Annotated in this window: 34 protein-coding genes (1 of these 34 cut by a window edge); 31 read left to right on the top strand and 3 right to left on the bottom strand. The window is 54.6% G+C overall.

Translation table 11 applies throughout. The annotated features are described in order from the left end of the window. Nucleotides 1-513: 513 nt before the first annotated feature. The 30 genes from VMF88_15900 to VMF88_15755 all read left to right on the top strand — a co-directional run bounded on the left by VMF88_15900 (nt 514) and on the right by VMF88_15755 (nt 41,671). Complete coding sequence (locus VMF88_15900) at nt 514-2,484, top strand: T9SS type A sorting domain-containing protein (protein HTY12547.1); 1,971 nt, start codon at nt 514-516, stop codon at nt 2,482-2,484. Between the two features lie 66 nt (nt 2,485-2,550). Then, nucleotides 2,551-4,773, top strand: coding sequence for a T9SS type A sorting domain-containing protein (locus VMF88_15895; GenBank protein HTY12546.1), 2,223 nt, complete (start codon nt 2,551-2,553; stop codon nt 4,771-4,773). Between the two features lie 239 nt (nt 4,774-5,012). Next, entirely contained in the window at nt 5,013-6,338 is a 1,326-nt protein-coding gene (locus VMF88_15890; GenBank protein HTY12545.1) for an extracellular solute-binding protein, read from the top strand. A 2-nt stretch (nt 6,339-6,340) separates the two neighbouring features. Further along, a complete protein-coding gene (locus VMF88_15885; GenBank protein HTY12544.1) occupies nt 6,341-7,843 on the top strand; it encodes an ATP-binding protein in 1,503 nt (500 codons plus the stop codon). Between the two features lie 7 nt (nt 7,844-7,850). Then, nucleotides 7,851-9,311, top strand: coding sequence for a sigma-54 dependent transcriptional regulator (locus VMF88_15880; GenBank protein HTY12543.1), 1,461 nt, complete (start codon nt 7,851-7,853; stop codon nt 9,309-9,311). 241 nt (nt 9,312-9,552) lie between these two features. Further along, nucleotides 9,553-10,659 carry an ROK family protein gene (locus VMF88_15875; protein HTY12542.1) on the top strand — a complete coding sequence of 369 codons (1,107 nt, stop codon included), beginning with the start codon at nt 9,553-9,555 and terminating at the stop codon, nt 10,657-10,659. Nucleotides 10,660-11,061: 402 nt separating this feature from the next. Beyond that, nucleotides 11,062-14,490, top strand: coding sequence for a T9SS type A sorting domain-containing protein (locus tag VMF88_15870; GenBank protein HTY12541.1), 3,429 nt, complete (start codon nt 11,062-11,064; stop codon nt 14,488-14,490). 272 nt (nt 14,491-14,762) lie between these two features. Beyond that, nucleotides 14,763-15,767, top strand: coding sequence for a nucleoside recognition domain-containing protein (locus tag VMF88_15865; GenBank protein ID HTY12540.1), 1,005 nt, complete (start codon nt 14,763-14,765; stop codon nt 15,765-15,767). Next, nucleotides 15,760-16,308: a spore maturation protein gene (locus tag VMF88_15860; GenBank protein HTY12539.1), complete on the top strand. Its 549-nt coding sequence runs from the start codon at nt 15,760-15,762 to the stop codon at nt 16,306-16,308. The genes VMF88_15865 and VMF88_15860 overlap by 8 nt, the downstream gene beginning before the upstream one ends. Before the next feature lies 1 nt (nt 16,309). Continuing rightward, nucleotides 16,310-17,659, top strand: a complete 1,350-nt coding sequence (locus VMF88_15855; GenBank protein ID HTY12538.1) for a hypothetical protein — start codon at nt 16,310-16,312, stop codon at nt 17,657-17,659. Nucleotides 17,660-17,666: 7 nt separating this feature from the next. After that, complete coding sequence (locus VMF88_15850; GenBank protein HTY12537.1) at nt 17,667-19,340, top strand: mucoidy inhibitor MuiA family protein; 1,674 nt, start codon at nt 17,667-17,669, stop codon at nt 19,338-19,340. A gap of 6 nt (nt 19,341-19,346) precedes the next feature. Further along, nucleotides 19,347-20,249: a proline dehydrogenase family protein gene (locus VMF88_15845; GenBank protein HTY12536.1), complete on the top strand. Its 903-nt coding sequence runs from the start codon at nt 19,347-19,349 to the stop codon at nt 20,247-20,249. 62 nt (nt 20,250-20,311) lie between these two features. After that, the gene (locus VMF88_15840; protein HTY12535.1) at nt 20,312-22,357 is read left to right on the top strand and encodes an oligopeptide transporter, OPT family; all 2,046 of its coding nucleotides are present in this window, start codon (nt 20,312-20,314) and stop codon (nt 22,355-22,357) included. Nucleotides 22,358-22,388: 31 nt separating this feature from the next. Next, entirely contained in the window at nt 22,389-22,787 is a 399-nt protein-coding gene (locus VMF88_15835) for a PqqD family protein (GenBank protein ID HTY12534.1), read from the top strand. Between the two features lie 62 nt (nt 22,788-22,849). Next, entirely contained in the window at nt 22,850-24,307 is a 1,458-nt protein-coding gene (locus VMF88_15830) for an aminoacyl-histidine dipeptidase (protein HTY12533.1), read from the top strand. Nucleotides 24,308-24,325: 18 nt separating this feature from the next. Beyond that, the gene (locus tag VMF88_15825; GenBank protein HTY12532.1) at nt 24,326-25,654 is read left to right on the top strand and encodes an MFS transporter; all 1,329 of its coding nucleotides are present in this window, start codon (nt 24,326-24,328) and stop codon (nt 25,652-25,654) included. Beyond that, the gene (locus tag VMF88_15820; GenBank protein ID HTY12531.1) at nt 25,651-25,800 is read left to right on the top strand and encodes a hypothetical protein; all 150 of its coding nucleotides are present in this window, start codon (nt 25,651-25,653) and stop codon (nt 25,798-25,800) included. The genes VMF88_15825 and VMF88_15820 overlap by 4 nt, the downstream gene beginning before the upstream one ends. Nucleotides 25,801-25,830: 30 nt before the next feature. Then, a complete protein-coding gene (locus VMF88_15815) occupies nt 25,831-26,283 on the top strand; it encodes a hypothetical protein (protein HTY12530.1) in 453 nt (150 codons plus the stop codon). A 36-nt stretch (nt 26,284-26,319) separates the two neighbouring features. Next, nucleotides 26,320-26,715: a DUF2203 domain-containing protein gene (locus tag VMF88_15810; GenBank protein ID HTY12529.1), complete on the top strand. Its 396-nt coding sequence runs from the start codon at nt 26,320-26,322 to the stop codon at nt 26,713-26,715. 25 nt (nt 26,716-26,740) lie between these two features. Continuing rightward, complete coding sequence (locus tag VMF88_15805) at nt 26,741-27,685, top strand: L-threonylcarbamoyladenylate synthase (GenBank protein ID HTY12528.1); 945 nt, start codon at nt 26,741-26,743, stop codon at nt 27,683-27,685. A gap of 14 nt (nt 27,686-27,699) precedes the next feature. Then, nucleotides 27,700-29,715 (top strand): excinuclease ABC subunit UvrB, encoded by a 2,016-nt coding sequence (gene uvrB / locus VMF88_15800; protein ID HTY12527.1) that lies wholly within the window; start codon nt 27,700-27,702, stop codon nt 29,713-29,715. Between the two features lie 106 nt (nt 29,716-29,821). Next, complete coding sequence (locus tag VMF88_15795) at nt 29,822-30,565, top strand: ComF family protein (GenBank protein ID HTY12526.1); 744 nt, start codon at nt 29,822-29,824, stop codon at nt 30,563-30,565. 111 nt (nt 30,566-30,676) lie between these two features. Then, nucleotides 30,677-31,648, top strand: a complete 972-nt coding sequence (locus tag VMF88_15790) for a carboxypeptidase-like regulatory domain-containing protein (protein ID HTY12525.1) — start codon at nt 30,677-30,679, stop codon at nt 31,646-31,648. Between the two features lies 1 nt (nt 31,649). After that, nucleotides 31,650-33,128, top strand: a complete 1,479-nt coding sequence (locus VMF88_15785; protein HTY12524.1) for a sigma 54-interacting transcriptional regulator — start codon at nt 31,650-31,652, stop codon at nt 33,126-33,128. After that, nucleotides 33,129-34,664 carry a serine/threonine-protein kinase gene (locus VMF88_15780; GenBank protein HTY12523.1) on the top strand — a complete coding sequence of 512 codons (1,536 nt, stop codon included), beginning with the start codon at nt 33,129-33,131 and terminating at the stop codon, nt 34,662-34,664. Then, the gene (locus VMF88_15775) at nt 34,661-35,440 is read left to right on the top strand and encodes a hypothetical protein (protein HTY12522.1); all 780 of its coding nucleotides are present in this window, start codon (nt 34,661-34,663) and stop codon (nt 35,438-35,440) included. The genes VMF88_15780 and VMF88_15775 overlap by 4 nt, the downstream gene beginning before the upstream one ends. 201 nt (nt 35,441-35,641) lie before the next feature. Beyond that, nucleotides 35,642-37,654: a carboxypeptidase regulatory-like domain-containing protein gene (locus VMF88_15770; GenBank protein HTY12521.1), complete on the top strand. Its 2,013-nt coding sequence runs from the start codon at nt 35,642-35,644 to the stop codon at nt 37,652-37,654. Between the two features lie 198 nt (nt 37,655-37,852). Further along, nucleotides 37,853-39,706, top strand: a complete 1,854-nt coding sequence (locus VMF88_15765) for an aryl-sulfate sulfotransferase (GenBank protein ID HTY12520.1) — start codon at nt 37,853-37,855, stop codon at nt 39,704-39,706. A 21-nt stretch (nt 39,707-39,727) separates the two neighbouring features. Then, the gene (locus tag VMF88_15760; GenBank protein HTY12519.1) at nt 39,728-40,681 is read left to right on the top strand and encodes a hypothetical protein; all 954 of its coding nucleotides are present in this window, start codon (nt 39,728-39,730) and stop codon (nt 40,679-40,681) included. Between the two features lie 255 nt (nt 40,682-40,936). After that, nucleotides 40,937-41,671, top strand: a complete 735-nt coding sequence (locus VMF88_15755; protein HTY12518.1) for a hypothetical protein — start codon at nt 40,937-40,939, stop codon at nt 41,669-41,671. A gap of 94 nt (nt 41,672-41,765) precedes the next feature. On the opposite strand, the gene VMF88_15750 is transcribed toward VMF88_15755, so the two are convergent. From VMF88_15750 to VMF88_15740, 3 genes are all read right to left on the bottom strand, one after another. After that, nucleotides 41,766-42,509 carry a hypothetical protein gene (locus tag VMF88_15750; protein ID HTY12517.1) on the bottom strand — a complete coding sequence of 248 codons (744 nt, stop codon included), beginning with the start codon at nt 42,507-42,509 and terminating at the stop codon, nt 41,766-41,768. 29 nt (nt 42,510-42,538) lie between these two features. Beyond that, the gene (locus VMF88_15745; GenBank protein ID HTY12516.1) at nt 42,539-42,805 is read right to left on the bottom strand and encodes a hypothetical protein; all 267 of its coding nucleotides are present in this window, start codon (nt 42,803-42,805) and stop codon (nt 42,539-42,541) included. A 92-nt stretch (nt 42,806-42,897) separates the two neighbouring features. Further along, nucleotides 42,898-43,251: a hypothetical protein gene (locus VMF88_15740; protein ID HTY12515.1), complete on the bottom strand. Its 354-nt coding sequence runs from the start codon at nt 43,249-43,251 to the stop codon at nt 42,898-42,900. 208 nt (nt 43,252-43,459) lie between these two features. On the opposite strand from VMF88_15740, the gene VMF88_15735 reads away from it, so the two are divergent. Continuing rightward, nucleotides 43,460-43,863: the beginning of a glycosyltransferase family 39 protein gene (locus tag VMF88_15735; protein HTY12514.1), read on the top strand. It continues 1,129 nt past the right edge of the window; 404 of the gene's 1,533 nt are visible here — the first part of the coding sequence; it begins with the start codon at nt 43,460-43,462; its stop codon lies off the right edge, out of view.

Here is a 43,863-nt window from a genome sequence, read left to right as displayed (position 1 = left end):
AGAGTTGGCGGTGTTTGCCGATGTGACGAACGTGAACAGTCATATCGATAACTATTATCTCAATTACTACAACGGGAATAACGGGACGTCGGGGCATCTGCCGACGAGCGAACAAACCTACGGGTTGAATGCACAGCTGGGGATCTCCTATCTGTTCTGAGACCGGGTAACGGGTACAGTGAATTCTCTTTCTTGCCGAGAATTAGGCTTCTAGACATCGTGCGACCGTGTCATCGGCGGATCAAAGGCGGAGAGATGGTCACCGTAGGTGGAGGTCCTACACCGTCTGCGCATGAAGATGTTTTTAATAATACAACAGCGACCAGCGAAAGTACACTTGTGCACCCCAATCGCCGCAAGTCAGCACGCGAGTGTTCTCCAACCGCTTCGTCGAGGTTTGCATGCTCTCCGGCCCATCTAGGGTTTGCCGTTGCAATTCATCGTTGAACCTAGATCAGTTATTCAACTTACCACCTGATATCGCCTCAGCGGATATCGCTCAGGGAGGGGATAATGAAAAAGGTATTCGTTCTTTTTGCGTTGTCAACTGTTGTGGCGGTCATTAACTTGCACGCCCAGGTCGCGGCCTCGAAGGATACGATCTATATTTCAGGAGGGACGTTTGCCGGGGGCGAAAATGCCGGCGCTCTCGAGGCAACAATCAACGGCGATACCGCCGCCGATGGAACGAGGATAAATCCAAAGAGAGTCTACGGGCTGTTTGAAGGACAGGTTTACTACCAATCCGCGCCGATCAATGTCTACGACCCGTCCGGAGTGCTGACCATCGCGGGGGTCCCCGATCCCTCCCGCCCCACGGTGAGGTCAAAACCGATCATCCTCGTCAAGTCAAAAGTTGGGGGGACTGTTGCGATCGATAACAATGCGGTGAATTGCCTGTATGGCAGTCTTAGGATGGTGAATATCCAGTACCAGACGATGCAGATGAACGGTTATCAGAACAACGAGTTGTTTTATTGCGGCACCGCGAACAAGCTCCCCCAGTCGCTGACCATCGACAGCTGCCTGTTCGAATTCTGCAACATCGACCTCTTCGACTGCACGAACGAATCGGGCGCTATCGGTGGATGGCCGTACGGTGCGAGATTCTTCATTACAAACTCGTATTTTCGGAATATGTTCAATGCAAGTCAATGGTGGGGATCGCGGGTGTTCCAATGCAAGCATCCGATCGATACGTTGTGGGTTGAAAACACAACGGTGGTCGGCGGCGGGTTGACGTTTCTTCAGCAGAATGCGCTGTTGGATTTCGGGTATTTCAACCATAACACGATCGTCAACAACAAGAAAGATTGGCTCCTTTCACCATACCATCGGGAATTGTTCGTGACGAACAATATATTCATCAACCAGAATTGGGCCGGCGAAGATACGAACGAGGTGGCGCTCGAGGATCCTGTCGAACGCCAATTCTACAGCACGATCAATGTCGATACTCTGACATATGTGAACGGCGCGCCAGTGCTGCCTGCGCGGTACGCTTCGAATACTGCGGCATTGGCCCCCGACAAAATGCAGATCTATGTTTCGGACAACGTGAATTATTATGACCCGTTGCTGATCACCGGGTACTACAATACGACTCCCGGCGCCATTGACAGCAGCGCATACCCTCTTTCGTACTTGCGCTGGTATTACCCGGGAGTATATCGGGTAGAAAACATTCCGTGCGAATGGATGAACCCGCGAACTCTGAGGCTCTTTACCATGTACGGGCCGCCGGCCGGCGGATTTATTGAACGGCACACATCGACGGCAAACCCTGGGACACAAACTCCGGGCATTATCGATGCATCGGTGGTGGAGCAAATGGCGAAATGGAATCAATATCAATACGATGATCCTAAGTATCCGCAATCGGCAAACGATATCCTCCACAGTAAATACATTTTTGGCGACTACAGCCCCACGACGCTTCCCGGCGTTGTGAACGGAGTGAACACGGATACCATTACCAGTTTAGCGCAGCTGGCAGCAGGCGATCAATTGGGAATTGCGAAGTTCACCAACCTGTCAGAGAACTTCAGACAAAACTCCGTCATCTCTACGATTGATGGATATCCGGTCGGTTCGTTGCTATGGGATGATGTGAATGATTCTGCGTATGCCGCGCATCATTCCGGGGAATGGGCAATCGTCTATGCATCATACGTAGTCACCGGCAGCCCCGTTGCGGTCCAACAAACAAAAGGCGTCCCTGGCGGCTTCAGGCTGGGACAGAATTACCCGAACCCGTTCAACCCATCGACGAAAATTGAGTTTTCATTGCCGCGCGGTGCCAAAGTGGTGCTGAGGGTCTACGACATCCTCGGGCGGGAAATCACCGCATTGGTGAACGAGAACCTCGCGGCAGGAAATTACAGCGTCGGGTTCGACGCCCGGAATCTTCCCAGCGGCGAATACATCTATAGATTTTCGGCTGAGGGATACTCCAGCGCAAGGATGATGCTCTTGTTGAAATAATTTTGCCGGCGTATTCGATCCGCCATCGCAATTCATCGTCAGTCACTGATCATTGGAGAGGATGCTATGCACACTGTACAACGGAGTGTTATTCTGATCGCGTTCGTTGCACTTCCGCATGCGCTTTTGGCGCAGGCTGCGACGGTTGGCTACAACAACCAGCAGCTTTTTCTGAACGGATCGAACCTGGCGTGGGTTCAGTACGCCAGCGACGTCGGAACAGGATCGCCCGACACCGTGGCCTTCGCTCAGATCCTTCTGGCCATCCATAACGCCGGCGGAAACTCTGTCCGGTGGTGGTTGCATACCGACGGCACCGTCACTCCCGCCTTCGATTCGACCGGACATGTAACGGGGCCGGGCGCCAGGACCATCGCGGACATGCGGAAGATCCTGGACATCGCTTGGCAGCGGGAGATCGGCGTCAACATCTGCCTCTGGTCGTTCGATATGCTGAACACATCGAACAGCGCCGCGGTGCTGAACCGGAATGACTCGCTCCTCGTCGATACTGCCTTCACACACACCTACATCAACAAATGCCTGATCCCAATGATCGACTCTCTCAAAGGCCATCCCGCCATTCTCTCATGGGAAATTTTTAATGAGCCGGAAGGGATGAGCAACGAGTTCGGGTGGAGCTCCACCAAGCATGTGCCGATGTCGGTGATCCAGCGTTTCATCAACTTATGTAGCGGCGCGATCCATCGCGCTGATTCTTCCGCCCTTGTGACGAGCGGCTCGTGGAGTTTTGAAGCTCTGTCGGATATCACCCCCGCTGTTGCTCTCAAGAAAACCGGTTCCGCCTTTTCTCAGTTAAACGTTGCCGAAAAAGAATCGATCGCCCGGCAATTCAACCGGAAGTATCGGGCATCGATGACGACGGATGAGGTCATCTCCTATCTCGACCACCTCTCGACATTGACGAACAAGAATTATTATTCCAACAGCGAGCTTATCGCGGCGGGGGCTGATTCTGCCGGGATACTCGATTTTTATTCGGTGCACTACTATTCGACTTCGACGCCGTTGTCCACGTGCCCGTTCATTCATCCGGCGAGCGTCTGGGGGCTCGACAAGCCGATCGTCGTCGCGGAATTTGCGATGGAAAGCGGGGAAGGAAATCCCCCCGGCGTTCCAAAAAGTAATCTATTCGATACGCTCTATTCGCTCGGTTATGCAGGGGCGATGCCCTGGTCCTGGACCGACCCCACATTCTCGACAAACGCCGATATCCTCGCCGGTCTGCAGTCCGTCTGGAACAACCATCGGAATTCCGTCGACGTACACGGCATCGGCTTCGACTGGCCGGCGGTGAACATCCTCACCCCCCCGAACGGCGCAAAGTATCCCGACAGCACGCAGCTGACGATCACGGTGTCGGTGTATGATACGCTTGCCGTCGATTCGGTCGAGTTCTTTGTCGAGGACACGATGAAGATCGGGAGCGTTCGCACCGCGTTCTCTGTTGTCTCTGATACGTCCTATTATTCGTTCACCTGGAAGAGCATCCCTCCGGGCAATTACGCGTTGACAGCCGCAGCCACCAACCACGGAGGACACCGGAACGTCTCGTCCGTTGTGCAGTTGATCGTCGGCAAGCCCCCCCTTACCCGGCTTGAAGCGGAAAAAGCGATAAGAAAAGGACCTGGTATGACCGTGAAGAGCGATGCCTCGGCAAGCGGCGGACAATATGTTGACATCGAGACCGACACCTCGATTGCCACGATCAGTTGGACAGTCAGCGGTGTGCCTGCGGACAGCATCTATCCCATCGCGTTCGGCTACAAGCTTGCCTACCAGAGCCCGAAAACCCAGTTTGTCAACGTGAATAGTGTTCCTGAGGATACTGTCACGTTCACGGGTTCGACGACGGCCTGGCTCGAAGAGACCGCCTACGTGCATCTTTTTAAGGGGATCGATACGATCCAGATACAGATGAGCTGGGGCTGGATGTACCTGGATTACCTTGCTGTCCCCAGCAGCTTTGTTACCACCGGGGTAAAGAAGGCCGTCCAGGTGCCTGCGGTCTATGCGTTGTCGCAGAATTATCCTAACCCGTTCAACCCGACGACGACGCTGGTGTATTCGATCGCGAAGGCCGGTCCGGTGACCCTGAAAGTGTATGATGTTTTAGGACGCCTGGTGGCAACGCTGGTCGACGGGCGCCAGAATCCCGGAGAATACACCGTGCAGTTCGACGCGCGGGCGCTGGCAAGCGGAATGTATTTTTACAGGATCGAAGCCGGAAGTTTTTCGCAGGTCAAAAAAATGATGCTGCTGAAGTAACGGAGCGGCGCTCGGGTACCACGCTTCATTGCACCCAGCGGCAGTTTCAGAACAATGCGGGCAATAGGCACGGAACATTCTCCGCGCCTATTGTTGTGAAAAGGAGTCGAGGCAACATACCCGTTATTGATCCAGACGTACTGATTCGGCCTGTCGGATTGCTCCCGCGAAATAATTGTTGCATCTCATGCACAAAAGAAATAAGATAGATTCACTATTCATTGCGCATTCGCTGGTTCATGGCAGCCGGACACGATAAAATTTCTTCGAACAATCAGGCATGGGGCATTGCAGTTCTCTGCACGATCGCGCTTATTTATTTTGCCATCTTTGCGTTTCTTTTCAAGCGTCCGACCGACCACGTAACGCAGTTTTATTTTGCGGACAGGATGACGGAAGCGCACCGCATCCTCATCGACCAGTATAACGAAGCTCACGCCGGCAAGGTCAACGTCGTCCCGATCGACTTTCCCAACCCGGATTTCAGCACCGACACACGCAAAGAAATTCTTGCCCGCTCGCTGCGCGGCGACGACGGTGGGATCGACCTTCTGGCAGTCGACGTCATCTGGGTGCAGAGGTTTGCAAAATGGTGCGAGCCCCTCGGCAAGTACTTTACCGACGAGGAACGGAAGCGGATCACTCCCATCGCGCTGAGCTCCTGTTATCATGACGGGGAGCTTGTCGCCATGCCGCTCGATATCGCTGAAGCGGTCATCTATTACCGCGCCGACTTGCTGGCAAAGGAGGCCCGGGGGAAAGGGCTTCTCCAAAGGATCCAGAAGAGAATGTCATGGAACGATTTTCTGAACATCAAACAGGAGCTCCGTAAGAACAGCTATCCGTTCTATCTCTTCCCGGCATCGGATTACGAGGGGCTGATCTGCTGCTACATCGAAATTCTCCTGAGCGAAAAGCCCGACTACTTTACGACGATCGGATTCCGGTTCGATACGCCCGAGGCCAAGAATGCTCTCCGTCTGCTTGTCAACCTCGTCCACAAATACGGCGCGACGCCGGCCATTGCCAGCGACCTGACCGAGGTGCCGAGTTACAATTACTTCATAAAAAACGACGGCCTCTTTCTGCACGGATGGAATACGTACGACAGGGATTTCAAAGAATCTCCCGTCGACACGGTGAAGGAAAAATACCTGCGGCGGATCTCCATCCCCTGTTATCCCGGCGGAACGCCGGCGGCGGTGTTCGGCGGATGGAACCTGATGGTGCCGAAATCGAGCAAAAATAAGGAGGCGGTGATCGATTTTATAAAATTTCTGCTGAGGGACGAGTCGCAGGAAATTTTCTACACCAAGGGGGGATTTTTTCCGGTCACAAATTCGTTCTACCGCGATTCGCTGTACCTCCGCAAATATCCTGAGATCAATACGATCGTCGACCTCCTGAAGATCGGCGTGCATCGTCCCAGCCAGGAAGAATACACGAAGGACTCGAAAATCATGTCCCGCTATTTTTACCTCGCCATCAAAGGAACCATCGGCGTCGACGAGGCGGTGAAGAACGTCGACGCGACCATCGAATCCGAAAGAAGCCTGACGCCGTAGCCATGGAATGGAAGATCCCCAAAGTTCCGGAACCGGTGAAGACGAGACTCTCGCGGTATCGTTTTGAGATCCGCCACATCGTCGTCATGGTTGTCGTGCTGATCACCTTCCAGATCATCCTGGTCTTTTTTCAGAAAGAGAACCTGGAAAGCTTCCTCGGCGAAACGCAAAGCTGGTTCCGTAAATATTACGCCGAGCGCCTTGCGCTTGTTACGACAACGAACGTCGAACTGATCTACGAACGCCAGCAGCGGGTGCGCGTCCAGCAGGACAGCGCCGAGTTGTACCTTGCCTACTCGCTCAACGTGATCTTCAAACAGCAGCTCATCCAGCGGAGCGGAGAAGACCTCTGCCTGATCCTGATCAAGAATCACCGACTCTACATCATCGACAGCGGGCAAAAATTGAAGGCGTTCTTCAACAACACACTGCCGCCGGTGGAGGAGGGGGAACTGACCAGCCATCGGCAGGGACTCGAATTCTTCCTCGCGCAGAAGGACGAGATGCGGCGGAGGGAGAAGATCGTCAGCGCCGTATCGAACGAAAAGACGTTCGACGTGCTCGTTCCGTTCGTCCCCGACGGCGAGTACCTCGGCGTCATGTACATGCGCATCACTCCCGATTTCGCATTCCTGACCACGGAAATTCAGTCCAGCTTCGACAAAGTGGCGCTGACATTCCTGGCCCTCATCTTCATCGGGTTGATGGCGATCTTCATCATTTCTTCACGCGCCGTTGGAGAAAGGAACAAGGCCCAGGAAGAGCTGTTTATCGAGCACGAAGAAAATCTCAAGAAGCAGATCCGGCTGGAAAAGGAATCGCTCTTCACGAAGCGGATTTACCATACGAACCACAAGGCCGAAAAGATCATGGGGTTCATCAAGAACGACGTGCGGATGATGAACGCCGAAAACCTCAGCCAGCTGAAACAGCGTGTGATCACGTATTCCAATTTCATCTCACGGATCATCTACGACATGAAGTGGTACGACCAGGATATCAATACCATCGTCAACCCGATGTTCCGGACCAACATCAACCTGCTCATCGAGTTCATCGTCCAGAATGTCTTTCTCCGCGTCTCGAGCAAGAATGAAATGTTCGACATCAAGCTCCGCCTCGATCCGTCGCTGCCGCCGGTGCGCGTGAACGAATTCATCGTCTGGGAGATCCTCGAACCGCTCATCCAGAACAGCATCGACCACGCCAGCAAGGATTTCGTCATTATTACGGTCTCGACCGCCTACGACGCGAAAAGAAACCTTTCCGAGATCGTCATCGAAGATACGGGCATTGGCATTGCGGAGGAATTGCTCGAGCCGGGGCCGAGGGGGATCAGGCGCCTCTTCCTCGAGCAGGAATCGACGAAAGCGAACATCGGAACGCACTCGGGGTACGGATGCTACATCGCCCACCAGCTCGCCGTCGGCAAATGCGGATGGCAGCTGGAAGCGGAGAACAGGGCCGAAGGGGGATGCAGGTTTACGCTGACGATAAAAAATTAGGAGCAGTATGAGCACGAATAGCCCTCAGGCGATCAGAGTTTTGCTTGTCGAAGACGAAGATTTCGACGTCGCCCGCGTGAAAAAAACGGTGAGCTTGTCGACGACGCGGATCCAGGTGGAAAGCGTCGTTTCGAACGGCAAATCCGCCCTGGACAAGATCCGCGAAAGTCCGGACTTTTACGACGTCGTGATCCTCGACTACCAGATCTCGGGCGGTTTGCGCGGCGAAGAGCTGATCGGGAAGATGAAGGAACTCGACCCGTTCCTGCAGATCGTGGTCATTACAAAAATGACGATCAATACCACCGATTTCGATTTCGCAAACAATCTCCTGAAGGCCGGCGCGTACTGGTACTGCACGAAGTACCCGGGGAACATCGAGGACTATGTCTACCAGCCGACCGATTTCATCCTGAGCATTGTCAACGCCTACGAGCGGAAGAAGCTCGAAAAGCTGCAGCTCAAGTCTGACAAGCGGCTCAAACAGAGCAACGAGAGCCTGCTCGAATCGAAGAAGATCATCGGCGAGTCAAAGCCCATGGTGCAGCTCAGCGATGTGATCGAAAAATACGCCAAGAGCGAGGCGAACGTCCTTATCTCGGGGGCCTCCGGTACGGGAAAAGAGCTTGTTGCCTGGAACATCCACCTGAAAAGCAAACGGCGCTACGAAAAGTTCATCCCGATCAACTGCGGAAGCATACCGCACGACCTTGTCGAAAGCGAGCTGTTCGGGTACGAGCGGGGAGCGTTCACCGGCGCAATGAGCATGAAAGCCGGACTGTTCGAGATCGCCAACAACGGCACCATCTTTTTGGACGAAGTGGGAGAGCTGCCGCTGCCGGCGCAGGTCAAACTCCTCCGCGTGATCCAGGAGGGGGAGATCGAAAAAATCGGAAGAAAAGAAAGTCTGACCGTGAACGTGCGCATTATCGCTGCGACGAACAAGAACCTGACAACCGAAGTGAACGAAGGACGGTTCCGCGAAGACCTGTACTACCGCCTTGCCGTCATTCCGATCGACATCGTTCCCCTCAGCAAACGGGGGAACGACATCCTTCTGCTGTTCGACCACTTTATCGAATACTTCAGCAGGGACATCGATATTCAGCCCCCTCCCGCGGAACAGAAGGCGAGGGAGATTCTTATGAACTACCGATGGCCGGGAAATGTCCGCGAACTCCGGAACGTTGCCCAGCGGTTGGTCTTGAATTGCACCGACAAGATAACCGCGAAGGACGTGACGAACCATATGGTCATGAAGAACGCTGTTTCGGGAACCAACGAATCGGTGCTCGACGATTTATCCACGGGGCAGGTGCTTCCCCTTCCTGAAATGGAAAAGATGTTCCGCATCCGGTACTTCAAGTATGTGCGGAGCATCTCAAGCTCCGATTCCAACGCCGCTGAAAAATTAGGGCTCGCCCCCTCGAATTTCTACCGGATGCTGAAAGAACTCGGGTTGAAGTAAGGAAAATTGTCGATCAGAAGGGTCGGCGATCATCATCACTCGCGCTCACTGCTGCAGATCGTTCCGATATGTTCGACGAAGTCTCAGTTTCACAATGTTCCTTTCTTCCTGAGCCCCGAAGGGATGCCTTTGGCAAAAGAAAGAAACCAAATGCCGCTCTAGGGCATCTCGCCTATAGTTCATTCCTGGCTTTCGGTTCGCCCAGGAAATCCCCGGCACCTATACAATAAGGGTCGACGAAATGAACCTTCAACATGAGCAGCGAATCGTCATGACGCTGGACGCAGGGGGAACGAATTTCGTTTTTTCCGCTATCCGGGGAAACGCCGAGATCGTCCAGCCGGTCACGTTTCCATCTCATGCCGATAACCTCCGTGAATGCCTCGCGACCATCGTCCAAGGCTTTTCAGAGATCAAGAAACAGCTTCCTTCGCCCGCCGTCGCGATCAGCTTCGCCTTTCCGGGTCCGGCTGATTACCCAGCGGGAATCATCGGAGATCTGGGGAACCTGCCGGCATTTCGCGGCGGAGTGCCCCTCGGTCCGATGCTTCAGGAGGAATTCCGCCTGCCGGTGTTCATCAACAACGACGGCGATCTCTTTGCGTACGGCGAAGCGATCGCCGGATTTCTGCCGTACGTGAACGGCCTTTTGGAACAAGCGCGCAGCCCAAAGAGGTTTCATAATTTGTTCGGCGTGACGCTCGGTACCGGATTCGGCGGAGGTATTGTCCGGAACGGCGAATTGTTCATCGGCGATAATTCCGGCGCCGGCGAAATCTGGCTTCTTCGGAATAAACTTGACCCCGCGATCAACGCCGAGGAGGGGGCAAGCATCCGCGCGGTGCAGCGCGTGTACGCACAGCGCGCCGGGATCGAAGTCCGTCAGGCGCCCACGCCGAAAGAGATCTTTGAAATTGGTTCGGGGAAGACGAACGGCGATGTTTCTGCCGCGCGCGAAGCATACCGCTGCCTTGGCGAGGTTGTGGGCGACGCCCTCGCCAACGCGCTCACGCTCGTCGATGGACTGGCGGTGATCGGCGGGGGACTTTCGGGGGCGCATGCTCTCTTCCTGCCGGCGCTCGTTGCCGAGATGAACAGCATGTACCGTTTGCCAGGGGAAAAAAGCTTCCCCCGGCTCGAGGTGCGTGTCTATAATATAGAAGAGGCCGGGGAACGGGAGATCTTTTTAGCCGGGGAAAAGAAGGAAATTCCCATTCCGGGAAAAGAGAAGAAAGTACAATACGACCCGCTGCGGCGGATCGGTGTCGGCATCTCAAAACTCGGTACGAATGAGGCGGTGGCTATCGGAGCGTATGCATTTGCACTCCATGCGCTCGACAAGAAGTAACCCGCTGTAGATTCAGCACTTAACGGATGCCTTACAATGCAACGTTTTTTTGCGCGTGAATTGTAACAGTTACACAACAAAATTTTAATACACTCATTACATTGCCCTCCTACATTGAAGCGGAGCCTGAAATGCTAGTACGGCTGATTTTTTCAGCTTGCTTCTCAAACCCCGTTTTTTCATATTTCATTCAGTGACAACCAACGCCCTGGCGGAGATGCTGTGAGGGTGTAGAGAGCGTTTGGAGGAACAATGCAGCGGCTGGTACTTTCAATCTTCCAATGTTGGTTCTATCCTTTTCCCAATCCAATCGAGACGCTGAACAAGCCGTAGTCCTTTTACAGTCGTTCACAACGAAATCAATTTCACCACATTCATAACCTTATTTAAGGAACAATCGCTATGAAAAAAAGTGCTACAACAGTTGTGTTGTCGCTGCTTGCATGTCTGTTGATTGTGCTTGCACCGACAGCACAAGCGCAGACGCTTCAGAAGAAGTGGAGCGATACGTCGGGGGTTTCCTGGTTCCCGTCGGCTTCAGACAGCGCAGCTCTGGCGCTCAATGCCGCCACGAATCACCTTATCTTTGCTTCCCGGGCCGCCAAGACGATCACGATCCTCGATGCGGCAACGGGCGCTGTTCTCGGCCAGCTCGACACGACCGGTTTCTATACGTGGACGGGGAATAAGCCGTTCTTCAAGGTGGGAGTGTCGGACGACGGAAAGATCTTCGTCGCGAATGAAGTAACGACGGTGAACAAGAAAGCGGGGCGGGTCCGCATCATGGTGTGGGCGAACGAGACGGCGAAACCGGTTCTGGCATTCAACGATTCCGTGAAGGGACCGCAGCTCGGCGACGCCCTCGCGGTGACGGGATCCGGCACGCAGACATACGTTTACCTCGGCGGCAACGGAACCACTTCCCCGGTGCAGGTCTTCCAGCTCTCGAACGATACGACGCTCGTTCTGCGAAAAACGATCACCGTCGCTCCCGCTTCGAACGGAGCGACTTCCATCGCCCCTATGACCGACGGCTTCGGCCCGTTCTGGCTGAAGAAGAGCGGCAAGGTAGCCATACAATTCGATACGACAGGGACACCCATCGATACGGTTCCCTCGAGCGCCCTGGCGGTAACCGCCACGAGCGCCCGTTACTATCAGCTCTACGGACGCAAATACATTTTTGCCTTTGACGGCAACGTGAATCCCTCAACAGCCCGTATCCTCGATATCACGAACGGGCTGGTCTCCGGCGTGCCGTTTGTAGCGGCCCTGACACCGTCGCTTGGGACCAAAGCAAACGGCGGGACGTTCGGCGAGGCGCTCTTAAACCCGGCCGACAGCTCCTTCATCGTCCTGAGCACCAACAATTCCATCGGCTCTTACAGTACTCAGAAATCGTACGCCATCGCGAAGACGTTTACGCGATATCCCTACGTGCCGATGGCGGGCGCGATTGACACTGTGGAAGCGACCATCGTCAACATCCAGAAGATCGCGACCGCGAACCTGCGCTATATGGCGGCCCCCGACACCGTCGGGTCCGTTGTCCCGATGAGCGTTCTCTCGGGGGATTCGCTGAACGGCATCTGGTTCGGCATTATCCCCGGCGCCGTCGACACGAACAGCGCCCGCGTTTCCTATAAAGTGGACATCACCGACGTGATGGGGACGGAGTCGCTCGTCAGCGGCGGCGCGGGATACTTTGCCGGCGTTTCGAAGATGGCTCTCAACTCCACGCGTGCTGAAGATACCACGACCGGAGCGATTCTTTGGAATGGATACGGACTGCGCGTGACCGGCGTCGATATTATGGAAGACAGCTTGATCGGCGTGCTCGGCAATTACTCGAGCATCATGCTGCAGGACGATCAGGGGGGGATGGATTTTTACGATTACGGCCTGACGCCGTACAGGATCCGGCGGGGACATAGCTACACGATCGTCGGACAGCTGTATCAATATTCAGGATCTATAGAAATTGAATCTCAACTCTACAATGGCCACCTGGATGTGACCGACAACGGCCCCGCGACCCTGCCTCTTCCGAGAGTTATTACGTGCCATGATCTTGCCTGGGACCGTCTGGGTGAACAGCTCGAGAATTCACTCATCCAGATCCATCACGTCCGGTTAACGCCCTCTTCTCTCGCATGGCCAGCCGCGGGCGCGGGGGGGACGAATCTTACGATCACAGATAACAACGGCCTCGATTCGCTGACGTTCCGTATTCCGACCGGCAGCAATGGGAACGGCGCTCCGACCCCGCGTCAGCCGTTCACCGTCACGGGCGTCGCGTCGCAATTTGCCGCTTCATCGCCGTACACTTCAGGATACGAGATCTTCCTGCGCAACATGGACGATATCCAAAGCGAAGTTCAAGTTGCGTTAAAGGACACGACGAAAGGCTTGGCCGGTACCGACGTGAACATCACGGCGGTCAGCGATACAGTGACGGGTCTTGGCGTTCTTTCGTACCATTTCTCGGCGGCGTTCGATTCGACGCAGCTGAAGTTTAAGGGAGCCACTGCGGCCGGGACGATCAGCAGCGGGTTCACCTTCTCTGCGACTCCGGCGAACGGCGGCCTTGTCAATATTTCGGCGTCCGGCTCTACGGCGCTGACGGGGTCAGGACCGTTGTTTGTTCTGACCTTCACCGTGCTGAAACCGGCGCTCACGCCGATCGCACTTAACGGACAGTTCAACAGCGGCAACCCCTTTGCCGTGGGCATCGGAGGTGTTGTTGTCGGCGGAATGCAAATGGAAGTCGAGCCGAACGACACTCTTACGACCGCCACGCCAATTCCCTTCGGTATACCTGCCGGCGGTTCTCTCTCGAAAAGCGCCGGCGATCCGGACTACTTCGTCTATCAGGTTCCGGCTGGACATCTTATTGTCGACGGGGTCGATTCAGCCAACACGACAAATCTCTCTCTGGCTTTGTATGACAGCGCAGGGAAACAGCTCTCGTTCATCGACAGGAACATCAATGACCGTCTCGAGTACAACATCACCACGCCCGGGAAATATTACGTGCGGGTGCTCGGCAGCAAGAACGGAAGCACCTACGCCACCGGCCCGTATCAGTTGATGACGCGGACCGGTCCGGGGACCGATCTTCGCGAGCCGAACGACGGTCCGGCATTCGGGTTCTTCAATCTCGTGACGGCGGCAAGCTTCAACTATTCGGACACCGCCAATACGCTCGATCCCGGCGTCGGACTTCCCGGCGTCGACTGGGATTATTTCAGCATCGTGGCGGCGACGGGCCAGACGATCACCCCATTGGTCCAGTCAAAATCTTTCAAGTCCGCGTCGACGCTGACTCATGTGCAGGTGTCACTCTTCAGGAAGAGTGCGTTCTCGACCGCACTCACGTCGGTCTCGGTGACGGACGGTTCCGACGCTCAGTTCTCGTATCCGGTGACCGTTGCTGACACTTATTATGTGGCCGTAACGAACACCGTGCCGTCGGAGGCGGGACCGGGAGCGCGCTATAAACTGATGATCGGTTCGCCGACCGGCGTTCTCGATAACGTCATCAGCTTGCCAAAGGAGTTCGCGCTCGATCAGAATTATCCGAACCCGTTCAACCCGTCCACCACGATCAGGTTCGCGCTTCCGAAAGACGCGATGGTGACGTTGAAGGTCTACGACGTCCTCGGCCGTGAAGTGCGGACGCTGGTCAATCAACGGGTGAGTGCCGGTTATCAGCAAGTGATCTGGGATGGAAGGAATGAAACAGGAGCCCAGGTCGCTTCGGGGATGTATATCTACCACATTTCTGCCGGCGATTTCACTTCAACAAAGAAAATGATGATGTTGAAGTAAATCGACCATTCTCTCCTTCGTCTAGAATGCAATGCCGCGCGCTTCCACAGACGCGGCATTGCGCTGTACCAAAACTCCTTGATTCGCTTTTCTAAATCAGCTATATTACCCCAGTTTTTCCGCAAAGAGCCTCTTTATCACTGCGGCTTTGCACTCAACACCGCGTCGCACAAAAGAATGCATGAAGGGACCGGACTCTAAATACATTGGGAAGGGGTGCCAGAACAGCAATCCCCCTTTTCCATCCTCAATTTTCCATCATCCGTTAGCATATGCTTAATTACGTCTGGATGTCGCTCATTGTCATCGGGCTGCTCGTCGGTGCGGGGAGCGATATTAATGATGAGGTGAAGAACACGTATCGGAACGGGATTCCTTTGGACGCGGTTGTGCGCGTTGAAAAGACTCCAACCGCGCTGCGGCAGACATGGCAGGGGGAACTGATCATTCCCGCCGAAGCGTTTAACCGGTTCTACGGAACCGCATCGGCATCATCGGAGGTTCATCAACCGGTAGAGATGACGACGCTTGCTTCCGGAAGGACAACCATTACAATTCTCACCGACGAATCATCTCCGAAGTTTTGGATAGCGATGGCCCAAAATTCCGGAAACACCAATAAGCTGCTTGGAACGATCAACAGCATTAAATTTTCGGATGATAAAGCCTCCGCACAAATTTCGTTTCTCCTGGAAAAGATCAGTTACGTCAAGATACGGGCGATCACAAAGGCTGCACTCGACTACGCCGATACCGCCGTCACGATCTCGCTCGGGCTCATTGGCGTGATGGCCCTTTGGTTAGGGATCGTGAAAATCGCCGAGGAGGCCGGGCTCTTGAGCGTCCTGACGAAGCTTTTGACGCCGTTGACCTCGCGGCTCTTTCCGGATGTACCGGCAGGTCATCCGGCGATCGCCGCCATGGTCATGAACATTGCCGCGAACATGCTCGGCCTCAATAACGCGGCGACGCCGCTTGGCTTGAAAGCAATGGAAGAGTTGAACAAGCTCAGCCCGAAGCTGGGAACGGCGACGAATGCGATGTGCACGTTTCTTGTCATCAATACTGCCGGGTTAACGTTGATCCCTGCCACTGCCATCGCGATCAGAGCGGCGCAGGGGTCGGCCGAACCGGGGATCATCATCGGAACATCTATTTTTGGAGCAGGATGCGCTACTATTGCCGGCCTTGTCGCGGTGAAGATCCTCGAACGGCTCCCGCGCTACAAAAATGAGCTCCCCGCCGCCGGTCACGGAACGGAGTCGGCCCATGGTTGAACTATTCCGAAATATTATCAATATTATTTCAGTCGCCGCCGTTCCGCTGATGTTTTTCGTCTTTGTGGGCTGGGGGATCATAAAGAAAGTAAAGGTCTATGAGGTCTTTGTCGAAGGAGCGAAAGACGGATTTCAGGTGGCGGTCAAGATCATTCCGTACCTTGTCGCCATGCTTGTCGCGATCGGGATCTTCAGGGCTAGCGGGGCGATGGATGTGCTGGTTGCCGTGCTTGCACCGGTAACGAATCTTATCGGGATGCCCCCCGAAACTGTTCCGCTTGCGATTCTCAGGCCCCTCTCCGGAAGCGGCTCGATGGGGCTGATGGCGGAGTTGATGAAGGTCCACGGGCCGGATTCCTTTATCGGCGTTCTCGCCTCGACCATGTACGGCAGTTCGGAAACGACATTTTACGTTCTTGCCGTCTACTTCGGCGCGGTCGGCATCAAGAATACCCGGCACGCTCTTCCGGCCGGGATCATCGCCGACGTTTTCGGAATGCTGGGGGCTCTTTTTATATGTCGAACATTTTTTGGTATTTGAAATGAAAACAGGAATGAAATATTTATTCATCATCGTCATTGCCTTTGCTTTCTTTTCGTCCTCGGCTTTCGCACAGAAATCTCTCGCAACGATGACCGGCAAACAGGACCCGAGCTCGATTGCCGGCGGCCTGGGGCTGACCTGGATCAACGGGCAGGAATATTATCTCGTCAATATCGCTCCGGACCTTGCCTTCGGCAATTTCGGCGTCGGGCTGGATATCAATCTCCTCATCGGAAGCACCGACCACAAGATCCGCAAAGTCGGCTTCGATTCCACTGCCTACGATTATCTACGGATGATCCGTTACTTGCGCTGGGGACATAAAGGCGACGATGTCTACGCCCGCGTCGGCACGCTCGACTACGCCCAGCTCGGGCACGGTTTTATCATGTATCTCTATAATAACAGTCCGAGTTACGACGCACGGCGTCTGGGCAGCGAGTTCGATTTGAGTTTTGGCAAATATGGTCTCGAGACCGTGTACGGCGACTTTGGCCGTCTCGGAGTCGTCGGCGTGCGGGCGCATGTCGATCCGCTGAAGTTTACCACGATCGGCTCCGTTCCTGTGCTCGGCGGGCTGGAGCTCGGCGCCACCTGGGCGGGAGATTTGCGCCGCGATTCGAAGGACACCGGCTACACCGTTGCCAACGGGGTTCCGACCGCGTCGAATACCGGGGGCATCGACATCGTCGGCGCCGATATCGGCTTCCCCTTGGTTCGCGTCCCGACGGTCAGCTCGACGCTCTATGCCGATTATGCCAAGATCCTTTCGTTCGGGAGCGGCGAGGCGGTCGGACTGCAGACCGATTTTTCCGGTCTTGGCCTCGTCAATATTTTTACGAAGTTTGAACGCCGATGGACGGGAGAGGAATTCATCGCAAATTATTTTGACACGTTCTATGAGCTGGACCGCTACAACCTTGCCGGAACGGTCTTTTCCAGCAAGGCGCAGATGCTCGAAAACGTGACGTCGGCCGAGCCGGGATTTTTCGGCGACCTGACGTTCGCAATTCTCGGCAAGCTGCAGATTCGCGGAACCTATTCGAAGCTCGATAAGGTCGACACGAGCGGAACGTTGCACATCGGCACATCCACCGGATCGATGATCCCGATCTTCATCGTCGATGCCGGCTACGACAAGAAGTACATCAAAAACGGCAAGGACGTCTTCACGCTCGACCAGCGGTCGTTGCTCTATGCTTCAATAGGATACAAACCGTATCCGTTCATGATCGTGTCGATGCTGTACACCTGGACGTTCGAGCCGGTGGTCGACGCGAACGGCAATACCTATTTCACCACCCAAAAACGGGTCGAGCCGAAGGTGTCGCTTGTTTTTCCTCTCTGAGAATCTAATGTTTCTGTGCCGCCGTCGTTTGGTTCCGGCTCATAGAATTGCCAGGCGAATTTATTTTCCCCTGCTGATTTTTGCACTGAGCGTTCCCCTGATCGCCGAAACGGTTGCCGTTCCCTCCTCGGTGACCTCGGTGACGGTATACAGCGACAGAGCTCTTGTAACCCGCACAGGGGAGATCACGCTCCAGCCCGGGAATTATCTTCTCCGGTTCAGCAACCTTCCAGCGAGCTTGGTCGACCAATCGGTCCGTGTCTCCGGCGAGGCAGCGGGCGCTAAGATCTTAGACGTCCATGTCGAAACTGCTTTTCTCGACACCGTCCCCGAGGAACGGGTCCGTACATTGCAGGCGAAAGTTCAGGAACTGCAAACCCAGTCAAACGAACTCGGCGACCGGCTTAGCGTGCTGAACACCGAGCGCGATTTTATCCTGCAAATCAAGGCTCAAACGGCCGATAATATCGACAAAGACCTCAAAGTACAGCGCCCGACGACAGAAGACTGGCAGAAAGTTCTGGCGTTTTTTGATTCAAACCTGAACAGGATTTTTGCAGAACAGCGGAAAGTCGCGAAGGACCGGACCGATCTGCAAGGGAAGATCGAGACGCTGCAAAAACAGATCAATCAGATTTCTCCGCGTGCGCGAAAGTCGGTGAAAAACATCGCGGTCGAGGTTCAGATAACGAAGGGAGGCGAGGTCCGGCTCTTTCCCTCGTACGTCGTTTCCGGGGCGCGGTGGTATCCGCAGTATGATGTGCGGGTTTCGACAGAATCGCAGGACGTCGAACTGAACTACTACGGATTCATCCAGCAGAATACCGGAGAGGATTGGACCGATGCCGACATCTCGTTGTCGACCGCCCGTCCGGATGTCGGCGGAGAGAAGCCGGAGCTGGGTCCCTGGTATCTCAATATTTTTCAACCCCTGCCTCAGCTTCAAAAGAGCCGCATGGGAGCCGCTGTCAGCGAGATCGTCGCCGCGCAAGGGGCCGAAAAGAAAGACGCCGCCAGTGAGCTGGAGGCCGTGGGAACACCGGAGGCCGAGGTGGAGACGCAACCGACCTCGGCGTTGTTTCATATCACTTCCCGCTCGACCGTTCCGTCCGACAACACCGCACACAGGACGACGATCGCGATCGAAAAAATGCATGCCGAGTTCTTTTACTCTTCCACGCCGAAGCTTTCCCCGTATGTCTATCGTAAAGCGGCGATCAAGAACACGAGCCAGGCGCCGTTCCTCGCGGGAAATGCCAATGTCTTTTCCAACGATGACTTCATAGCGAACTCGGCGATGAAAACAACCCTGCCGGATCAATCCTTCGACGTGTATCTCGGCGTCGACCCGGCAGTGAGGATCGAGCGGAAGCTGGTGAACAGGTTCACCGACTATACCGGGACGTTCACGAAGAATGTCAGGGTGACGTACGAATTCAGCTTCACGCTGGAAAACACCAAGAAATCGGGGCTCAACGTTGCCGTGCAGGACCAGCTGCCGGTATCCCAGAACGAAAAGATCACCGTCGAACAGGTCGAGCCGGCAGAGAAGGAATTGCGCCGGGACGACCAGGGATTCTTGAATTGGAATGTCATGTTGAACCCCGGCGAAAAGAAAAACTGGAAACTCAAATTCAACATTGAATACCCGCAAGGGACGACCATCTCAGGACTCGAATAAGATTGCATGAATATTTTTAATGAACTGATCGTTTCACTCCTCCCACTGACCCCCAAACCCGTTGTTGCCCGATTTGCCAGACCCTATATCGCCGGTGAAGAACTTGCCGACGCCATACGGACTGCCAAAGCGCTGAACGCCGGCAAAGCGAAGGCGACCGTCGATGTGCTTGGCGAGGATATCACCACCCGCGAAGAGGCAATTGCCGCGCGGGAAGAATGCAAGCGCGTGCTTGCAGCGATCGCAGACAACGCCATCGACGCGAACCTCTCCGTAAAACTGACGCAGCTCGGGCTGAAGATCGACACGTCATTCTGCCGTGCGAACGTCGAAGAGATCCTTGACGCGGCAAAGGAAAGGAACAATTTTGTCCGCATCGATATGGAGGACCATACTTGCACGGACGACACGCTGGCGGTCTTTCATTCCGTCAAAGAACGGTATGCAAACGTCGGCATCGTCATCCAGGCGTACCTGAAACGGAGCGAGAACGACGTCCGGAAACTTGCCTCCGAACAATGCAAGGTCCGGCTCTGCAAAGGGATCTATAACGAACCGGCCGAGATCGCGTTCAAAAAAAGAGAAGAGATCCAGCAGAATTATCTTCGTCTTCTCAGAATACTGTTTTACGCCCGCTGCTATGTCGGCATTGCGACGCACGATGAACTGCTGATCAACGGAGCAAAGGCGATGATCGGTGAAATGAAATTTTCACCGAATGAATATGAATTTCAGATGCTGCTCGGCGTTCGCAATGAAAAGAGGAATGAGCTGATCCGCGACGGGCACCGGCTCCGCGTCTATACCCCCTACGGGAAGCAGTGGTATGCTTATTCTCTCCGCAGGCTGAGAGAAAACCCGCAAATCGCCGGATATGTCGCAAAAAGCATTTTTCTAGGTGATTCTTAACTCCTGTTTTGTTAACATTCTGCGTCTTCGACTCGAACTTCATCATCTAAAAGGAGATTATCATGGCTGAGACACCATCTACGGGAAGCGGCGGATCGACATTCAGGCCGTATGTTCCGGCAGAAACTACGATGACCGAGTTTTCCATCCGCGCGCTGTTGATCGGCCTTATCATGTGCGTCGTGCTTGGCGCCGCGAACGCGTACCTCGGGTTGAAGGCCGGCATGACCATTGCCGCTACCTATCCGGCCGCAGTGATCGGCATGGCGCTCCTCCGCCTGATGAAGGGTTCGATCCTCGAAGAGAACTTTGCCCGTACCGTCGGCTCCATCGGCGAATCGGTTGCGGCCGGAGCGATCTTCACCATCCCCGCTTTCTTCATCGCCGGAATATGGCCCGACTTTGCGACGGCCGGACATTATCTTGTTTCGACGGTCATCATGTTCGTCGGCGGTGTGCTGGGAATCATGTTCGTCGCGCTGCTCCGCCGTGTGATGGTTGAAGACGTCGAACTTCCGTTTCCCGAATCCGTCGCGGCATCCGAGATCCACAAAGCCGGAAGGAGCGGAGGCACCGGAGCGCAATTTCTTTTCAGCGCCATGGGAATCGGCGCGTTGATCCAATCGGCGGTGCAGTTCAATATTTTTTCCGCCGCGTGGGAAAAATTCGTCGAGTTCTCCAAAGCGACGATCGGGCTGCGCGGGAGCGGGACTGCCACGGCACAAAGCGGCCTTCTTCTCAGCTCGCCAGCGGTGAGCCCGGCATACATCGGCGTCGGCTACATCATCGGTCCGAAGCTTTCTTCGCTGAACTTCAGCGGCGGTTTGCTGGCATGGGGGCTCTTCGTGCCGATCCTGACCTATTTCATCGGACCGACGCTCATGCCTGCTGGCAGCACTCCGACGAGCGAATCGTGGATCGCGCTGGCCGACAACGTCTGGCGGTTCATCGTCAGGCCGATCGCGATCGGAGGAATGCTTGTCAGCGCGGCGTTCACGCTGTTCAGGATGAGAAAAAGCCTCATCACGGGCATCGGCCGTTCGGTCGGCGACGTGAAGAAAGCCGCCACCGGCGAACATGTTCAAAAACGGACCGAGCAAGACTTGAATTTCAAGTGGATCATGTTCGGCATTTTGGCCGCCGCCGTTGCGACATTTTTCATCTACAACTATTTTGCGCAGGATGCCATGGCGGCTCTCGTGGCAACGATCGTCATGATCATCGCCGGATTCTTCTTCGCCGCGGTTTCGGGGTACCTCGTCGGCATTATCGGTTCCAGCAATAATCCGATCAGCGGACTGACGCTGTCCACGCTTCTTGTTGCGGCTCTTCTGATGGTCGCTCTCGGGATGAAAGGAACGGCGGGCGTCGCGGCGGTGCTCGGCGTTGCTGCCGTTGTCTGCGTCTCTGCGGCCGTCGCGGGAGAGATGCTGCAGGATCTGAAAGTCGGGCACATCCTCGGCGGAACGCCGTGGAAAATGCAGGTCGGCGATCTCGCCGGCGTGGCCATCGCGTCGCTCGTCATGTTCGTTCCTCTTGTCGTGTTGCATCAGGGGGATATCAATACGGGCGGAACGGGCTTCGGGGGCAAAGCTTTGCCGGCTCCCCAGGCCAGCCTCATGGCTCTTCTCTCGCAGGGAATTGTCGGCGGACAAATGGCCTGGCCGTTGATCATCGTCGGAATGTTGATGGGACTCGGATTTATTCTGATGCAGGTGAAGAGCCCGATGCTCGTGAGCGTCGGGATGTATCTGCCGCTCGAAACGACCTTCGCGATCTTCATCGGCGGAGTGATCAAAGGAATCGTCGACCGGATGAACGAGAGGAAGAAGCACAACGACGCCCAGAAAGCACGGGTTGAGAATACCGGCGTTCTTATTGCCGCCGGGCTCATCGCCGGCGAGGCTCTCATTGGCCTCTTGTTCGCCGCGCTCGCATTTTTTGAGATCAAATATGCCGACGCGCTGCCGTCCATCTTTTCGTTTCTCCCATTTCCGTTCAGCGTAAGCCTCCTGGTCTTTTTGGCGATCGGCTGGCTGCTTGTTCAGATCCCGCTGCAGAATGCCGGAAGGCCGGAAGATCCGGCTCCGCCGACAGCGGTCTTTTAGCGATGTCGATCCAGGATCGGGAGCGAATAACTTGAAATCCGAGACCGGCCGGCCGCTGAATCTTTTGGACCTGAAGCCGATGCGGAACGCACGGTCGGAGGCGGCCGAGGACGGGCTGGTCACGTTGTTTATTCCGAAATTTCAGAACCGGTGGATGGTCCGCTGGTTCGTTCCGATGCTGGCCAGACCCGAGATCCGGTTAAAACTCGACAAATATGGGAGTTATCTTTGGAATGCCTGCGACGGAACTGCGACGGTCAGCGAGATCGGCAGCCGGATGAGCGGGCATTTCGGCGAAGAGCTCGACCCGCTCTATGAGCGCATCGGCATGTTCATCCGACGACTTGATGAGTCTGGATCGTTGTTGATCGAAGGGCATTCGAAGGATACAATGGTAGCGGAAAAAACCGTTGAACGAGACAAAGGATAACACCCTCGTTGGCGCTTTGTGTGTTTGTGAAAAACTGTACTCTACAATGAAAGGATACGACAATGTCCACCGCAATTGAAGGATTGAAACCGGAGCTGGTGTGGAAATATTTTGCCGAGATCAGCAAAATTCCGCGCGGCTCGAAAAACGAAAAGCAGATTTCCGCGTATGTCGTTCAGACGGCGAAGAACCTGGGCCTTGAAGCGAAGCAGGATAAATTCATGAACGTCGTCGTCAAAAAGCCGGCGTCTCCCGGGCGCGAGAATGTCGCGAGCCTTTGCCTTCAGGGGCATCTCGATATGGTCTGCGAGAAGAACAAAGAGACCGTGCACGATTTTGAGAAGGATCCGATCGAGCTCGTCCGCAAGGGGAATGTCATTATGGCGAACGGAACGACCCTCGGCGCGGACAACGGCATCGCTGTGGCGACGAACCTTGCGATCATGGAAGACAGATCCCTCGTCCATGGCCCTTTAGAGTTTCTCTTTACCATCGACGAAGAAACCGGACTCACCGGCGCGAATAATTTGAAAGCCGGCCAGCTTGAGAGTAAAACATTAATGAACCTCGATTCCGAGGAAGAAGGAGCCTTATACGTCGGCTGCTCGGGGGGGCGAAACACGGTAGGGACATGGAGCGTGAGTTTCAAAAGCGCCCCGGGCGATTCGCTTCCTTTTGCGCTTCATGTCAAGGGTCTCCGGGGAGGGCACTCGGGGTTGGAGATCGACAAAGGGAGGGGCAATTCGATCAAAATTCTCAACCGCGTACTCATCGCTTTGGAGAAGGTTGATGCGCGTCTTTCGTTGATCGAAGGGGGAAATAAAAGCAATGCGATTCCGCGCGAATCCGAAGCGCTGATCTACATCCCCAAGAAGAGCGTCAAGAAAGCCCAGGCGATCGTTGAGCAGTGGAATTCGATCATCAAGGGAGAACTGGCGACGGCTGAACCGGACTTATCGGTGTCGCTGCAAAGCGCGGAAGTCAAGAAGAAAGGAAAGGTCATCAAGAAGAATCAATTGAAGATATTGACGCAAACGATCTCGGCATTGCCGCACGGCGTCGTAAAGATGAGCGCGGATATCCCCGGACTTGTCGAGACTTCCACCAACGTTGCGATCATCCGGACGGAGAAGAACAAGATCGTCGTGACGACGAGCCAGCGAAGCTCCGTTGCCTCCGAGATCGACGAGATCCTCCAAACTGTGGCGGCGGTCTTTGAGCTGGGCGGGGCAAAGGTCGTGCGCGCAGAAGGATATCCCGGATGGAAACCGAACCTCGATTCGCAGATCTTGAAGGTCGCGAAATCGACATACCAGTCTTTGTACGGAAAAGAACCGGAGGTCAAAGCGATCCATGCAGGGCTCGAATGCGGCATCATCGGCGAGAAATTTCCGGGGATGGACATGGTTTCGTTCGGACCGACGCTCGAAGGGGTCCATTCCCCCGATGAAAAAATTTACATCGACACGGTCGAGAGATTCTGGAATTTCCTTCTCGGCATTTTGAAAAATGTACATTGAAAGAAAAACGACAACACAATGGATGAACAACCCTCAACAACTCATTCTTTTTGGCATCCGTCTCAGAGGCCGTACCGTTACGTCGTCCTTTTGACCGTCAGCTTGCTGACGTTCGGGAGCTATTTCGCGTACGACAGCGTCGGGGCGATCGCTCCGACGCTGATCGCCGCCCTGGGAGTCGGGCGCGAAGCCATCGGCCAGATGTACACGCTGTACAGCGTTGCGGCGATTCTCTCCGTCTTTATCGGCGGATTGCTCATCGACAAGATCGGCACACGAAGGGCAAGCCTTCTTTTCTCGCTCCTCGTGACGATCGGCGCCGCCATTGTCGCCGTAGCGCCGAATATCTGGATCCTCAACGGCGGACGATTCATCTTTGGATGGGGCTCCGAATCGCTGGTCGTCGCCCAGAGCGCTATTTTCACACGGTGGTTCAAAGGAAAAGAGCTGGCGTTTTCATTCGGAGTCGGATTGACCGTAAGCCGCCTCGGCACCCTCTTTAGCTTCAACACCGAGGCGCTGATCGCCGAGTATTTCAACAACTATAAAACGGCCCTCTGGGCGGCGGTGGTGTTTTGCGCAATCTCGGTCGGCGCGAATTTACTCTTCATTTTGCTCGATAAAAGGGGGGAGAAAGTCCTCGGACTGAAGGAAGAAGGGGGCGGGGACAAGATCGTGCTTGCCGACGTGAAGAAATTCAACCCTTCGTATTGGTATGTGACGCTCCTTTGCGTGACGTTCTATTCAGCGATCTTTCCGTTCACCGCCCTGTCGACGGATTTTTTCAATTCCAAATGGGGAATCCCGATGACGGCGGGCGCTGAAGGGGGATTTCTCTATCAGGTCTTCTACAACGTCATCCATATGTTCAGCACCGCCGGCGGCACGACGACGATCATCATTTTTGCCTCGATGGTCTTCGCCCCCTTCTTCGGCCAATGGGTCGACCGTTTCGGACGGCGTGCGACAGTGATGGTCATCGGCTCAGTGTTCATGATCCCGGCATTTTTGTCGATGGCATTCACCATGATCCCGCCGGCATTTCCGATGATCATTCTCGGCGGAGCGTTCGTCATGGTTCCGGCCGCAATGTGGCCCTCGATTCCGCTCATCGTCGAGGAGAACCGCGTAGGGACGGCGTTCGGCTTGACGACGATGATCCAGAATTTCGGCCTGGCGCTCTTTCCCTGGTTGAACGGACTTCTGAGGGATTCAACGCAGGCATATACCGCAAGCATGATCATGTTTTCTCTCCTCGGAATTATCGGACTGGTCTTTGCTCTCCTTCTGCGGAAAAGCGAGACCGGGGCAAATGCGCATGGATTGGAAACGATCAAGACGAAATGAAGAATGAAGTGAATGCCATTCCGACGTCGTCGCGCATCACGGCTAAGAAAAAACCGAGTGCCGGCTTTACATTTGTCATCAGGCAATCGCATACGTCATTCAACGGAGACCTGAAAGCGATTTTTCAATTCGTCAATCGTCATTAGAAATTCGACATTACACACAAGGAGATCTCGATGATATCCGATTCAACAAAAGCGATCCTGGCAGGAACGGTCAAGGAATGGAACAAATTCAAGACCGAACAGATCAAACTTTCCCTCGTCGCGAACGACATTGCCGCGATTACCTCCCGAATTATTCTCGAGCAGCTCCAGTTCCTTAAAGCGCAGAACATCGAAGTCCAGTGCGACGGCATCGAGGCGATGGGCGTCCTGAACGTGCCAATCGTCGTCCAGCCGATCATTGAAGCGACCTTTCCCACCTCGAAGGCGAGCGTTCTGCTGAAATGTGCGGGAGCGGCGCGCATGATCATCATCAACCCCAATCTCAGTATCTCCGCGGGGGGCACGCCGATCACCTACGAACAGCTCCAGCGGTCGGTGCCGGAGTCGTTCGCGGCCAACGCGGCGGAATTTGTCCGCGACGCGTTTCTCAACGTTGCACGGACAGGCGGAAAAGAAAGCTAGGCGGAGTGCAGACGCCGCGCCGAGGCCCGGAACGCGATGGGAACATTACTTCATCCGAAACATTTCACCCTTAACGAAGCCCGCACGAAATTGATGGCGATCCTTCCGCTCATCAAAGAAATGGCGGGCCTCAAAAAAGCGCTGAACGAAAAGGGGTTCGACGCCTACCGCCACACGTATTTCGGCGGCACGGGGCCGAACGGCGAACGCTATTATCCGAAAGAGCTCGAGCGTTTGGTCGAGATCGTGAAATTGCTTTCGGACGACGGCATCCAGGTGAAGGGGCTCGACCAGGGGTTGATCGATTTCCCTCATATCCGCGCGAACGGAGAGGAAGTGTACCTCTGCTTTTTGCTCGGCGAAGACGATATTTTGTTCTGGCATATGATCGATGACGGATTTGCCGGCCGCCGTCCGGTTCAAGAGCTCTGAGAAATGCGCAGGCAGAGGCGAAACGATGAGAACAGTCCACACCGAGTCTCCCCGGAAAGCTGCGGTATTCATCAGGCAGGGGGAAATTGTTGCATTTCCGACCGAAACGGTGTACGGGCTCGGTGCGAATGTCTTTGACGAGCAGGCGCTGCGGAAGATCTTCGCCGCCAAGAAACGTCCCGCCGACAACCCGTTCATTGTTCACGTGGCTCGCATTGAAGAGATAGAATTGCTTGCCCGCAGAATCCCCCATTCCGCCGAGAAGTTGATTCAGCGATTTTTTCCCGGGCCGCTGACGGTCATTGTGCCGAAGCAGCGTGCAGTTCCGCGCGCAGCGACGGCCGGCTTATCGACAGTGGGCATCCGCATGCCTCGTCATCCCGTCGCCCATGCATTTTTGAAGGCGTGCGGAGTCCCGGTGGCGGCTCCGTCGGCAAATCTTTCCGGCTCGCCGAGCTCGACGACATGGCGAAGCGTCTCGTTCGACCTGGATGGCCGGATCAGCTGCATCTTAAAAGGGGGACAAACGTCCGTTGGGTTGGAATCGACGGTTGTTGATTGCACGGGCGCAGTTCCCGAGGTCCTTCGTTCCGGTGCAGTGACGCTGGAACAATTGCGGGAAATTATTCCGTCGACGCGGATTGCGATTCCCCGGTCCGCAAAGGCGGCCAAAAGCCCCGGAACGAAATACCGGCACTATTCTCCCCGGGCGCGCGTTATTATCGTGGCAGACGCAGCGGAGATCGGCCCGACAACGAATGCGGCGTTTATCGGCACGGGAGCATTGATCAACGCCCGGCGATTCCGTTTCCACCGGATTCTCCCGAACGTCAATGCCTACGCCCACGAGCTCTTTTATTTTTTCCGCCTCTGCGATGCCGCGGGAGTTTCGAAGATTTACTGCCAGGCGGTCGAACCGTCAGGACTCGGGCTCGCTCTAATGGACAGAATTACGCGCGCCGCACACTAAGTAATTTTCAACCGATGCCATTCCAACTTTCTTCTGATTACAAGCCGGAAGGCGACCAGCCCGAGGCGATACGGCAGCTGACCGAAGGACTGCGCCGCGGCGACAAGTATCAAACGCTCCTTGGCGTCACCGGGAGCGGAAAAACGTTCACAATTTCCAACGTGATCACGCAGGTTAACAAACCCGTGTTGATCATGTCCCATAACAAAACGCTTGCAGCGCAGCTGTATGCGGAGTTCAAGAGCTTCTTTCCAAAAGATCATGTCGAGTTCTTCATTTCCTACTATGATTATTACCAGCCGGAGGCGTACGTGCCGACGACCGACACGTACATCCAAAAAGACTCATCGGTGAACGATGAGATCGACCGCTTGCGGCTGCGGGCGACAAGCGCCCTGCTCAGCGGGGAGCCGAACGTGATCGTGGTGGCGTCGGTCAGCTGCATTTACGGCATCGGCGCGCCCGACGAGTGGATGAAGATGATGGTGGTCGTGAAGAAAGGGGAGCGGATCGAGCGGAACGCGCTGCTGAGGAAGCTTCTCGACATCTACTATGCGCGCAACGATTATGAGTTTTCGCGGGGCACGTTCCGCGTCCGCGGCGATGTCGTCGAAGTGATCCCGGCGTATGAAAACGAAGAAGCGATCCGGATCGAATTTTTCGGCGACGTCATCGAAAAGATTTCGTGCATCGATAAAATGGACGGCTCGATCATCGGCGAGGTCGAGTACGAGGTGATCTATCCGGCCAAGCAGTTCGTCACGACGCGCGAATCGCTGGAACGGGGGATCAAGGCCATCGAGATCGAGATGCACGAGTGTCTCGAGGAAATGCGCTCGCAGAATCTGCTGCTGGAAGCCCAGCGGCTGGAGCAGCGGACCCGCTTCGACATTGAAATGATGCGGGAGGTCGGCTATTGCAGCGGCATCGAGAATTATTCGCGCCACCTCGCGGGGCGCCCCCCGGGTTCCCGGCCGTACTGCCTGTTCGACTATTTTCCGAAGGATTTTCTGCTGGTGATCGACGAATCTCACGTCACCGTCCCGCAGATCGGCGGCATGTATTTCGGCGACCGGTCGCGGAAAGAGACCCTGGTGAAGTACGGATTCCGCCTTCCGTCGGCGCTCGATAACCGCCCTCTCAAGTTCGACGAATGGGAACAGATGGTCAACCAGGTGATCTTTGTCAGCGCCACGCCGGGGCCGTATGAAATGGAAAAATGCAAGGGGGCGTTCGTCGAGCAGGTGATCCGTCCGACCGGGCTCGTCGATCCCGAAGTGGAGATCCGGCCGGTTAAAAATCAGATCGACGACCTTACCGCCGAGATCCGGAAGCGGGCGGCGGCAAAAGAAAGGATCCTCGTGACGACGCTGACCAAACGAATGGCCGAAGACCTGACAGAATACCTCGCCGATATCGGCATCCGTGTCGAATACATCCACTCCGAGATCGATGCCCTTCAGCGTGTTGAGATCCTGCGCAACCTTCGGCTGGGGAATTTCGACGTCCTTATCGGCGTCAATTTGCTCCGCGAAGGATTGGACCTTCCGGAAGTCTCAATGGTCGCGATTTTGGATGCCGATAAGGAAGGGTTTCTCCGCTCGGAGCGTTCATTGATTCAAACGGCCGGCAGAACCGCGCGGAATGTCAACGGCAAAGTGGTGATGTACGCCGACAAGATCACCGATTCGATGAAGCGGATGATCGGCGAAACGGAACGCCGGCGTGAAAAACAGATCAGCTTCAACAAGGAACATCATATCACTCCCAAAACGATCTATAAGTCGTACGATGAAGTGATGGCATCGACGGCGGTGGCGGATGTGAAATCGGCTCGCGATGCCCGGAAGGAACGCGAAACGCTTCCGCTCGTCGCGGATTCCATCGTGAAATATCTTACGCCCGACCAGAAAGCCGATTTGCTGGAGGAATTGAAAAAAGAGATGGCAAAGGCATCGCAGGACCTGGAATTCGAACGAGCCGCACAGCTGCGCGACGAAATCCGACGGTTGTCGGAGGGGAAAAAATAATTGGCGCCGCGAGGACACCAAGGCACGAAATACTCGCCGAGCTAGGGTAACTATCGTCTCTCTCGCAGAGTCTTGGCGCCTTTGCGGTAAAAGAAAGCAGGATGGTATGGGGGGAACATCATTCCGTGCGCTGCTTCGTGCAATCGGAGCGCCCGCAAAAGAATTTATTTTCCCGCCGCTGTGTTTCTCATGCAATGCCCGCCTCGCCGAAACCGAATCGCGGATATGCAGCGCCTGCTGGCGTTCGATCGAACGCGTCGGCCCGGAGGACGAGACCGTCCAGGTTCTCCGCGAGCGTTTCTCCGCAGAAGGCTCAGTCGACGATTTCATCTCATGCTATTATTTCGAAGAGCAAGGCGTTTTCCAGCAGCTCGTGCATTCGTTGAAATATAATGCCGTGACCCGGTTCGGCGCTGAGCTCGGCAGCCATCTCGGAAAAGCGATCCAGGAACATCTCGATGAATCTTCGATAGATGGGATCATTGCCGTACCTCTTCACAAGTTGAAACAGAGAGAGCGCGGCTATAACCAAAGCGAGTTCATCTGCAAAGGGATCTCCCAGACGATCGGCAGGCCGGTCATGCTTTCGCTGGTAACAAGGTCGAAGTATACTGTCTCGCAGACACACCTCACCGCCGAAGAACGAAAGCAAAATGTCGGCGGAGCTTTCACCATCCATCCCCGGAAAAAAGGATGGATAAGCGGGAAAACCTTGATGGTCGTGGACGACGTTATCACGACCGGTTCTACGATTCAAGCAATGGCAAAATTGTTGAAAGAGGCAGGAGCCGCGAAAATCATCGCTGCTTCCGCAGGGCTGGCAAAGCTGGAGAAAAATCACGACGCATGACGACAGTCAACACATTTTGAGCAACCAATGCAAAGATTACGAGGTGTCGCAACTCCTTGATTTATAAGCGCATTAAAGCATATATTTGAATTAATGAAATCAGCATGCTCAATGGTCATCAGCCTTTCCCTGCTCCTTTGCGCTTGTTCCGACGCGCCGAGGGACAATCCGCTTGATCCTCAGTCGCCCCGGTACCAGGGGAATGCGATGGTGGGCGGAAACGTGTATGTGCTTGACCAAAACTCTCCGGTCGGTCAGGCGAGAGTGACATGTGTTGAAAACGGCCTTTCCGTCCTTACCGATTCGAACGGCGTTTTCCAGTTCACCAAGATCGATGTCGGTTCGCTGACGTTCGTCTGCACGAAAACAGGCTTTGCCCCCGACACTTCGAAGATCGTCCTTCAAGCGGGATCGCCGCAACAAATTTCTTTCGGTCTCAACGGTTATCCGTACATCGTTTCCCAACGCATCCTGACCAGGAAGATCGACCAGTACTACCCAAGTCCTCAATATTTTGTCGACGTCTCCGCTTCCGTTTCGGACCCGAACGGAATTGAAGACGTCGATTCGGTCTGGTTTGTCGTGGACTCGACACGATTTGTCATGGTCTATTCCCCGACAACAAACATGTTCCAGACGACGATCTATAAATACAGTTTCCCGACCAACACAATTCAATGGCTTGTCGGAAAACCGCTGACGATCGAATCGACGGACCGTTCCCGCGCGCTCGGGGTCGGCAGCCCGTTCTACGTAACGCGTATCATCGAAGACGAGGCAACGCCGGTCTATCCGTCGTCGCTGAACAATGATACGACCGGATCGCTGCCGATGCTCAAGTGGACACCCCCGAATGTGACGTACAATTTTTCATATACACTTGTCATCTCTCTTGTGAACTCGGGAACGGAACAGGTGTGGTGGACGTACAGCGGTTATGGCTCCATCTACCAGCAATTGCAGTTCCCGAGCGACAGCACCACGCAGCCGCTGCAGGCGGGGAATTATGTGTGGACGATCGCCGTGGTGGACGACTTTGGCAACTATAGCCGTTCAAAAGAATCATCGTTTGTGGTGAAATAGCGTGTCAAAAGAGCCGAAAAATAATTTTGAAGCGCTCTGCGAGATCACGAAGAGCATCAACTCGATCCTTGAGCCTGTTGCGCTGCTCGAGAAAATACTCGAGGCAGCGACGGCTCATCTGAACGCCGAACGCGGATCCATCCTTCTGGTCGATGAAAAGAACGAGCGCGGTTTTTCGGCCGTTGCGGCGAAGAATTTCGGGTCGAAGGATTCCAGCGATGAGTTTGCAGCCTCATCGTCGGTCATTCAACAGGTGTTTTCATCCGGAAATCCGGTGCTCACCTTCGATGCCCTCAGCGACGAACGGTTCGAATCGTCGAGGAGTATCGCCGCGCAAAAGATCCTCTCAATCATCTGCATCCCCTTAAGGGCGGGCGAGAAGGTAACGGGAGTGATCTATCTGGACAGCAGCGTTTCGCGCAAAGCCTTTACCGATGAGTCGCTTAAATTTCTTAGTGTCTTCGGACACCTTGCGGCCATTGCGATCGAAAACGCGCAACGGTATGCGTCGCTGCGGGATGAAAACGAACGCCTTCGCAGCGAAGTCGATTCTGCCCGCCTGTTCACGTCGATGGTCGGCAAAAGCGAGGCCTGGAAGCGCGTTCTCGCCATCACCAAGCGCGTTCTCGATGTCGATGCGGCCGTGCTCATCACAGGAGAGAGCGGAACCGGCAAGGAGCTTATTGCGCGCGCCGTTCACGACGGCGGATTGCGCAGCGGCAAGCCGTTTGTGACGGTGAACTGTTCTGCGATCCCCGAACAATTGTTGGAAAGCGAATTATTCGGCTACGTGAAAGGGGCATTCACCGGCGCCTCGTCCGACAAGAAAGGGCTGGTCGAAGTGGCCGAGGGGGGGACGTTATTTCTTGACGAAGTTGCCGATCTTCCGCTGCAGCTTCAGCCGAAAATTCTCCGCCTTCTTCAGGAAAAGGAATACCGTCGCGTCGGCGATACGAAAAATCGGACGGCGAACATACGCATTATTGCCGCAACCAACCGCGATATGCTTGAGGAGGTCAAAGGGGGACGATTGCGCGAGGACCTGTACTTCCGGCTCAATGTCGTGCGGATCCATCTTCCCCCCCTTCGCGAAAGAAAGGAAGATATTCCGCTCCTTGCGTCGCATTTTGTACGCCGGGCAGCAGAGGCCTACAAGCGCCCTGTCGAGAACATTCATCCCGACGCCATGCAGTTGCTGCTGGCGAATCAATGGTCGGGGAATGTTCGGGAATTTCAAAATGTCATCGAGCGCGCCGTCGTGCTGTGCAGCGGCAGCCAGTTGAAAAAGGAAGATTTCATGTTCGATGCCGCGGACCGGGGAGCAATGACACGCAGCGCGGCGACGCTGGCTGATTTCGAACGCCAGATCATCGAAGCGACGCTCGCCGAAATGGGGGGGAACAGGACACGGACAGCAGAAAAACTCGGCGTCTCCCTCCGATGGCTGCAATACCGGCTGAAAAAATGGAGCGGTGAATAAATGCCGTTTACGATTGAAGCGACGGTGAGCGAAAGCAGTACCACGCGGGTCTTTCGGGCGTTCGATGAGACCCTTCACAGACGCGTCTTGCTCAAGGTCTTGCACAGGCATTTGGCGCACGACGAACAACTGCGGGAACGGTTCGTGCGCGAAGCAAGGGCGTGCGCCGCACTCCGGTCGGAACATATCGTCCAGGTGTACGACCTCACGGAAGTCGAAGGGGCGCCGGCCATCGTGATGGAGTTCGTCGACGGGAGATCGCTGAAGGAACTGATCGAAGAGGGATCAGAACGGACGTTTGCGCTTGCGTCGAAAACAGCCCTTCATGTTCTTCGCGGTCTCAGCGTTGCCCATGCACAGGGCATTATCCACCGCGACATCAAACCCGGCAATATCATGGTAGCGACGAACGGGACGATCAAGGTGAGCGATTTCGGCCTCGCCCGTCTCGCCGTTTCTTCCACGATGACGACTGAAGGGATCTTGGTCGGAACCCCGGCCTATCTTGCGCCAGAGCAGATCCGCGGCGAGCAGCCGGATGCCCGTGCGGACCTGTTCTCCCTCGGCGCGACGGTGATTGAAGTGCTTTGCGGGGAGCGGTTATTCGAAGGGACGACGTACGCGGAATGTCTGAACAAAGTCAGCTCATTCAGAATAGAGATGCTCGATCGGTTTGCTCAAATTTCTTCCGCCGAATTTATTTCCTTTGTAAAGCGGCTGATGCATCCCGACAAAGAGCAGCGGTTCAGGTCGGCGGGAGAAGCCCTGGCGGCGTTTCATGATGATCGTTCAAGCGTTCGTCCTCCTTCCAACCCTGTTCGGCGGCCGAAATGGTTCCTTCAGCCAGTTCCGGTCCTTGCAGCTCTGGTTGTTGCGGCGGCCGTTCTCTACGGAATCAATGGGATCAATTCCTTCTCGCGCAATCCGTCCCCCGCTTCCCGTACACAACATGACAGCTCAATTGCAGCAAATATCGATGCGGCAAAGAGGTCGACGCCAGCGACGAATCCTGCAATAACGCCTTCCGCCGGAACAACCGCCCCGCGAAAAGAAAGAACATCAACGGAAGATCAATCCATAAGACCTTTGGCGAATGCGGCGAGCAGGAACGTTGACTCGGGATCGGTCTCCATTACGAGCACGCCGTGGGCTAAAGTGTACATCGACAGTGAATTCATCGGCGAAACCCCTTTTGATAAACCGGTGACCCTGTCGGCCGGTTCTCATACCGTTGTCTTTACCCATCCTTCATTTGAGCCGGTCATCAAAGCCGTGACCGTCAGCGGGAAAACAGCGCTTCGCCTCGATTGCGATTTTCTGACGAGCGCGGGATTCCTGAGCTGCACAGCGACGCCGTGGGCCGATGTCTACATCGATGATGTCTACCGCGATACAACTCCGCTGACGAAGGCGATCGTCCTTTCTTCCGGAAAACATGAGATTCGTTTTCATAACCCTGCGTTCAATGATATCCACAGAGAAGTAACCATTGCCGCGCACGATACGCTCCGTCTTTCGGTCTCATTCCCATTATGAAGAAGCTCGTCCGTATTTTCTTGTTTTCTTTTTTCATCGCCGCCCCGGTTCTTTCGCAGCCGAAGAGCGTCGATTCGACGCTCGCCCTCATTGAATCGATGTTCGAGTCGGGCGCATATATGAATGTTGAAGTGGAAGCGCGCCGCTGCGCCGAACAGGCCGGAATCTCCGATTCCATTCGCTGCCTTGCTGAAAAATGGATCGCCTTTTCGCTTGTCGCCCAGGGGAAACCGGCGCTGGCGTTGGATCATTTCAACGTCATCCTGACCCTTGATCCTCAATTCGAGCTCGACCCGGTTCTGACATCGCCGAAGATCCTAGCCGTTTTTGATGAAGCGAGAAACCGGTTGAATGAGCGGAAGAAACTCTCGCCGGACACTGCCGCGGTCCTTCATCCGGACCGCGCTCCTGAAGTTTCATTCCGAACGATCGTTTTTCCCGGATGGGAACAGCTCCACCAAAATCGGACAACATCGGGCTACCTTTTCCTTGGAGGAGGAATTGCCGCTCTCGGCGGGGGGATTGTATGCGAATCACTTCGCAGTTCGGCCCGCAGCGATTATCTTTCTGCAACAACACCGTCAGCGATCCAATCAAAATATTCAACCTACAATAATTATTACAAAGCCGGGCAATATGCGTTTGGAGCCTTTGCGCTCATCTATATTGCTTCCGAAATCGATGCTCTCACCGGGACACGTTCCATTTCTCTTTCATTGGCCCCGAAAAGTTCTTTAAACTCTTCCGCAAGCCTAGCCCTCAACATCAGCTTCTAGTCTGCAATCTGTGCGTTTGGGTATGCAGGTTTTGCATGCCGATCGATCTGTAATCCTCCTATTTGGCCAAAAAATGGGGAATAAATGATGGCATTCCAGTTGCACGACATTCCCACACAAGAATGCATTGTTTTCCCCGAATTGGCATGAAAAGAAAATCAACAATCCCGACCCCATCACTAAATATTTACAGGAGTCAGTATGTTAAAGCGCTACAGTGTTTTGACGATTGCGATGGTCATCATCGCGGCAGTTTTTGTTCAGGTTGCTGATTCGCAGTTGGGGCCGCCCCCCCCTCCAAGTCCGTTCCATTTCGATTCACAACCTCCTTTGACAGGTCAGGTTGGCATCCCATATCTTTACACTGTTCATCTTGACGTGAAAGACTCGACCGCCGTCGTGCGCTACAGGGCGGATCGCATGGACCCGGCAGACCTTACCGTCGATTCAGCAACGGGTGTTGTCCGTTGGACTCCGACCGCGAGAGGCTGGTATCCCATCTCATTGGTCGCGGTGGTCCGCTTCACCACGCACGCGCTGGCGATCGCTGTTGAACAGAATTTTGTGGTCGCCGTCGCCGGCGGCAACGGGATAGTCCAGGGAAAAGTTACGGACACATTGAATGCCGGCATTCCCAATGTTGCGATCGAAGTCCTGCAGGCAGCCAATCCGACCGCGGCCCTCCCCGGCTGCTATGCTTACAGAGCCAGGACGGACAGCAACGGCAACTATCGGATCGACAGAATCGATCCGGGAACCTATAAGCTGCACGCAATTTCTTCATCACCCCAGTACGAGAGCCAGTGGTATGACGGTAAAACGTCCGCTGCGACGGCCGACAGGATCACCATCGCCGATAGCCCCGCGGTGACGATGGTGAATTTTACCCTGACCGGCGGTCCGGCGAGAAAGATAAAGATCACCGCTTCGGGGGTTGTCACCGATTCGGCGCTCCTCGCCATCCGGAATACGCACGTGTTTTTTGTTCGGGCCGGGTTCGCGCTCAACAGCAACATGAGCATCGACGATTTCCGGCAATATTTTGATTTAGAAGGGATGAGAGACGACTTTCGACTGGAGGGGAACTCGGCAGAAGTGTATCAGACAAAAGCAGATTCACTCGGCCGCTATTCGCTCACGATTCCCGCAGGAGCGTACATCGCATTGGCCTCTGCTCCAGGATACGGCACGGTCTTTTATCCCGGACAGACGGACATTCTCGCCGCGACGACGTTGGTGCTGCAGAAAGACAGCGCTGGAATCAATTTTGTGCTGCCGCAGTTGGCGTCGATCGCAACGGGAACGATTTCTGGCAGCGTTCTTGACTCTTCGCTGAATGTCGGAGTGGCAGCCCGCATCATTGCGACGCGCGACCGATGGCTAACGGTCGACAAATTCAAAGAGCCGCGGTCGTATGTTGTCGACACGGATTCCCTCGGGAATTTTACGATCAACAATCTCTTGCCCGGTTCGTACTTTGTTCTTGCCGTTCCTCTTGGGAGTTACGCTCCGGCGTTCTATTCAGAGGATACTCTGACCACGCGATGGAAGAAAGCCACAAGGGTAGCGATCGACCAGAATGCCGTCGACGGTATTTACATTTATGTTCATCAGATTCCGGCGCTCATGAACGGGTTCGCCGACATTACAGGAACGCTCAGCCTGACGTCGGGCACAGCTCCGACGATGGCGGGGGCTATTGTTTACGCTGTGAAGAATAACACGGTTGCCGGGTTCGCGGTCACCGACGAGTCCGGGAACTATGACATCGCCGGTCTTGCGCCCGGATCCTACTCGGTGAACGCCGACTGGACCGGGTACACCGATAACGGCGGCGCATCGGGGAACGCTTCCGTGTCGTACGATGCTTCGGGGAATCCGGTGAACGCTTCGCTGCCGCTCTCAGTCAGTTCTGTGACGCTGGTGAGCGGGACTTCTTCTGTTCAGCCGGTGCAATACGCGCTCGAGCAGAATTACCCGAACCCGTTCAACCCGTCGACAACAATTCGCTACACGCTCCCCGTATCGGGAAAGGTGGTCGTGAGGGTGTTCAATATTCTTGGCCAGGCGGTTGCCACACTGGTCGACGGCGAACAGAACGCGGGAACGTACGAGGTCTCGTTCAACGCCTCATCGCTTGCCAGCGGCGTCTACTTTTACAGGATCCAGAGCGGGACGTTTGAAGCAGTGAAGAAAATGATGCTGCTGAAGTAAGTCGCTTCCTCAACGTAAGAAAATGGGCTAAACCTCTTTATGCCAGGCGGTGTCAAAAACAAGTCACCGCTTGGCGAAGGGGAGCACCGCGGTTAAAATTCATCGCACAAACATTGCCGCCTGATCATGCCGATGCTCCATCAACGATGAGCTGAACGGGACAGCGCAGCAGCGATCGGCGGCTGGAGAGGAGAGAGAGTGGAGAGAATTAGGTACGGATTGAGTGTTGCAGCTTTTACCGTGTTGCTCGTTGCAGACCTTGTTGCACAGGAACAAAGCAGTTCCACTATAGAATACATCTCGCCGGTTCCCGGATCGTCAATGCACATGCCCCAAACAACGATCGCCGTCAGAACGATGGGCAATATTGATCCATCTAGCCTTTCATCGAGCGGAATCATTACCGTGACAGGCGCCGTCAGCGGAATTCATGACGGAAAGCTCGTTCTTTCGGATGACGGGAGGACCGTAATATTTGCCCCGGCGATTCCGTTCACGGAGGGGGAAGCTGTCACCGTGAACCTGAATGCGGGATTGCGTGTGACGGACGGAAGCGGAGTCCTGCCGACACAGTTTACATTTATGATTACGCCGAAAGTGCTTCCGCCGTCACTCCAAAAAATGCGTTTGGAAGGGGAAGGAGCACTGCCGGCAGGGACGCATCGATCATCGGCCAGCCATCCGTTGGCTGCGAACGACTCATCGGTTCATTCGACCTTGCCCGCATTTACGATCACGACCGACAGCACCACGTCACCGGGGAATATTTTTTTGAGCAGTTTTGCCTGGACCCAGAGTGTCACTGCGACGCCGTATCTCATGATCCTGGAAAATTCGGGCACTCCATATTTCTACCAACAACCGGTTTCGACGCCGATCGATTTTGTCATCCAGCCGAACGGACATCTGACTTATTTCGACGAAGGTCCGTGGTTGTTTTATGAATTGGACTCGACTTATTCGATTGTTAACAGCTATGGAGTCGGGAACGGATACGTCACTGACGTGCACGAGCTCCGCCTTTTGCCAAACGGCCATGCGCTTTTGCTCGGCGATGACGATGAATATGTTGACATGTCAAAGATCGTTGCGAACGGAAACACATCAGCGAAGGTAATAGGGATTATTCTTCAGGAACTTGACAAGGCGAAGAATGTCGTTTTTCAATGGCGAAGCTGGGATCATTTTAAGATCACTGACGCCACGCACGAAGACCTGACGGCGGCGACGGTCGATTACGTTCACAGCAATGCCATCGAGCTGGATGCCGACAGCAACATCATCCTCTCTTCACGCCACCTGGATGAGATCACGAAAATCGACCGGTCGACCGGAAATATCATTTGGAGAATGGGAGGGAAGAACAATCAGTTTACGTTTGTCAACGATACGATCGGGTACTCCCACCAGCACGCCATTCGCCGGATCGCGAACGGAGATTTTACGATGTTTGACAACGGAAATTTCCACAACCCGCCGTTTTCGCGCGCTCTCGAGTATCAAGTCGACCAAGTGCACAAAATTGCGACGCTCGTCTGGCAATACCGGAACAATCCCGATTACGTGAGCGGTGCGATGGGGTATGTGCAGCGTCTCCCGAACGGAAATACGTTCATCGGATGGGGGGACTGCAATGTTGCGGTGACTGAAGTGACGAGCAATGGGACCAAGGTCTATGAGATGAGCCTGCCCGACCAAATCGTCAGCTACCGTGCCTACAGGCTCCAGTGGAATGTCGGAGGCACAACTTCGGGAGTTGTCAATAATGCGATCGCCCGGACTCCGCAGACGATGACGCTGAACGAAAATTATCCTAACCCGTTCAATCCGAGCACGATAATTTCCTTCAGCCTTCCGGCGACGGGGGTCGCGACATTACGAGTCTACAACATTCTCGGGCAGCGCGTCGCAACGCTCGTCGACGGCGTGGTCCGGGGAGGGGTCGAACAGAGTGTAACGTTTAACGCTTCCTCGCTCCCAAGCGGTATTTATTATTACCGTCTCGAAAGCGCGCAAAGATCCGAAACAAAGAAAATGGTGCTGCTCAAATAAGCGACTGCGCAGGAGGGTCTTATGGATAAGAAAATACTTTCCTTGTTGTCTTTGGCGGCGATGATCGGGGCCGTCGAGTTTCAGGGGTGCACGGAATCGACGCACCCACATTATTATTCGGGCCAATCCGCCGGCGATCAGAGTTCGGTGACCAGTTCCATTGTCATCGACGAGGTTTCTGCTGCGCATCTCGCCGGCGTTCCCGTCGACAGCAGCGACGGTATCTTTTCGATCGGCTGGAATCCTTTTGTAGGACCGGTTGATCAGGACTCGGAGAGGTCCGGCGACGCGTCGGCCGTTGTTTTCGATACGCTTTCGGCCAAACCCCGCTATTGGCATGGAGCGGAGGATATCGGCGCAGTGTTTCTCGATTATTCGGGCCGGCAGATTGAATTGCAGAGATTTCAGCACTTCTTCGGAGGGGCGATCTATTCCTTGTTCCCTCATTTGTTTGGCAGTCAGGGGCAGGGAGTGGAGTTTGTTCCAAATACAAGCTATGAATTTGATGTGACGGGTTCATCGTCCTTTCCTGCAACGAAAGTGTCGATCACCTCGCCTGCCGCCCTCATCAATCTTACCGGTCTTGCGAACGGGCAACAGGTCATGCCGGACAGCGACCTTGCCCTCACGTGGTCGGGGGGAAACCCTGTGGCCGGCGTTCTCATTCGGGTCACGCCGATGATCGACGTCGGTCCGGACGGTTCAGGTTTCCGCATGAGGAACGGGGGCGTGCCCCCCGGAATTCACGAAGAGGCCGACGGGTTCGAAGGAATCGATACCGGCTATTCGATACTCCTGGCAAGCAATTCGGGGAAGGGCGTAATCCCGGCTTCAGTGCTTCAGAATTACTATAATTATACGGCGGACCTTTCGGTGACGGTATCGGAATTCAGTACAACGGAGTTCACGCAAGACAGCCGAAAATATCTGGTCGTGATGCGCGACGGCGACCGCCGTTTTGTTGTCATCAAGTAGTAAAAGAACCAGGCGTCGAAGGCCGGCAATTTGTAAAATGCAAGTGCGGTTTCTTCACTGCTGATGGAAGAGGTTGTTCCGGACGTGATGGTCCTGCAGTGAAAAGCGCGCATGGACAAATGGGCGAACCCGTTTTTGGGCAAGCCCTTTTTGTTTCTTCCCTCGATGATCAAACTTTTCTTGATCTGATGAATCTAAGAGGTGTGATAACCGAGGCGGGTTGAATCTACATTCCATAAATTAGCAGGAGATATCATGAGAGGATTTTTCACAGGGAGCATTGTTTTGACATTCATGTGCCTGATTGTTCGGCAGCCGGGTGTGGCACAAAACGAAACAGTGACAACGACGTCTACGCCGGCCGCGGCAGGACTCGACTTGCAGGCCGTTACGGAAATTGTCAAGGAGAGCAAAAACGCGGCGGAGATCGAACAAAAGCTGAATGCGCCGGGGGGAGTCAATAACCTCGATGTCAACGGGGACGGCACGGTCGATTACATCCGGGTGACCGAATACGGAAAAGGGAACATGCGCGGATTTTCCCTGACGGTGATGGACAGTACCGGAGCCGAGCATGAAATTGCAACGGTAGAAATAGAGCGGGGATATCAGTCGGCAAACGTTATTGTTTCCGGCGCGCCGGAGTATTACGGTCCGGGAGCTTATTATACCGGCGTCTGGGCTCCCGCGGATGTTGTCCTCTGGGTCTATTTGTGGCACCCTCACCGGTGGTACTACAGTCCATACCATTACGGATACTATCCGGCGTATTATCGTCCTTACCGCCCTGTTCCCTATACCGCCTATAGAAGCGGAGTCACGGTGGTGGTACGCGCATCGGTCATTCATCGAGCGCCGTATCCCAGGAATTACCGGTCCCGTTCGCCGTTTGCCCGGAGAGCCCTTCGCTCAGGGCATAGGGAGAGGATTCGGTCGAACAATGCGCGGCGGGAGAGGTCTGAGCGCCCGCGGAAGCGCGAACGAGAATAGCGGCAATCCGCCAAGCGACTAAAAAAGCCCTTCATCGGAACCTCCCGATGAAGGGCTTTGTCATTTGATCGGCTCGCTGAGACCGGCGCCGCTTTTAGGTGTGACGTTTGCTCCAGTACTCCCGCTCGGCATCCTTCTCCGCGGTAGTCAACCCTGCAGGGGCGGGAATCTTCAGATGTTCACCGACGCGAATAATATCGGGGTCTTTGATCTGATCCCTGTTCGCCTGCCAGATCTTCGGCCAGAGGAACGGGTTGTCGTAGATCTTTTTCTTTTTGGAAATATTCCAGAGACAGTCGCGGTATTTTGACCATGAACGGACAACGTAGTGTTCTTCCGATTCGGCGGCCGATTTTGCGCTTGCGATCGTGGCCCGCAAGTTGTCGATCTTGTTCTGAATATTTTGCAGCCGCAGATAATAACGCTCGGCGGCGGCTATCCGTTCTTTCATAAGCCGGTCTTTGATGCTTTGCAAAGTATCCACTTCGAACCTTCGGACATAAAGGTCCTGGTTCGAAAGGGGAAGGAGTGCTGCGACACGGTGTTCGAGGTCCTGAAGGTTTTGTTCGAACTCTTTCCGTTCGGCGTCGCTTGCTCCGGTCAACGCGAGCGTTTCGTTCCTGACCGATTGAATTTGTTTATCAAGGCTGGCGAGTGTGGAACGAAGATCGTCCACCTCTTTTGTCAATTTCGCGAGCTGATTCTTCAAATTGTCGCGCTGGGAGGTGTATTCGGTTAATTGTCTCTGCCATTCTTCTTTCGAGAGTTTCTCGTCCGCCTGCGTAACGGCTGCGGCGCAAAGAAGGAGGGCACAGAGAGAGAAAATTCTATAATTCATGGTACTCTCCTTGTCGAATGTGGTTTGATTCATTGATGGCTGTTAAGCCGTTCCCGCGTCAACTTCTGGTTGTTTTCAGCGGTTGCAAGTTCATCCTTCTTTTGCTTGATCTGCGTTTCGAGCGTTTCCTTTTCGGCTTCTTTCGCCGCGACCTCCTTTTTCAACGATTCTACTTCCGTTTTCAGCTGGTCGAGCTGTGCCAGGTCGTCGGAGCTCGGTCCGCTGCTGCAGCCGGGCAGCATTGCTGCCGCGCCCGCCAGAAAAACAACGAACGAAATGTTTCGGAGTATTTTCATAATCAGTTCCTCAGGATTAATATGAATAATCATTGCGGCCGAACATTACTTCCGTCAGCCGTCATGAATGGTAAGTGAAAATTATTCTAAGACTATGAAAGGGGAGGTGCTCGAAGGAGGCTTTGGGGGAGGATATGTCCGGGCGTCGGCGGGACATCTGCCGGGATTTCAATGGTCTGTTTTGGAACGGCGGCGCTCACCCACGGTTCGGCCGCGGTCAGCAGATGGTCGGTAGAAAATTGTTCCGACGAGGTGATATGTTTGTGCGATGTCCAATAAGGACGTTCATCAAGGTTGATGCTTCGTTCGTTGTGCAGCGACCGGGAATCGTCTAGCTTAAGAAAGAACGATTGTCCCAGAAGGTTCATCGGACTGAGATTGCCAGTCCCCAGGTAGGCAAAGAGAATAGCCGCGACCGCAAACCGATCGAATGTGGAATTTTTCATGATGAGAGTAGGGTTGGCCAAATCAATCCGGCCACTATGTTAGACGTGGCCGGTCAGCGTTTCGTTTAATAGAGGTATTCAGTTTTTACCATTTTCAGTAAATTCGTTTCAAGGCGGCTTCGGCAAAGGCGCCTGAATTCAGCAATTTGCTTGATTCCATCCAGTCAACTCGGTAATTTTCCGTTCACCTAACCTGGCACATCTGACTATGAATGCCGACAAATTCCACAAGATTCTCCATAGGCATGCTACTATTCCGAACATTTCGGCGATCTGTTTTTTGTTATTGATTCTGATTTCATCGGGGCGTTACGGGTTCTACGGCGATGAGCTTTATTATTTTGCGTGCAGCAAACATCTCGATTTCGGGTACGTCGACCACCCTCCGCTCGTCGCGGTTCTCACCTTCATAGCGGCAAAACTATTCGGCGAATCAGTGTTCAGTCTTAGACTGATGTCGGGACTTGCCGGAGCTTTGACCGTTGTGTTCTCGGCAAAGATCGCTGAGGTCCTTGGAGGGGGGCAACTATCAAAATCTCTTGCCGCGCTCTCGATCTGTTTTGCAACGGCCTTCCCGGCGATCAGCAGTTTCTTTTCAATGAATCCCGTCGA

Source organism: Bacteroidota bacterium (genome assembly GCA_035506275.1).
GTDB lineage: Bacteria > Bacteroidota > Ignavibacteria > UBA10030 > UBA8401 > JAGVPT01.
This window is presented reverse-complemented; position numbering and strand designations above follow the sequence as displayed.

Bases quoted from the DNA above. Each gene is read 5' to 3' on its own strand.
- VMF88_15900 (HTY12547.1), top strand. From the start codon at position 514: ATGAAAAAGGTATTCGTTCTTTTTGCGTTGTCAACTGTTGTGGCGGTC.
- VMF88_15895 (HTY12546.1), top strand. From the start codon at position 2,551: ATGCACACTGTACAACGGAGTGTTATTCTGATCGCGTTCGTTGCACTT.
- VMF88_15890 (HTY12545.1), top strand. From the start codon at position 5,013: ATGGCAGCCGGACACGATAAAATTTCTTCGAACAATCAGGCATGGGGC.
- VMF88_15885 (HTY12544.1), top strand. From the start codon at position 6,341: ATGGAATGGAAGATCCCCAAAGTTCCGGAACCGGTGAAGACGAGACTC.
- VMF88_15880 (HTY12543.1), top strand. From the start codon at position 7,851: ATGAGCACGAATAGCCCTCAGGCGATCAGAGTTTTGCTTGTCGAAGAC.
- VMF88_15875 (HTY12542.1), top strand. From the start codon at position 9,553: ATGAACCTTCAACATGAGCAGCGAATCGTCATGACGCTGGACGCAGGG.
- VMF88_15870 (HTY12541.1), top strand. From the start codon at position 11,062: ATGAAAAAAAGTGCTACAACAGTTGTGTTGTCGCTGCTTGCATGTCTG.
- VMF88_15865 (HTY12540.1), top strand. From the start codon at position 14,763: ATGCTTAATTACGTCTGGATGTCGCTCATTGTCATCGGGCTGCTCGTC.
- VMF88_15860 (HTY12539.1), top strand. From the start codon at position 15,760: ATGGTTGAACTATTCCGAAATATTATCAATATTATTTCAGTCGCCGCC.
- VMF88_15855 (HTY12538.1), top strand. From the start codon at position 16,310: ATGAAAACAGGAATGAAATATTTATTCATCATCGTCATTGCCTTTGCT.
- VMF88_15850 (HTY12537.1), top strand. From the start codon at position 17,667: ATGTTTCTGTGCCGCCGTCGTTTGGTTCCGGCTCATAGAATTGCCAGG.
- VMF88_15845 (HTY12536.1), top strand. From the start codon at position 19,347: ATGAATATTTTTAATGAACTGATCGTTTCACTCCTCCCACTGACCCCC.
- VMF88_15840 (HTY12535.1), top strand. From the start codon at position 20,312: ATGGCTGAGACACCATCTACGGGAAGCGGCGGATCGACATTCAGGCCG.
- VMF88_15830 (HTY12533.1), top strand. From the start codon at position 22,850: ATGTCCACCGCAATTGAAGGATTGAAACCGGAGCTGGTGTGGAAATAT.
- VMF88_15825 (HTY12532.1), top strand. From the start codon at position 24,326: ATGGATGAACAACCCTCAACAACTCATTCTTTTTGGCATCCGTCTCAG.
- VMF88_15820 (HTY12531.1), top strand. From the start codon at position 25,651: ATGAAGAATGAAGTGAATGCCATTCCGACGTCGTCGCGCATCACGGCT.
- VMF88_15815 (HTY12530.1), top strand. From the start codon at position 25,831: ATGATATCCGATTCAACAAAAGCGATCCTGGCAGGAACGGTCAAGGAA.
- VMF88_15810 (HTY12529.1), top strand. From the start codon at position 26,320: ATGGGAACATTACTTCATCCGAAACATTTCACCCTTAACGAAGCCCGC.
- VMF88_15805 (HTY12528.1), top strand. From the start codon at position 26,741: ATGAGAACAGTCCACACCGAGTCTCCCCGGAAAGCTGCGGTATTCATC.
- uvrB (HTY12527.1), top strand. From the start codon at position 27,700: ATGCCATTCCAACTTTCTTCTGATTACAAGCCGGAAGGCGACCAGCCC.
- VMF88_15795 (HTY12526.1), top strand. From the start codon at position 29,822: ATGGGGGGAACATCATTCCGTGCGCTGCTTCGTGCAATCGGAGCGCCC.
- VMF88_15790 (HTY12525.1), top strand. From the start codon at position 30,677: ATGGTCATCAGCCTTTCCCTGCTCCTTTGCGCTTGTTCCGACGCGCCG.
- VMF88_15780 (HTY12523.1), top strand. From the start codon at position 33,129: ATGCCGTTTACGATTGAAGCGACGGTGAGCGAAAGCAGTACCACGCGG.
- VMF88_15775 (HTY12522.1), top strand. From the start codon at position 34,661: ATGAAGAAGCTCGTCCGTATTTTCTTGTTTTCTTTTTTCATCGCCGCC.
- VMF88_15770 (HTY12521.1), top strand. From the start codon at position 35,642: ATGTTAAAGCGCTACAGTGTTTTGACGATTGCGATGGTCATCATCGCG.
- VMF88_15760 (HTY12519.1), top strand. From the start codon at position 39,728: ATGGATAAGAAAATACTTTCCTTGTTGTCTTTGGCGGCGATGATCGGG.
- VMF88_15755 (HTY12518.1), top strand. From the start codon at position 40,937: ATGAGAGGATTTTTCACAGGGAGCATTGTTTTGACATTCATGTGCCTG.
- VMF88_15750 (HTY12517.1), bottom strand. From the start codon at position 42,509: ATGAATTATAGAATTTTCTCTCTCTGTGCCCTCCTTCTTTGCGCCGCA.
- VMF88_15745 (HTY12516.1), bottom strand. From the start codon at position 42,805: ATGAAAATACTCCGAAACATTTCGTTCGTTGTTTTTCTGGCGGGCGCG.
- VMF88_15740 (HTY12515.1), bottom strand. From the start codon at position 43,251: ATGAAAAATTCCACATTCGATCGGTTTGCGGTCGCGGCTATTCTCTTT.